This window comes from Streptomyces sp. NRRL S-87 (assembly GCF_000719335.1).
In the GTDB taxonomy this organism is placed as follows: domain Bacteria; phylum Actinomycetota; class Actinomycetes; order Streptomycetales; family Streptomycetaceae; genus Streptomyces.
Map to the genome: position 1 here is coordinate 1 of NZ_JOGB01000048.1, position 52,433 is coordinate 52,433.

At 73.4% G+C, this 52,433-nt stretch carries 46 protein-coding genes, 2 tRNA genes and 1 pseudogene; 8 read left to right on the forward strand and 41 right to left on the reverse strand.

What is annotated here, in order from left to right:
- Window positions 1–442 (forward strand): sugar phosphate nucleotidyltransferase (locus tag IF43_RS0126205; protein WP_037890138.1); only part of this gene is annotated, 442 nt, incomplete at its 5' end.
- On the forward strand, window positions 439–1,419 hold the full coding sequence (gene galE / locus IF43_RS0126210; RefSeq protein ID WP_030205403.1) for a UDP-glucose 4-epimerase GalE: 981 nt from the start codon (window positions 439–441) through the stop codon (window positions 1,417–1,419). The genes IF43_RS0126205 and galE, both read left to right, overlap by 4 nt.
- A 98-nt stretch (window positions 1,420–1,517) precedes the next feature.
- Here galE and era read toward each other — a convergent pair whose 3' ends face one another.
- The 3 genes from era to IF43_RS0126225 form a co-directional block, all read right to left on the reverse strand.
- Window positions 1,518–2,459, reverse strand: coding sequence for a GTPase Era (gene era, locus IF43_RS0126215; RefSeq protein WP_030205406.1), 942 nt, complete (start codon window positions 2,457–2,459; stop codon window positions 1,518–1,520).
- 1,019 nt (window positions 2,460–3,478) lie between these two features.
- A complete protein-coding gene (locus tag IF43_RS0126220) occupies window positions 3,479–4,885 on the reverse strand; it encodes a beta-xylosidase (RefSeq protein WP_051796189.1) in 1,407 nt (468 codons plus the stop codon).
- A gap of 94 nt (window positions 4,886–4,979) precedes the next feature.
- On the reverse strand, window positions 4,980–6,002 hold the full coding sequence (locus tag IF43_RS0126225; RefSeq protein WP_030205414.1) for a GlxA family transcriptional regulator: 1,023 nt from the start codon (window positions 6,000–6,002) through the stop codon (window positions 4,980–4,982).
- Between the two features lie 160 nt (window positions 6,003–6,162).
- Here IF43_RS0126225 and IF43_RS0126230 point away from each other — a divergent pair, with 160 nt between their 5' ends.
- Window positions 6,163–7,413: an MFS transporter gene (locus tag IF43_RS0126230; protein WP_107048599.1), complete on the forward strand. Its 1,251-nt coding sequence runs from the start codon at window positions 6,163–6,165 to the stop codon at window positions 7,411–7,413.
- 116 nt (window positions 7,414–7,529) lie between these two features.
- Here IF43_RS0126230 and IF43_RS0126235 read toward each other — a convergent pair whose 3' ends face one another.
- The 12 genes from IF43_RS0126235 to hrcA all read right to left on the reverse strand — a co-directional run bounded on the left by IF43_RS0126235 (window position 7,530) and on the right by hrcA (window position 18,577).
- Window positions 7,530–7,877, reverse strand: coding sequence for a cytidine deaminase (locus IF43_RS0126235; protein WP_030205422.1), 348 nt, complete (start codon window positions 7,875–7,877; stop codon window positions 7,530–7,532).
- Between the two features lie 224 nt (window positions 7,878–8,101).
- Window positions 8,102–8,455 carry an MmcQ/YjbR family DNA-binding protein gene (locus IF43_RS0126240; RefSeq protein WP_030205427.1) on the reverse strand — a complete coding sequence of 118 codons (354 nt, stop codon included), beginning with the start codon at window positions 8,453–8,455 and terminating at the stop codon, window positions 8,102–8,104.
- The gene (locus IF43_RS0126245; RefSeq protein ID WP_030205431.1) at window positions 8,452–9,750 is read right to left on the reverse strand and encodes a hemolysin family protein; all 1,299 of its coding nucleotides are present in this window, start codon (window positions 9,748–9,750) and stop codon (window positions 8,452–8,454) included. The genes IF43_RS0126240 and IF43_RS0126245 overlap by 4 nt, the downstream gene beginning before the upstream one ends.
- Window positions 9,747–10,244 (reverse strand): rRNA maturation RNase YbeY, encoded by a 498-nt coding sequence (gene ybeY / locus IF43_RS0126250; RefSeq protein WP_030205434.1) that lies wholly within the window; start codon window positions 10,242–10,244, stop codon window positions 9,747–9,749. Before ybeY ends, IF43_RS0126245 begins: the two co-directional genes overlap by 4 nt.
- A gap of 12 nt (window positions 10,245–10,256) precedes the next feature.
- Window positions 10,257–11,282: a PhoH family protein gene (locus IF43_RS0126255; protein ID WP_078910468.1), complete on the reverse strand. Its 1,026-nt coding sequence runs from the start codon at window positions 11,280–11,282 to the stop codon at window positions 10,257–10,259.
- A gap of 149 nt (window positions 11,283–11,431) precedes the next feature.
- Window positions 11,432–12,532: a carbohydrate kinase family protein gene (locus tag IF43_RS0126260; protein WP_030205450.1), complete on the reverse strand. Its 1,101-nt coding sequence runs from the start codon at window positions 12,530–12,532 to the stop codon at window positions 11,432–11,434.
- Window positions 12,533–12,920: 388 nt separating this feature from the next.
- Entirely contained in the window at window positions 12,921–13,826 is a 906-nt protein-coding gene (locus IF43_RS0126265) for a ribonuclease Z (protein ID WP_030205467.1), read from the reverse strand.
- Window positions 13,827–13,829: 3 nt separating this feature from the next.
- The gene (locus IF43_RS0126270) at window positions 13,830–14,189 is read right to left on the reverse strand and encodes a histidine triad nucleotide-binding protein (protein WP_030205470.1); all 360 of its coding nucleotides are present in this window, start codon (window positions 14,187–14,189) and stop codon (window positions 13,830–13,832) included.
- Window positions 14,190–14,416: 227 nt separating this feature from the next.
- Entirely contained in the window at window positions 14,417–15,166 is a 750-nt protein-coding gene (locus IF43_RS0126275) for a 16S rRNA (uracil(1498)-N(3))-methyltransferase (protein WP_030205472.1), read from the reverse strand.
- Between the two features lie 80 nt (window positions 15,167–15,246).
- Entirely contained in the window at window positions 15,247–16,311 is a 1,065-nt protein-coding gene (locus tag IF43_RS0126280; protein ID WP_030205476.1) for a nitronate monooxygenase, read from the reverse strand.
- A 112-nt stretch (window positions 16,312–16,423) separates the two neighbouring features.
- Complete coding sequence (gene dnaJ / locus IF43_RS0126285; protein ID WP_030205479.1) at window positions 16,424–17,560, reverse strand: molecular chaperone DnaJ; 1,137 nt, start codon at window positions 17,558–17,560, stop codon at window positions 16,424–16,426.
- The gene (gene hrcA / locus IF43_RS0126290; RefSeq protein ID WP_030205481.1) at window positions 17,561–18,577 is read right to left on the reverse strand and encodes a heat-inducible transcriptional repressor HrcA; all 1,017 of its coding nucleotides are present in this window, start codon (window positions 18,575–18,577) and stop codon (window positions 17,561–17,563) included. It abuts the gene before it with no gap.
- Between the two features lie 175 nt (window positions 18,578–18,752).
- Here hrcA and IF43_RS0126295 point away from each other — a divergent pair, with 175 nt between their 5' ends.
- Both IF43_RS0126295 and IF43_RS0126300 read left to right on the forward strand, forming a co-directional pair.
- Window positions 18,753–19,478, forward strand: a complete 726-nt coding sequence (locus IF43_RS0126295; protein ID WP_030205484.1) for an MBL fold metallo-hydrolase — start codon at window positions 18,753–18,755, stop codon at window positions 19,476–19,478.
- A 28-nt stretch (window positions 19,479–19,506) separates the two neighbouring features.
- The gene (locus IF43_RS0126300) at window positions 19,507–20,316 is read left to right on the forward strand and encodes a DUF3097 domain-containing protein (RefSeq protein WP_030205486.1); all 810 of its coding nucleotides are present in this window, start codon (window positions 19,507–19,509) and stop codon (window positions 20,314–20,316) included.
- A 193-nt stretch (window positions 20,317–20,509) separates the two neighbouring features.
- Here IF43_RS0126300 and hemW read toward each other — a convergent pair whose 3' ends face one another.
- From hemW to lepA, 3 genes are all read right to left on the reverse strand, one after another.
- On the reverse strand, window positions 20,510–21,742 hold the full coding sequence (gene hemW, locus IF43_RS0126310; protein WP_030205493.1) for a radical SAM family heme chaperone HemW: 1,233 nt from the start codon (window positions 21,740–21,742) through the stop codon (window positions 20,510–20,512).
- Window positions 21,743–21,876: 134 nt separating this feature from the next.
- Entirely contained in the window at window positions 21,877–23,766 is a 1,890-nt protein-coding gene (locus IF43_RS0126315; RefSeq protein WP_030205496.1) for a long-chain fatty acid--CoA ligase, read from the reverse strand.
- A gap of 334 nt (window positions 23,767–24,100) precedes the next feature.
- On the reverse strand, window positions 24,101–25,966 hold the full coding sequence (gene lepA / locus IF43_RS0126320; RefSeq protein ID WP_030205499.1) for a translation elongation factor 4: 1,866 nt from the start codon (window positions 25,964–25,966) through the stop codon (window positions 24,101–24,103).
- A gap of 197 nt (window positions 25,967–26,163) precedes the next feature.
- On the opposite strand from lepA, the gene rpsT reads away from it, so the two are divergent.
- On the forward strand, window positions 26,164–26,430 hold the full coding sequence (rpsT, locus tag IF43_RS0126325; RefSeq protein WP_030205502.1) for a 30S ribosomal protein S20: 267 nt from the start codon (window positions 26,164–26,166) through the stop codon (window positions 26,428–26,430).
- Window positions 26,431–26,655: 225 nt separating this feature from the next.
- Here rpsT and holA read toward each other — a convergent pair whose 3' ends face one another.
- The 9 genes from holA to IF43_RS0126375 form a co-directional block, all read right to left on the reverse strand.
- Complete coding sequence (holA, locus tag IF43_RS0126330; RefSeq protein WP_030205505.1) at window positions 26,656–27,645, reverse strand: DNA polymerase III subunit delta; 990 nt, start codon at window positions 27,643–27,645, stop codon at window positions 26,656–26,658.
- A gap of 51 nt (window positions 27,646–27,696) precedes the next feature.
- On the reverse strand, window positions 27,697–27,957 hold the full coding sequence (locus tag IF43_RS0126335; RefSeq protein WP_030205508.1) for a hypothetical protein: 261 nt from the start codon (window positions 27,955–27,957) through the stop codon (window positions 27,697–27,699).
- A gap of 57 nt (window positions 27,958–28,014) precedes the next feature.
- Window positions 28,015–28,896, reverse strand: coding sequence for a YceI family protein (locus IF43_RS0126340; RefSeq protein ID WP_030205512.1), 882 nt, complete (start codon window positions 28,894–28,896; stop codon window positions 28,015–28,017).
- A 167-nt stretch (window positions 28,897–29,063) separates the two neighbouring features.
- Window positions 29,064–31,667 carry a ComEC/Rec2 family competence protein gene (locus tag IF43_RS0126345; RefSeq protein WP_234332545.1) on the reverse strand — a complete coding sequence of 868 codons (2,604 nt, stop codon included), beginning with the start codon at window positions 31,665–31,667 and terminating at the stop codon, window positions 29,064–29,066.
- A gap of 95 nt (window positions 31,668–31,762) precedes the next feature.
- Window positions 31,763–32,851 carry a ComEA family DNA-binding protein gene (locus tag IF43_RS0126350; RefSeq protein WP_051796193.1) on the reverse strand — a complete coding sequence of 363 codons (1,089 nt, stop codon included), beginning with the start codon at window positions 32,849–32,851 and terminating at the stop codon, window positions 31,763–31,765.
- 176 nt (window positions 32,852–33,027) lie between these two features.
- A complete protein-coding gene (locus IF43_RS0126355; RefSeq protein ID WP_030205516.1) occupies window positions 33,028–33,873 on the reverse strand; it encodes a DegV family protein in 846 nt (281 codons plus the stop codon).
- Between the two features lie 203 nt (window positions 33,874–34,076).
- Complete coding sequence (locus IF43_RS0126365) at window positions 34,077–34,880, reverse strand: hypothetical protein (RefSeq protein ID WP_030205519.1); 804 nt, start codon at window positions 34,878–34,880, stop codon at window positions 34,077–34,079.
- A 210-nt stretch (window positions 34,881–35,090) separates the two neighbouring features.
- Window positions 35,091–37,955, reverse strand: coding sequence for a leucine--tRNA ligase (leuS, locus tag IF43_RS0126370; RefSeq protein ID WP_030205521.1), 2,865 nt, complete (start codon window positions 37,953–37,955; stop codon window positions 35,091–35,093).
- Window positions 37,956–38,207: 252 nt separating this feature from the next.
- Window positions 38,208–38,280, reverse strand: a tRNA-Ala gene (locus IF43_RS0126375).
- 170 nt (window positions 38,281–38,450) lie between these two features.
- Here IF43_RS0126375 and IF43_RS0126380 point away from each other — a divergent pair.
- Window positions 38,451–39,437 (forward strand): annotated as a pseudogene (locus IF43_RS0126380) (glycosyltransferase 87 family protein); the annotation flags it as partial.
- Window positions 39,438–39,666: 229 nt separating this feature from the next.
- On the opposite strand, the gene IF43_RS39860 reads toward IF43_RS0126380, so the two are convergent.
- From IF43_RS39860 to IF43_RS42210, 7 genes are all read right to left on the reverse strand, one after another.
- Entirely contained in the window at window positions 39,667–39,900 is a 234-nt protein-coding gene (locus IF43_RS39860; RefSeq protein ID WP_078910470.1) for a hypothetical protein, read from the reverse strand.
- 226 nt (window positions 39,901–40,126) lie between these two features.
- Window positions 40,127–40,199: transfer RNA gene (locus IF43_RS0126385), tRNA-Ala, on the reverse strand.
- A 151-nt stretch (window positions 40,200–40,350) separates the two neighbouring features.
- Window positions 40,351–40,998, reverse strand: coding sequence for a histidine phosphatase family protein (locus tag IF43_RS0126390; protein ID WP_030205525.1), 648 nt, complete (start codon window positions 40,996–40,998; stop codon window positions 40,351–40,353).
- Window positions 40,995–41,441 carry a ribosome silencing factor gene (gene rsfS, locus IF43_RS0126395; RefSeq protein ID WP_030205529.1) on the reverse strand — a complete coding sequence of 149 codons (447 nt, stop codon included), beginning with the start codon at window positions 41,439–41,441 and terminating at the stop codon, window positions 40,995–40,997. Before rsfS ends, IF43_RS0126390 begins: the two co-directional genes overlap by 4 nt.
- A gap of 161 nt (window positions 41,442–41,602) precedes the next feature.
- Window positions 41,603–43,438 (reverse strand): LCP family protein, encoded by a 1,836-nt coding sequence (locus IF43_RS0126400; RefSeq protein WP_030205532.1) that lies wholly within the window; start codon window positions 43,436–43,438, stop codon window positions 41,603–41,605.
- A 26-nt stretch (window positions 43,439–43,464) separates the two neighbouring features.
- Window positions 43,465–44,082, reverse strand: coding sequence for a nicotinate-nucleotide adenylyltransferase (gene nadD, locus IF43_RS0126405; RefSeq protein WP_030205537.1), 618 nt, complete (start codon window positions 44,080–44,082; stop codon window positions 43,465–43,467).
- Between the two features lie 50 nt (window positions 44,083–44,132).
- Window positions 44,133–44,300, reverse strand: coding sequence for a hypothetical protein (locus IF43_RS42210; protein ID WP_037890146.1), 168 nt, complete (start codon window positions 44,298–44,300; stop codon window positions 44,133–44,135).
- A 122-nt stretch (window positions 44,301–44,422) separates the two neighbouring features.
- On the opposite strand from IF43_RS42210, the gene IF43_RS0126415 reads away from it, so the two are divergent.
- Window positions 44,423–45,631 carry a M48 family metallopeptidase gene (locus IF43_RS0126415; protein ID WP_078910473.1) on the forward strand — a complete coding sequence of 403 codons (1,209 nt, stop codon included), beginning with the start codon at window positions 44,423–44,425 and terminating at the stop codon, window positions 45,629–45,631.
- Here IF43_RS0126415 and IF43_RS0126420 read toward each other — a convergent pair.
- The 7 genes from IF43_RS0126420 to IF43_RS0126450 form a co-directional block, all read right to left on the reverse strand.
- On the reverse strand, window positions 45,628–46,785 hold the full coding sequence (locus IF43_RS0126420) for a hypothetical protein (RefSeq protein ID WP_030205548.1): 1,158 nt from the start codon (window positions 46,783–46,785) through the stop codon (window positions 45,628–45,630). The two genes, IF43_RS0126415 and IF43_RS0126420, sit on opposite strands and share 4 nt — an antisense overlap.
- 75 nt (window positions 46,786–46,860) lie before the next feature.
- The gene (locus tag IF43_RS0126425; RefSeq protein ID WP_030205552.1) at window positions 46,861–47,472 is read right to left on the reverse strand and encodes a hypothetical protein; all 612 of its coding nucleotides are present in this window, start codon (window positions 47,470–47,472) and stop codon (window positions 46,861–46,863) included.
- Between the two features lie 77 nt (window positions 47,473–47,549).
- Window positions 47,550–48,824, reverse strand: coding sequence for a glutamate-5-semialdehyde dehydrogenase (locus IF43_RS0126430; RefSeq protein ID WP_030205557.1), 1,275 nt, complete (start codon window positions 48,822–48,824; stop codon window positions 47,550–47,552).
- A gap of 212 nt (window positions 48,825–49,036) precedes the next feature.
- A complete protein-coding gene (locus IF43_RS0126435; protein WP_234332546.1) occupies window positions 49,037–49,420 on the reverse strand; it encodes a hypothetical protein in 384 nt (127 codons plus the stop codon).
- Window positions 49,421–49,570: 150 nt separating this feature from the next.
- The gene (proB, locus tag IF43_RS0126440) at window positions 49,571–50,698 is read right to left on the reverse strand and encodes a glutamate 5-kinase (protein ID WP_030205561.1); all 1,128 of its coding nucleotides are present in this window, start codon (window positions 50,696–50,698) and stop codon (window positions 49,571–49,573) included.
- Between the two features lie 43 nt (window positions 50,699–50,741).
- Window positions 50,742–51,182, reverse strand: a complete 441-nt coding sequence (locus tag IF43_RS0126445; RefSeq protein ID WP_078910471.1) for a GtrA family protein — start codon at window positions 51,180–51,182, stop codon at window positions 50,742–50,744.
- Complete coding sequence (locus IF43_RS0126450) at window positions 51,179–52,156, reverse strand: glycosyltransferase family 2 protein (RefSeq protein WP_030205565.1); 978 nt, start codon at window positions 52,154–52,156, stop codon at window positions 51,179–51,181. Before IF43_RS0126450 ends, IF43_RS0126445 begins: the two co-directional genes overlap by 4 nt.
- Window positions 52,157–52,433 lie beyond the last annotated feature (277 nt).

Here is a 52,433-nt window from a genome sequence, read left to right on the forward strand (position 1 = left end):
GGAGGTCGACCCCGCCCAGATCCACCTCTACGGCTGCGCGGCCGTGAAGCCCACCGAGGACGAGGACGTCGTCCGCATCACCGACCTGGTGGAGAAGCCCGGTGCGGGCGAGGCCCCCAGCAACTACGCGATCATCGGCCGCTACGTGCTGAACCCGGCCGTCTTCGACGTCCTGCGGGAGACCGAGCCGGGCCGCGGCAACGAGATCCAGCTGACCGACGCCCTGCAGAAGCTGGCCGCCGACGAGACCCTCGGCGGCCCGGTGCACGGCGTGGTCTTCAAGGGCCGCCGCTACGACACCGGCGACCGCGGCGACTACCTGCGGGCCATCGTCCGGCTGGCGAGCGAGCGCGAGGACCTGGGGCCGGAGTTCCGGACCTGGCTGCGCCGCTACGTCGCCGAGGAGATGACGGCGGACCCGGCCGAGGAGGCCGGCGCGTGAGCAAGTACCTGGTCACGGGCGGCGCCGGCTACGTGGGCAGCGTGGTCGCCGCGCACCTGCTGGAGGCCGGCCACGAGGTGGTCGTCCTCGACAACCTCTCCACCGGCTTCCGCGAGGGCGTGCCGGCCGGTGCCCGCTTCGTCGAGGCCGACATCCGCGAGGCCGCCGAGCACCTGGACGCCTCGTACGACGCGGTGCTGCACTTCGCCGCGTTCTCCCAGGTCGGCGAGTCCGTGGTGAACCCGGCCAAGTACTGGGACAACAACGTCGGCGGCACCATGGCGCTGCTCGCCGCCATGCGCGGCGCGGGCGTGTCGAAGCTGGTGTTCTCCTCGACCGCCGCGACCTACGGCGAGCCGGCGTCCACCCCGATCACCGAGTCCATGCCGACCGCGCCGACCAACCCGTACGGCGCCTCCAAGCTGGCCGTGGACCACATGATCTCGGGCGAGTGCGCGGCCCACGGGCTGGCCGCGGTCTCGCTGCGGTACTTCAACGTGGCCGGCGCGTACGGCGAGTGCGGCGAGCGGCACGACCCGGAGAGCCACCTGATCCCGCTCGTGCTCCAGGTCGCCCAGGGCCGCCGCGAGGCCATCTCGGTCTTCGGCGACGACTACCCGACCCCGGACGGCACCTGCATCCGCGACTACATCCACGTCGCGGACCTCGCGGAGGCCCACCTGGCCGCCCTGGAGTCCGCCGCCCCCGGCGAGCACCTGATCTGCAACCTGGGCAACGGCAACGGCTTCTCCGTGCGGGAGGTCGTCGAGACCGTCCGCAAGGTGACCGGGCACCCGATCCCCGAGGTGATGGCGGAGCGCCGGGCCGGCGACCCGGCCGTGCTGGTCGCCTCGGCGGCGACGGCGCACGAGCGGCTGGGCTGGACCCCGCGCCGCCCCGACCTCGCCGGGATCGTCTCCGACGCGTGGGAGTTCGCGCAGGCCCGTGCGGCGGAGCGCGCCGGCACCGGCGCGTAGCGCCCGGCGCGCACGTACGTCCGTACACGGGAAGGCCGCCGCCGGCGGGGCACGGGTGCCCGCCGGCGGCGGCCTTCGGCGTCTTCCGGGAACCGGTCTCAGAACCCGAGCTTGCGCAGCTGCTTGGGGTCGCGCTGCCAGTCCTTGGCGACCTTCACGTGCAGGTCGAGGAAGACGGGCGTGCCGAGCAGCGCCTCGATGTGCTTGCGCGACTTCATGCCCACCTCCTTCAGGCGGGAGCCCTTCGGGCCGATGATGATGCCCTTCTGGCTGGGGCGCTCGATGTAGACGTTGGCGTGGATGTCCAGCAGCGGCTTGTCGGCGGGCCGGTTCTCACGCGGGATCATCTCCTCCACCACGACGGCGATGGAGTGCGGCAGCTCGTCCCGGACGCCCTCCAGGGCCGCCTCGCGGATCAGCTCCGCGACCATGACCATCTCCGGCTCGTCGGTGAGGTCGCCCTCGGGGTAGAGCGGCGGGCTCTCCGGCAGGAACGGCACGATCAGGTCCGCGAGCAGCTCCACCTGCGTGTCGCCGACGGCCGAGACGGGCACGATCTCGGCCCACTCGATGCCCAGCTCCTCGCCGAGGCGGTGGATGGCGAGCAGCTGCTCGGCCAGCGCCTTGGAGTCGACCAGGTCGGTCTTCGTCACGATGGCGATCTTCGGGGTCTTCTTGATCCCGGCGAGCTCCTTGGCGATGAACTTGTCGCCGGGGCCGAGCTTCTGGTCGGCGGGCAGGCAGAAGCCGATCACGTCCACCTCGGCCCAGGTGGTGCGGACGACGTCGTTGAGCCGCTCGCCGAGCAGGGTGCGCGGCTTGTGCAGGCCGGGGGTGTCGACGAGGACCAGCTGCGCGTCCTCGCGGTGCACGATGCCGCGCACGGTGTGGCGGGTGGTCTGCGGCCGGTTGGAGGTGATGGCGACCTTCGTGCCCACGAGTGCGTTGGTCAGGGTCGACTTGCCGGCGTTGGGACGGCCGACGAAGCAGGCGAAGCCCGCGCGGTGTGCAGTGGAGGAACGATCGCTCATGCGGGCCATTCTCCCCGATCGGGCCGACGGCGCCGACCAGTGGCCGCCGCCCGGGCCGGAACGGCCCGGCCAGGGACCCCCGTGCGCCGTGCGCCGGCGGGTCCGCAGCCCCCGGGCGGCCAGCCCCGCCCCGAGCGCGGCCAGCAGCCCGGTGCCGGCCGCCGCGGGCCCCCAGGGGCCGGTGCGCAGGGCGGTGACCGCCCGGTCTGCGGTACCGGCGGCGGTGACGGCGACGGTGACCTCGGCCCGGTCGAAGGCCGGCGGGTGCGGCCAGCGCTCGGCCAGCCGGACCCGCTGGCCGGGCAGCAGGTCGGCCGGGAGCCGCCCGAGCGGGCGGTGCAGCAGACCCCGGCCGAGCAGCCCGCGCACGTCGAGGGTGCCCCGCGGGTGCAGGGTGGTGTTGCCGAGGTTGCGCAGCGTGTACGCGACCTCGGCGGGACCGGAGCCGGAGCGGCGTACGGAGACCTGCTCGACGGCCAGGAGCGGGGCGGTGGGGCCGCCGACGCGCAGGTGGACGCGGGCGGCCACGGCCCGGCGCACGCCCAGACCGGGCCCCGCGGCCGCGGTCCGCTCGTCCAGGGCGACCACCGCGCCGGGGTGGTCGCCGGGCTCGGCCCGGTCCGGTACGGCCACGGTGAACGGCACCGTCAGCGCGGAGCGCGGCGGTACGGTCACCCGCTCGCGGGACAGCCGGGTCCAGGCGCCCACGCCGGTGCGGGGCTCGTCGGCGCCGCGGACGGCGAAGCCGCCGTCGCGGGCGGTGTTGTAGGCGTCGGCGGCGTACAGGCGCAGGACCAGGGGGCGGGCGGTGCGGTTGGTGAGGGTGACCCGGTCGGTGAGGGTGCCGCCGGGGTCTGCGGCCAGGAAGAAGTAGGGCCGCTGGGCGATCCGGGTGGCGGCCGGTTCCACGGACCACCGGCCGTTGTCGGCCCCGTACGCCGCCCCGGCCGCGCCGGGCACCAGGAGCCCGAGCAGCGCGAGCGCGAGGGCCCCGAGCAGCCGTACCGCGGCCCTGCCGGGCGTCCGGCTCACGACAGGGTCAGGGTGAGGAGCGCCGCGTAGGCGCCCGGTGCGGTGTAGGGCGGGACGGTCAGGTCCACGTCGGCACCCACCGTGAACTCGCCGCCGACCAGCGCGGCGTCCGGGGTGCCCGCCAGCGTGGCCCCGTCGGCGCCGACCGGGCCGGGCGTGCCGGGGACGCAGGTGCTGGGGCTGCCGTCCTTGGTGGTGCAGGACGGGGTCCAGCGGAGCCCCGCCCCGTCGATGCGGCCGCCGGCGGGCCCGGTGAAGTCGGTGAGGCGGCCGGTGAGCGTCCAGCCGGCCGGGCCGCCACGGGCGTCCTTGACGGTGACGGGGCGGATCCGGCCCCGGGCGGTGCCGCCCTGTCCGTACGGGACGGGGCTGAGGGCGATCTCCTCGCCGGCCTGGGTCATGGTCAGGCCGCCCGGTTCGACGGTGACGCCGACCTTCTGGCTGCCGGGCGGCAGCGGCGCGGCGTCGGTGACCGTGTACGCGGCCGGTCCGGCGCCGGCCTCCTCGGTCCAGCCGGCGCCCTCGTACGCGACGACGCCCGTGGTGGCCGGGTCGGTGACCGCCAGCTCCGCCTGGAGGACGCCCCGCTCGTCGGCGGTGGCGGTGGCCCGGTCGGCGGTCTCGGCGGTGCCGGCGCGGCCCGCGACGCTGACGGCGGCGCCGGGGGTGAAGCCGGCCCCCACCACGTGGACCTTCGCGCCGGGCCGGCCGGCGGGGGTGGCCAGGGCGATGGCCCGCGCGTTCACCCCGGGGGCCTCGGCGGCGGTGAGCCGCCCGGAGACCGGGGCGGGGTGGGCGCGGTCCACGGTGCAGGGGGTGTCGAGCTCCATGAGGTGGCTGGTGTGGAGGGTGTAGTCGCCGGGGGCGAGGGTGATCTCGCCGGGCCGGGTGACCGTGAAGGTGCCGGTCATGGCGAAGGCCGCGAAGCCGGCCCGGGCGTCCACGGGGTCGTTCTTCCGCGGTCCGGTGACCGTGATCCCGCCCGGCTGCGCCCCGCCGAGCACGACCTTGCCGGCGGGGGTCAGCGTATCGGCGGGCAGCTCGGTGTCCAGCGGGTTCACGGCAGTGGTGGCGGTGACCCGGTAGGTGACGGTGACGGTGTCGCCGACCCGGGGCCGGGGGTTGTCCACCGTGATCAGGGCGGTGGTGGTGCCGTCGGCGGGCGGCAGCCCGGCCTCCTGGGGCGGCACGCAGTGGGTGGGGAACTCCACGGGTCCGGTGCGGGCGCCGCCCGGCTCCACCGGGTTCGCGGCGCCGGCGGGGGCGGCGGCCGCGAGGGCGAGCGCGCCCAGGGCCGCCAGGGCCGCCGCCGGGCGGCGCGGGTGCGCCGCCGCCCGCCGGGTCCGCCCGCCCGCCGCCCCGCGCGTCCGCGCCGCGGCCGCCTGGCGCGCCCGTGCCGTCATCGCATCCCCCTACCGCTCCGGTCCGCCCGGGGGCCATTCACGAGTCGTGGGCGGCAGAAGTCAAGGCAGCGGTCCCGCATTGACTGATGGACCATCAGATACTGTCAGGTTCTGGCACCCGGGGACCGGTGCGGAAGGTCCGGCGGTACGCGGTCGGGGTCACCCCGAGCACCGCCTGGAGGTGCTTCCGCATGGACTGCGCGGTGCCGAACCCCGCGTCGTGCGCGACCCGGTCGACCGGCAGGTCGGTGGACTCCAGCAGGTGCCGGGCCCGTTCGACCCGCTGCCGGGTGAGCCACTGGCCGGGACTGAGGCCCGCCTCCTCGCGGAACCGGCGCGTGAAGGTCCGTACGGACATCGACTCCTGACGGGCCAGGTCCTCCAGCGTCAGCGGCTCGTGCAGCCGCTGAAGCGCCCAGCCCCGGGCCGTGGTGGTGCCCGACCGCCCCTCCTCGGGCACCGGCCGCGCGATGAACTGGGCCTGCCCGCCGTCCCGGTGCGGCGGCACGACCGTGCGCCGGGCCACGTCGTTGGCGACGGCCGTGCCGTGGTCGCGGCGCACGATGTGCAGGCACAGGTCGATCCCGGCGGCCACCCCGGCGGAGGTGAGCACGTCGCCGTCGTCGATGAACAGCACGTCCGGGTCCACCTCGACGGCCGGGAAGAGCCGCTGGAAGTGCTCGGCGGAGGACCAGTGCGTGGTGGCCCGCCGCCCGTCCAGGTACCCGGCGGCGGCGAGCACGTACCCGCCGGTGCAGATGGCGACCAGCCGCGTGCCCGGCCGGACGTGCCCGAGGGCGGCGGCCAGTCCGGCGGTGAGCCGGCCCTCCTCGTAGACCGGCCCCAGTTCGTACGAGGCCGGGACGACGACGGTGTCCGCGGTGGCCAGCAGCTCGGGGCCGTGCTCGACGTCGATCGCGAAGTCGGCGTCCGTGCGCACCGGCCCGGCGGCCAGGCCGCAGGTGAGGATCTCGTACAGGGGGCGGCCCACGGGGTCCTGGGCGCGGCCGAAGATGCGGTGCGGGATGCCCAGTTCGAAGGGCAGCAGCCCGGTCAGGGCGAGGACGACGACGCGGTGGGGAGCCTCCGCGGCACCCGGTGCATGCGATACGGCCATGGCCTGATCGTAGCGAATGCTGACCATCGGGCCACTCGATCACCGCCCTCCGGGCATCGATGCTGTGGGGGTGACGACGCAGACACCCCACCAGCCCTCCCCCGCCGGCCCGGCCGGCGCCGCCCACGCCCCCGCTCCCGCACCCGCACGTGGCGGCCGGATCCACCGGGCGTGGTGGGTCGCCGCCGTGACCTTCGTGACCATCGTCGGCGCGGCGGCCTTCGCCTCGCTGCCCGGTCTGCTCATCGAGCCGCTGCACGCCGAGTTCGACTGGTCGCGCGGCACCATCGGCCTCGGCGTCTCCGTGAACCTCGCCCTGTACGGGCTCACCGCGCCCTTCGCCGCCGCCCTGATGGACCGCTTCGGCATCCGCCGCGTGGTGGCCGTCGCCCTGACCGTGATCGCCGCCGGGTCGCTGCTCACCGTCTGGATGACGGCCGCCTGGCAACTGGTCCTCTACTGGGGCGTGCTGGTCGGGCTGGGCAGCGGCTCGATGGCGCTGGCCTTCGCCGCCACCGTCACCAACCGCTGGTTCACCGCCCGGCGCGGGCTGGTGACCGGGGTCCTGACCGCGGCGAGCGCGTCCGGGCAGCTGGTGTTCCTGCCGCTGCTGTCCTGGCTCGTGCAGCACCACGGCTGGCGTCCGGCCGCCGTCACCGTCGCCCTGTCCGCCCTCGCGGTGGTGCCGTTCGTGTGGCTGCTGCTGCGCGACCACCCGGCGGACGTGGGCCTGGCCCCGTACGGGGCGCAGGAGTTCGCACCGAAGCCCGCGCCGGTGACCGGGGCCGCGCGGCGCGCGGTGACGGTCCTCCTCCGGGCCGCCCGCACCGGGCCGTTCTGGCTGCTGGCCGGCACCTTCGCCATCTGCGGCGCCTCGACGAACGGCCTGGTCAAGACCCACTTCGTGCCGGCGGCCCACGACCACGGCATGCCCATCACGGCCGCCGCCTCGCTGCTCGCCGTCATCGGCGTCTTCGACGTGGTCGGCACGGTCGCCTCGGGCTGGTTCACCGACCGCTTCGAGGCGCGCCGGCTGCTCGCCGTGTACTACGCGCTGCGCGGGGTGTCGCTGCTGTTCCTGCCGGCGCTGCTGGCCCCGTCCGTGCACCCGCCGATGCTGTTCTTCATCGTCTTCTACGGGCTCGACTGGGTCGCCACGGTGCCGCCGACCATCGCGCTGTGCCGCGAACAGTACGGCGAGGACAGCGCCATCGTCTTCGGCTGGGTGCTGGCCTCGCACCAGGTCGGGGCCGCGCTGGTGGCCTTCCTCGGCGGCCTGGCCCGGGACCTGACCGGCTCGTACGACCTGGTCTGGTACGCCTCGGGAGCCCTGTGCGCGCTGGCCGCCCTGATGGCGATGGTCATCCGCCGCACCCCGGCACCCGCACCGGCCACCGTCGCCGCAGCCTGATCCGGCGCCCGCCACCGACCCGGCCGCGGCCCGCCGCGCGGCCGCGGCAGTTCCGCCGCGGCGGACCGGACGGGGCCGCGGCGGACCGGACGGGCCGGCGGCGGACCGGACGGACGTCAGCCCGCGTGCACCGTGGTCTTGAGGGTGCCGTCGGGGCCCGCGAGCAGGACCGGGGTCTGCGCCCCGCCCAGGTCGCGCACCGCGGCGCGGTCGGCCTCGGCGGGCGCGTCGGCGCCGCTCACCACGGCGGCCGCCTCCAGGGACCGGGCCCCGCTGGCCACGGCCATGGCGACGGCCGTCTGCAGGGCGGTGAGCTTGAGGGAGGCCAGCTCCACGGTGCCGGCGACGTAGGTGCGGCCGGTCTCGTCGCGTACGGCCGCGCCCTCGGGAACGCCGTTGCGGGCGCGGGCGCTGCGCGCGAGGGTGATGAGCTTCTGGTCCTCGGGACCCATCGTGTCGGTCATGTCCGAAGCATAGGGAGCACCACCCAGGAGCGCCTCGGCGGTCCGCCGGACGGACCGCCGAGGCGCTCTCCCCTCCAGGGGCCTTCGCAAGTAGATCTTGCTTGGCACAAGCAAACCCAACAGTAGGGTAAGGAGATCGCCCCGCCCCCGGGGCCTCACAAATCGTGACCTTGGTCGGCCGTGAGCTGCGTCACGAAGCGGACCGGCGCAGTCCGCCGACCGGCTCAGGGCCGGTCGAGACGGAGCCGGTCGGCCCGCGGGAGTCCGGCGACGACCAGGTCGTACGAGTCCTCGATCAGCTCGCGCAGCATCCGAGCCGGGACCCCGTCCACGGTCACCGTGTTCCAGTGGCGCTTGTTCATGTGCCAGCCGGGCGTGATCGCAGGGTGCTCGGCGCGCAGCCGGACCGCGAGTTCGGGCTCGCACTTGAGGTTCACCGTGAGCGGCCGCCCGTCCAGCGCCGAGAGCGCGAACATCTTGCCCAGCACCTTGAACACCGAGGTCTCGGCGCCGAAGGGGAACTCCTCCACCGCCGCGTTGAAGGACAGGCAGAAGGCGCGCAGCTCGGCCGGGGTCATTCCGCTTCCTCCGGTGCGGCGGTGGCGACGGGCTCCACGAGCACCGTGACGATCTTGTTCCGGCGGCCGGCCGGGGACTCGGCGGTCAGCTCCAGCACCCGCCCGTCCGGCAGGTCGACCTCGGCCCGGGCGCCCGCGATCGGCACCCGGCCCAGGGCCTTGGCGAGCAGTCCGCCGACCGTCTCGACGTCTTCGTCGTCGAAGGAGTCCAGGCCGAAGAGGTCGCCGAGGTCGGTGATGTCGAGGCGCGCGGTGACCCGGTAGCGGTCGTCGCCCAGGTCCTCGACCGGCGGGAGTTCACGATCGTACTCGTCGGTGATCTCTCCGACGATCTCCTCGAGGATGTCCTCGATGGTGACGATGCCGGCCGTGCCGCCGTACTCGTCGATGACCACGGCCACGTGGTTGCGCTCCTGCTGCATCTCCCGCAGCAGGTCCCCCGCGTTCTTCGTGTCGGGCACGAACGCCGCCGCACGCATGGCCGTGGAGACCAGGTCGGCCTCGGCGTCACGGTTGATGTGCGTCTTGCGGACCAGGTCCTTGAGGTAGACGATCCCGACGATGTCGTCCTCGTTCTCGCCGGTCACCGGGATCCGGGAGAAGCCCGAGCGCAGCGCGAGCGTTGTGGCCTGCCGGACGGTCTTGAACCGCTCGATGCAGATCAGGTCGGTGCGCGGCACCATCACCTCGCGCACGAGGGTGTCGCCGAGCTCGAAGACCGAGTGCACCATGCGGCGCTCCTCGTCCTCGATCAGCGACTCCTTCTCGGCGAGGTCGACCAGGGCGCGCAGCTCCGCCTCGGAGGCGAACGGGCCCTTGCGGAAGCCCTTTCCGGGGGTGAGCGCGTTGCCGATGAGGATCAGCAGCTGCGGAATCGGGCCCATGACCCGGGCCAGCGGCAGCAGCACGTACGCGGCCGCCGTGGCGGTGTTGAGGGGGTGCTGGCGGCCGATGGTGCGCGGCGAGACGCCGACGGCGACGTACGAGACGAGCACCATGACGGCGATCGCGACCAGCGCGGCCTTCCACGTCTCGCCGAACGCGTCGAGGCAGGCGTACGTGACCAGGACCGCCGCCGCCATCTCGCAGACGACCCGCACCAGCAGCGCGACGTTGAGGTAGCGGGTCGGGTCGGCGGCGACCTGCGCGAGCTTCGCGCTGCCGCGCCGCCCCGACCGTACGGCCTCCTCGGCGCGGAAGCTGGAGACGCGGGCGATGCCCGCCTCGGCGCAGGCCGCCAGCCACGCCACGACGACCAGCAGGACGGCCCCGGTGACGAGCTGCGCGACGTTCACGAGACGGTCGGGGCGGGGGACGGACCCGTCAGCCCCTGCTCGGCGCGCCAGCCGTCCACGATGGCCGCCTGGAGGCCGAACATCTCCGCCTTCTCGTCCGGCTCCTCGTGGTCGTAGCCGAGCAGGTGGAGCACCCCGTGGACGGTCAGGAGCTGGAGCTCCTCGTCCATCGAGTGCCGGGTCGCGGCCTCCTCGCCCTGCCGCTTGGCGACCTCCGGGCAGAGCACGATGTCACCGAGGAGCCCCTGCGGGGGCTCCTCGTCGTCCTTGGCCGGCGGCCGCAGCTCGTCCATCGGGAAGGACATGACGTCGGTGGGCCCGGGCAGGTCCATCCACTGGATGTGCAGCTGTTCCATGGCGTCGGCGTCGACGACGATCACGGACAGCTCGGACAGCGGGTGGATCCGCATCCGGGTGAGGGCGTAGCGGGCGATGTCGAGGATCGCCCGCTCGTCGACCTCGGTTCCGGACTCGTTGTTGACGTCGATCGACATGGTGCTGTTGTACTACTTCCCTCGGGAACCGTTGCGGCTGTCGTACTGCTCGTACGCGTCGACGATACGGCCGACGAGCTTGTGCCGTACGACATCCTGCGAGGTGAGCCGCGAGAAGTGCACATCGGGGACCCCTTCGAGGATCTCCTGCACCTGCTTCAGGCCCGACTTGGTGCCGCCGGGAAGGTCGATCTGGGTCACGTCACCCGTGATGACGATCTTCGAGTCGAAGCCGAGCCTCGTCAGGAACATCTTCATCTGCTCGGGGTTCGTGTTCTGCGCCTCGTCGAGGATGATGAAGGCGTCGTTCAGGGTCCGGCCGCGCATGTAGGCCAGCGGCGCGACCTCGATCGTGCCCGCCGCCATGAGGCGTGGGATGGAGTCGGGGTCGAGCATGTCGTGCAGCGCGTCGTACAGCGGCCGCAGGTACGGGTCGATCTTCTCGTAGAGCGTGCCGGGCAGGAAGCCCAGCCGCTCGCCCGCCTCGACGGCGGGCCGGGTCAGGATGATCCGGGTGACCTGCTTGGACTGCAGGGCCTGGACGGCCTTCGCCATGGCGAGGTAGGTCTTGCCGGTACCGGCGGGGCCGATGCCGAACACGATGGTGTGCTTGTCGATCGCGTCGACGTAGTGCTTCTGGTTGAGGGTCTTCGGACGGATCGTGCGGCCGCGGCTGGAGAGGATGTTCTGGGTGAGCACCTCGGCCGGGGTCTCAGTCGGTCCGCCGCCGTTCTCGCTCGCCCTGAGCATGGCGATCGACCGTTCCACTGCGTCCTCCGTCATCGGCTGTCCGGTGCGGAGCACCAGCATCATCTCGTCGAACATGCGCTGGATCAGGGCGACTTCACCGGCCTCCCCGACCGCGCTGATCTCATTGCCCCGGACATGGATGTCGGCGCCGGGAAATGCCCTCTCGATCACGTGCAACAGGGCGTCACCCGAGCCGAGCACCATCACCATGGGGTGCTTCGCGGGAACGGTGAACCGGGCTCGCGCCTGCCCCGGCAGGGGGCTGTGGCCTGTGGGTGTCTGAGTCATGGGCTGGCTCTGTGGCCTGCGCATACCTCCCGTTGCGAGGTCTCGCCGATCGACGACCTCTTGGACTACCAAGCGTACGACGCCGCCGGGGCATGCCCGAGGGGTTTTCGGGCCCCGGTGCCGCACCCCCGCACCCCGGAGCGCCCCGCTCACACAGCGTTGCGGAAGCCGATCGTGGGCACGGCGCGACGGCGGGCCGGGGCGGCGTGCCTCTGGCCAGGGAGCAGGGCGTCGAGGAAGGCGTAACGTTCCAGCCCGAGCGGCAGCCCGCCCGGCAGCGCCTGCACGGCGTGCCACCAGTGCGCCACCTCGGCCCAGCCGGGCGCCGACAGCGAGCCGCCGAACTCCTGCACCGACAGCGCCGCCGTGAGCCCCGCGAAGGCCAGCCGGTCCGCCAGCGGCCAGCCCGCGAGCGTGCCGGTGACGAAGCCCGCCACGTACACGTCCCCGGCACCGGTGGGGTCCAGGGCCTCCACGGCGATGGCGGGCACCTCGGCCGTCTCGCCGGTGCGGCCGTCCACGGCGTACGAACCCTCCTCGCCCATCGTCACCACGGCCACCGGCACGTGCTCGGCCAGCGCGCGGGCGGCCGCGCGGGGGCAGTCGGTGCGGGTGTAGCGCATCGCCTCGCCGGCGTTGGGCAGGAAGGCCTCGCAGTAACTCAGGTCCTCCAGCCCGGCCAGGTCCCAGCGGCCGCTGTCGTCCCAGCCGACGTCCGCGAAGATCCGCGCGCCCCGGCCGGCCGCGGAGGCGATCCACTCGGCGGGCCGGCCCGGCTCCAGCGAGGCCACGGCGGCCCGCACCCGGGGCGGGCAGTGGGGGAAGGGGGCGGAGCCCGCCGGCGGCGGGGCCTCGTGGCCGTGCGAGACCATGGTGCGCTCGCCCTCGTAGGCCATGGAGACCGTGACCGGGGAGTGCCAGCCGGGGATCGTGCGGGACATCGTCAGGTCGATGCCCTCGCCCTGTTCCAGCGTGTCCCAGCAGTACTCGCCGTAGAAGTCGTCGCCGAAGGCGGCGGCGAGGGAGGTGCGCAGGCCGAGCCGCGCGAGGGCGGTGGCCATGTTGGCGACGCCGCCGGGGCTCTGGCCCATGCCGCGCGCCCAGGACTCCGTACCGCGCACCGGGGCGGAGTCGAGGCCGGTGAAGATGATGTCGAGGAAGACCGTGCCGGTCAGGAAAACGTCACACCGCGGGTCACTGGCCGCCCGCACCCGGCTCAGCGGGTCCAGGGCCACCGGGTCGAGCGCCACCGGGTCGTCCAGCGCCCCCGGGTCGTCCGGCGCCCCCGGGTCGAACCGGTCCGGGACCGCCGGTGCGGCGGCGGTCCGGTCCGGGCGTTGTCCGTTGCTGTCGGCCACCGCGTGCTCCCCGTTCTGTGCGCGAGAAAGTTGCAGCCCTTCCCCCGCCGTCGGACCCACACCCAGTGTGGCCCAGAGCACACGGTGGCCGCCCTCTCCGGGGACCGTGCCGCGCTCCGCTCGAGAGCGCCTCGACGGCCTCCTGATCGCCGTGCGCGAACCGTCACGAAAAACGCTCGCCGGCCCGTCCGCACCGCCCGAACGACCGCACCGCCCGGCCGACCACCGCCCGGGCGGGCCGGGCGGGCCGGGCGGGCCGGGCGGGCCGGGCGGGCCCGCCTCACCTCCGCTTCGGCAGCGGCACCCGCAGCAGGTCCCGCGCGATGGTCAGCTCGCCGGTGAACCCGGCCGCCCTGGCCTGCCGCTCGAAGTCGTCCGGCTCCGTGTAGCGCTGCGAGAAGTGCGTCAGCACGAGGTGCCGCACCCCCGCCTCGGCAGCCACCCGGGCCGCCTGCCCGGCGGTCAGGTGCCCGTGCTCGACCGCCAGGCCCTCGTCCTCGTCCAGGAACGTCGACTCGATGACGAGCATGTCGCAGCCCTCGGCGAGCGCCGAGACGCCCTCACAGAGCCGCGTGTCCATGACGAACGCGAAGCTCTGCCCGCGCCGGTGCTCACTGACCTGCTCCAGCGTGACCGCGCCCAGGGCGCCCTCGCGCTGGATGCGGCCCACGTCGGGACCCTTGATCCCGTACCGCGCCAGCAGCTCGGGCAGGATCCGCCGGCCGTCCGGCTCGGTGATCCGGTAACCGAAGGACTCCACGGGGTGGCTCAGCCGCCGGGTCTCGAGGGTGTACGAGGGCCCGGTGGCGAGCACCCCGTCCGCGGCCACCGGCGCCTCGCCGAGCTCGACCGTCTCGCGGTACGCCGTGGCGTACCGGAGCCGGTCGAAGAAGCGCTGGCCGCTGGCCGGGTAGTGGGCGGTGACCGGGTGCGGCACCCGGTCGAGGTTGATCCGCTGGATCACCCCGGCCAGGCCCAGGGAGTGGTCGCCGTGGAAGTGCGTGACGCAGATCCGGTTGATGTCGTGGGCGGCCACGCCGGCCCGCAGCATCTGCCGCTGGGTGCCCTCGCCCGGGTCGAAGAGGAAGCCCTCTCCGTCCCAGCGCAGCAGGTAGCCGTTGTGGTTGCGGTGCCGGGTCGGTACCTGGCTGGCGGTGCCGAGCACCACGAATTCACGTACGGACACGGCTTATCCGGGGGGCCACTGCATGCCGCGGCCGCCCAGCACGTGGGCGTGCGCGTGGAAGACGGTCTGACCGGCGCCGGCACCGGTGTTGAAGACCACCCGGTAGCCCGTGCCGTCGATCTCCTCCGCCCCGGCGACCTCACCGGTCTCCCGCAGCACGTCCGCGAGCACCTGCGGCTCGGCGGCGGCCAGCGTCGCGGCGTCGGGGTAGTGCACCTTGGGGATGACCAGGACGTGCGTGGGCGCCTGCGGGTTGATGTCCCGGAAGGCCACGGTGCTGTCGGTCTCCCGCACGATCGTGGCGGGTACGTCTCCCGAGACGATCTTGCAGAACAGGCAGTCGGGCTGTGCCTCACCGGCCATGCGGGCCTCCTCGCTCATCCATGATCGGTACGCCCGCATCGTATCGGCCGCCCCCGCCGATGCGGACCGGTTATCGGGCCCACCGGGCCCGGCGCGGGCGCACCCGGCCCCGAGCCCGGCACGCCAGGAACGCCCGCCCGGCCCAGCGGCACGCCAGGAACGCCGCCCGCCCAGCGGCAGCGGGGCGCCCCACAGCCCGGCGGCGCAGAAGGGCGTCCCCGCCGGCCCTACGACCAGCGACCCGTACGGGCCAGCAGCACCGCGACGGCCGCGGTACCGGCCGTGGAGGTGCGCAGCACCGACCGTCCGAGCCGGTACGGCTGCGCCCCGGCTCCGGCGAACGCGGCCAGCTCCTCGGGCGAGACCCCGCCCTCGGGCCCGACGACGACCACGATCGAGCCCTTGGCCGGGAGGTCGGCCACCGCCAGGGCGAGGGACGGCGCGTCCCGGTCCTCGTGGAGGACGACACCGAGGTCGGCCGAGGCCAGCAGCGCGACCACCTGCTTGGTGGTCATCGCCTCCCCGACGACCGGGAACCGCACCCGCCGGGACTGCTTGCCGGCCTCCCGGGCGGTGCCGCGCCACTTGGCGAGCGACTTGGCGCCCCGGTCCCCGCGCCACTGCGTGATGCACCGCGACGCCTGCCACGGCACGATCGCGTCGACCCCGGTCTCGGTCATCGTCTCGACCGCCAGCTCGCCCCGGTCCCCCTTCGGCAGGGCCTGGACGACCGTGATCCGCGGCTCCGGCTCGGCCTCGACCCCGGTGGCCCGCACGGCCACCACCAGCCGGTCCTTGCCCTCCGCCGCCTCGACCACGCCCTCGGCCCAGCCGCCGCGCCCGTCGGTGAGCACGACCTCCTCGCCGGGGTTCAGCCGCTTCACGGACACCGCGTGGCGCCCCTCGGGCCCGTCGAGGACGAAGCCGGGGCCGGGCCCGGCGGGCACCTGCTCGACCACGAATACCGGGGCTGTCATGACGTGCTCCTGTTCAAGGGTCCTGCGGTTGGGCAACAAACTCGACGACTCGACCACGCGACGACTCACGACCCGACGGGTCAGCGCCCCAAGGCGTTCTGCGCCTCGGCCAGTTCGGCCACGAGGACCTCCACCAGCTCCCCGGCCGGCAGGACGCGGGCGAGCCGGTGTCCCTGGCCGGCCCACAGGGCCATCCCCTGCGGGTCCCCCACCTCCGCCGCCGCCCTGCGCAGCGGGCTCGTCAGGTGGTGCACCTGCGGGTACGCGGCCGGGGCGTACGGGCCGTGCTCGCGCATGAAGCGGTTGACCAGCCCCCGCGCCGGCCGCCCGGAGAAGGCCCGGGTGAACTCGGTGCGGGTGAAGCGCGGGTCGGTCATGGCCTGCTTGTGCAGCGGGTGCGCCCCGGACTCGGGGCAGACCAGGAACGCGGTGCCCAGCTGCGCCGCCTCGGCCCCGGCGGCCAGCACGGCGGCGATGTCCGCGCCCCGCATCAGCCCGCCCGCGGCGACGATCGGCAGCGCGACGGCCTCCCGCACCTGCGCGACCAGCGGCAGCAGCCCGAAGCCGGTGCCGTCGGACTCGGGGTCGTCGCGGTGGGTGCCCTGGTGGCCGCCCGCCTCGATGCCCTGGACGCACAGGACCGCGGCCCCGGCCGCCTGCGCGGTACGGGCCTCCTCGACCGAGGTGACGGTGACCACGGTCCGGGTGCCGGCGGCGGCGAAGGAGGCGAGCACCTCGGGGCTCGGGCAGCCGAAGGTGAACGACACCAGCGGTACCGGGTCGTCGAGGAGGATCGCGAGCTTGGCGTCGTACCCGTCGTCGGCGCCCGCGAAGACGTCCTCGCCGAGCGGGGTCTCGTACCACTTGGCCTCGCCCGCGAGCTGCCCGCGGTAGGTCCGTACGGCCGCCGGGTCGACGTAACTGCGCTGCGGCATGAAGAGGTTGACGCCGAAGGGCCTGCGGGTCAGCGCGCGCAGCCGCTTGACCTCCTGGTACATGCCGTCGGCGGTCTTGTAGCCGCCGGCCAGGAGGCCGAGTCCGCCCGCCTCGCAGACGGCGGCGGCGAGTTCGGGGCGGGACGCCCCGCCCGCCATGGGGGCCTGCACGATCGGATGGGGGTGGAGATCGCTCAGCGCGGAGGACATGTGCTGCATCGTGCCACGTCCACCCTACCCCGCCGAATCGGCGGGTTCGCCTGGCGCCGTCGGGCCCCGGGCGGATTCCCGCCCGGGGCCCGACGGCCTCGTCCTCCGGCCGTCAGCGGCCGTTGAACGCGTCCTTCAGGCGCGAGAACAGCCCCTGCTGGCCCGGCTGGAACTGACCCATCGGCCGCTCCTCGCCGCGCAGCTTGGCCAGCTGGCGCAGCAGCGCCTCCTGCTCCGGGTCGAGCTTGCCGGGGGTGGTCACCTCGACGTGCACGATCAGGTCGCCGCGGCCGCCGCCTCGCAGGTGCGTGACGCCGCGCCCGTGCAGCGGGATCGACTGGCCGGACTGCGTGCCGGGCCGGATGTCGATCTCCTCCATGCCGTCGAGCGTCTCCAGCGGGCACTTGGTGCCCAGGGCAGCCGCCGTCATGGGGATGGTGACCGTGCAGTGCAGGTCGTCGCCGCGCCGCTGGAACACCGGGTGCGGCAGCTCGTGGATCTCGACGTACAGGTCGCCGGCGGGGCCGCCGCCGGGGCCGACCTCGCCCTCGCCCGCGAGCTGGATCCGGGTGCCGTTCTCGACGCCCGCCGGAATCTTGACCGTCAGGTTGCGCCGGGAGCGGACCCGGCCGTCGCCCGCGCACTCGGGGCACGGGGTCGGGACCACGGTGCCGAAGCCCTGGCACTGCGGGCAGGGGCGCGAGGTCATGACCTGGCCCAGGAACGACCGGGTGACCTGGGAGACCTCACCGCGGCCGCGGCACATGTCACAGGTCTGGGCGGAGGTGCCGGGCGCGGCGCCCTCGCCGGAGCAGGTCGTGCACACCACGGCGGTGTCGACCTGGATGTCCTTGGTCGTGCCGAACGCGGCCTCGTCGAGCTCCAGGTCGATCCGGATCATCGCGTCCTGGCCGCGCCGGGTGCGCGAGCGCGGGCCGCGCTGGGACGCCGTACCGAAGAACGCGTCCATGATGTCCGAGAAGTTGCCGAAGCCACCCGCGCCGAAGCCGCCGGCACCGGCGCCGCCCGAGGAGGACAGCGGGTCGCCGCCGAGGTCGTAGACCTGCTTCTTCTGCGGGTCGGAGAGCACCTCGTAGGCGGCGTTGATCTCCTTGAAGCGCTCCTGCGTCTTCGGATCCGGGTTCACGTCCGGGTGGAGCTCGCGCGCCAGCCGGCGGAAGGCCTTCTTGATCTCGTCCTGGGACGCGTCGCGGCGTACGCCGAGTACGGCGTAGTAGTCCGTGGCCACTTACGACTCCGCCAGGATCTGTCCGACGTAACGTGCCACTGCGCGTACCGCTCCCATCGTTCCGGGGTAGTCCATGCGGGTCGGTCCGACCACGCCGAGTTTGGCGACGGTCTCGCCGCCCGAACCGTAACCGACCGACACGACGGACGTGGAGTTCAGCCCTTCGTAGGCGTTCTCGTGCCCGATGCGTACGGTCATGCCCGATTCATTGACCTCGCCGAGGAGCTTGAGGAGCACGACCTGCTCCTCCAGCGCCTCCAGCACCGGCCTGATCGTGAGGGGGAAGTCGTGTCCGAAGCGGGTCAGATTGGCGGTACCGCCGATCATCAGCCGCTCCTCGGTCTCCTCCACCAGGGTCTCCAGCAGGGTCGACAGCACGGTGGTGACCGTCGCACGGTCCTCCGGCTCGAAGCCCTCCGGCAGGTCCTGCACCAGCGGCGGCACGTCGGCGAACCGGCGTCCCACCACCCGGCTGTTGAGGCGGGCCCGCAGGTCCGCCAGCGCCTGCTCGCCGAACGGCGCCGGGCAGTCGACCATGCGCTGCTCGACCCGGCCCGTGTCGGTGATCAGGACGAGCATCAGCCGGGCCGGCGCGAGCGCGATCAGCTCGACGTGCCGCACCGTGGAGCGCGTCAGGCTCGGGTACTGCACCACGGCGACCTGCCGGGTCAGCTGCGCGAGCAGCCGCACCGTGCGGCCCACCACGTCGTCCAGGTCCACCGCGCCGTCCAGGAAGTTCTGGATGGCCCGGCGCTCCGGGGTCGACAGCGGCTTGACGCCGGCGAGCTTGTCGACGAAGAGCCGGTAGCCCTTGTCGGTCGGGATGCGGCCCGCGCTGGTGTGGGGCTGGGCGATGTACCCCTCCTCCTCCAGCACGGCCATGTCGTTGCGGACCGTGGCGGGCGACACGCCGAGCCTGTGGCGCTCGGTGAGCGCCTTGGAGCCCACCGGCTCCTCCGTCCCGACGTAGTCCTGGACGATGGCGCGCAGGACTTCGAGCCTGCGTTCGCTGAGCATCCTGCGCCCACCTCCAGCTGTGATGCCTGACCGGTTGCCGTAACCGGTTTCCGTAACCGACCCTGTTCGGACCGTGCTGGCACTCGGTGTGTGCGAGTGCCAGAGATCCCCCGGTCAGTGTACGGCGGCCGGGTACGCCCCTAGCAAGGGTGGCCCGTCACGGTAGCGTCGCGGTATGGACGTCGCTTGGGAAGAGCTGGGGTGGGAACGCCTGACCGGGCGGTCCGGCCGCCGTCGCCTGCCGGTGTGGGACTGCACGGTGGGACTGGTGGTGGGGGACGATGCGGTGCTCCTCGTCGACCCCGGGTCCTCGCTGCGCGAGGGTGCCGAGATCCGCGCCCAGGCCGAGCGGCTGACCGGCCGCCGCGTGACGCACCTCGCATTCACGCACGGACATTTCGACCACGTTCTGGGGGCTGCCGCGTTCGCCGGCGTCGAGGCCTTCGGGGCGGTGGGTCTGGAATCGATGCTGACCGTCGACCGCAACGCCCTGCGGGCGGACGCGGTGGGGCACGGGCTGGCGCCGGCGGAGGCCACCGCTTCGGTGGACGTGCTGGTCGTACCGCGCCACCTGGTCTCGGGCGAGTGGACGCTGGAGCTGGGCGGGGTGCAGGTCCTGCTGGCGAACGTGGGGCCCGGGCACACCCCGCACGACCTGGCGGTCCTGGTGCCCGGCGAGCGGGAGGTCGTCTTCTGCGGGGATCTCGTGGAGGAGTCCGGCGAGCCCCAGGCGGGCCCGGACGCGCTCCCCAGCCAGTGGCCGGCCGCCCTGGACCGGCTGCTGGCGCTGGGCGGCGAGGACGCCCTCTACGTGCCGGGGCACGGTTCCGTCGTCGATGCCCGGTTCGTCCGTGCGCAGCGCGCCACACTGGCCCGCCGCTTCGGCGTGTCGCGCGCGTGAGGGTGACGGCGTTCCTACTGTCGTGCGAATGCGACAGTACGGTCCCGATCTGACCCCGCCCTGGAAGAAGTCCCGGCCCGCTCCCGAGATCCCGGCGGACCCGGACCTGGTCGTCGAGGTGGCCGGCACGGACTTCTGCGGGGCGGTGGTGGCCTGCGAGGGCGGGACGGTGACGCTGGAGGACCGCTTCGGCAGGCGCCGCGTCTTCCCGCTGGAACCGCGCGGCTTCCTGCTGGAGGGCGCGGTCGTCACCCTCGTACGCCCTTCCCGCGCGCCCGCGGCGCCGGCCCGGACGGCCTCCGGGTCGATCGCCGTGCCCGGCGCCCGGGCCCGGGTCGCCCGGGCCGGCCGCATCTACGTCGAGGGGCGGCACGACGCGGAGCTGGTGGAGCGGGTCTGGGGCGACGACCTGCGCATCGAGGGCGTGGTGGTCGAGTACCTCTCCGGCGTCGACGACCTGCCCGCGATCGTCGCCGAGTTCTCCCCGGGGCCCGACGCCCGCCTCGGCGTCCTGGTCGACCACCTGGTCGAGGGCTCCAAGGAGTCCCGCCTCGCGGCCCGGGTCTCCTCCCCCGACGTCCTGGTCGTCGGGCACCCGTACGTCGACGTCTGGCAGGCCGTGAAGCCTTCCGCCCTGGGCATTCCCGCCTGGCCGGTGGTCCCGCGGGGGCAGGACTGGAAGACGGGCGTCTGCCGCGCCCTGGGCTGGCCGGAGAACACCGGCGCCGCCTGGCGCCACGTCCTGTCCCGCGTCACGTCCTACCGGGACCTGGAGCCGGCCCTCCTGGGCCGCGTCGAGGAACTGATCGACTTCGTCACGGGCGACGGTGGCGCTTGAACTCGGGGAGGGTGCCGAACTCGCTGGTGTCCAGTTCGACACCGAGGGCATCGATGCGAATGGGCTGACCGAAGGCCACCCGAAGCGCGGTCATCTCAGTGGTCCTCCACATCAGCCGCGTGCCTCGGCGGCAGCCTGGGGACAGCGTAGGCAGCCAGCCTCCGCTTTCGCAGGGATCCACTCCGGCGAGGGATCAGTCCACCAGGTCCCGCACCACCGCGTCCGCCAGCAGCCGCCCGCGCAGCGTCAGCACCGCGCGCCCGGCGTCGTACGGGGCTGCCTCCAGGAGGCCGTCGGCCAGTGCGCGGCGCGAGGCGGCCAGGCCCGCCGGGGCCAGCAGGGACAGCGGGACGCCCTCGACCAGGCGGAGCTCCAGCAGGATCCGCTCCACGCGCCGGTCCTCGTCCGAGAGGACCTCGCGCCCGGCGCCCGGGGAGCGCCCCTCCGCCAGGGCGGCCGCGTAGGCGCCCGGGTGCTTGACGTTCCACCACCGCACGCCGCCCACGTGGGAGTGTGCGCCGGGGCCCGCGCCCCACCAGTCGGCGCCGCGCCAGTACAGCTCGTTGTGCAGGCAGCGGCCGGCCTCCGAGGTGGCCCAGTTCGACACCTCGTACCAGTCGTAGCCCGCCCCCGCGAGGACGGAGTCGGCGATCAGGTACCGGTCGGCGTGCACGTCGTCGTCGGTCATCGGCACCTCGCCGCGCCGGATCCGGCGGGCCAGCTGCGTGCCCTCCTCCACGATCAGCGCGTACGCCGAGACGTGGTCGGGACCGGCGCCGAGGGCGGCGTCGAGCGAGGCCCGCCAGTCGTCGTCGGTCTCGCCGGGCGTGCCGTAGATCAGGTCGAGGTTGACGTGCTCGAAGCCGGCCGCCCGCGCCTCGCCCACGCAGGCCTCGGGGCGCCCCGGCGTGTGCGTGCGGTCCAGCACCTTCAGGACGTGCTGCTTCGCGCTCTGCATGCCGAAGGAGATCCGGTTGAAGCCGCCGGCGCGCAGCTCCTCCAGGTACGCGGGCCCCACGGACTCCGGGTTCGCCTCCGTGGTGACCTCGGCGTCGGGCGCCAGCCCGAACTCGTCCCGGATCGCGGCGAGCGTCCGCACGAGGTCCCCGGCCGGCAGCAGCGTCGGCGTGCCGCCGCCGACGAAGACCGTGCGGACCGGCCGCGGGTCGTCGCCCAGCACCTTGCGGGCCAGGCGCAGCTCGTCGATCAGGGTGTCGGCGTAGTTCTCGCGGGAGGCCAGCACCCCGCCCGTGCCGCGCAGCTCGGTGGCGGTGTAGGTGTTGAAGTCGCAGTAGCCGCAGCGGGTGGCGCAGTACGGCACGTGCAGGTAGAAGCCGAGCGGCCGGTCCCCGGCGCCCTCCAGGGCGTGCGACGGCAGCGCCCCGTCGTCGGGCATGGGCTCGCCATCGGGCAGTACGGAAGGCATGCGCCCATTGTCCCGCACCGCCCGGCGGCCCCGGCGCGCCCGGCGGCCGCCCGTACGGGCCCGGCCGCGTCCGTATGGACCCCGGCGGGCCGTACGGACGCCGGGGGACCGGTCGTACCAGGCGCTTCGGCGCGCTACGCCTCCCGCGATCCCTCGTACATCTCGTCGATCAGGTGCTTGAACTCACGCTCGACCACCGGCCGCTTCAGCTTCAGGCTGGGGGTCAGGTCGCCGTGCTCGACGTCCAGGTCGCGCGGCAGCAGCCGGAACTTCTTGACCGTCTGCCAGCGCTGCAGCCCCTGGTTCAGGGTCTGGACGTACGTCTCGATCAGCCGGTTGGTCTCGGGCGCGGCCACGACCTCGGCGTACGACTTGCCCTCCAGGCCGTTCTCGGCGGCCCAGCCCAGGATCGAGGGCTCGTCGAGGGCGATGAGCGCGGTGCAGAAGTTCCGGTCGGCGCCGTGCACGACGATGTTCGACACGTAGGGGCAGATGCCCTTGAACTGGCCCTCGATCTCGGCCGGGGCGACGTACTTGCCGCCCGAGGTCTTGATCAGGTCCTTCTTGCGGTCGGTGATGCGCAGGTAGCCGTCGGGCGAGAGCTCGCCGATGTCGCCGGTGTGGAACCAGCCGTCGGACTCGAGGACCTCGGCGGTCTTCTCCGGCAGGCCGTGGTAGCCCTCCATGATGCCGGGGCCGCGCAGCAGGATCTCGCCGTCGTCGGCGATGCGGACCTCGGTGCCGGGCAGCGGCTTGCCGACCGTACCCGTGCGGTAGGCCTCGCCCGGGTTGACGAAGGAGGCGGCGCTGGACTCGGTGAGGCCGTAGCCCTCCAGGATGTGGATGCCGGCGCCGGAGAAGAAGTAGCCGATCTCGGGGGCCAGGCCGGAGGCGCCGGAGACGCAGGCGCGCAGGCGGCCGCCGAAGGCGTCGCGGAGCTTGGAGTACACGAGCCTGTCGGCGACCGCGTGCTTGGCAGAGAGGCCGAAGGGCGCGGTGGCCTGGCCGGTGCGGCGGAAGTTGTCCTGCGTGACCTTGGCGTACTCGCGGGCGACCTCGGCCGCCCACTTGAAGATCTTGTACTTGGCGGCGCCGCCCTCGCGGGCCTTGGCGGCCACGCCGTTGTAGACCTTCTCGAAGATGCGCGGCACGGCGGCCATGTAGGTCGGCCGGACCACCGGCAGGTTCTCGATGATCTTGTCGATCCGGCCGTCGACGGCCGTGACGTGGCCGACCTCGATCTGGCCGGAGGTGAGCACCTTGCCGAAGACGTGCGCCAGCGGCAGCCAGAGGTACTGGATGTCGTCCTTGGTGATCAGGCCGGTGGCCACGGTGGCCTTGGCCATGTACGACCAGTTGTCGTGCGGCAGCCGTACGCCCTTGGGGCGGCCCGTCGTGCCGGACGTGTAGATCAGGGTGGCGAGCTGGTCGGCCGTGATGGCCGAGACCCGCTCCTTGACGACCTCGGGGTGCGTGTCCAGGTACTTCGCGCCGCGCTGCTCCAGCTCGGCGAGGGAGAGCACCCAGCCCTCGGGGTCGCCGGCCTCGGCGACCGCGCCCTCGGCGTCGATGACGACGACGTGGTGCAGCTCGGGCAGCTCGGCGCGGCGCTCGCGGGCCTTGGCGAGCTGCGCGGCGTCCTCGGCGATCAGGACGCGGCTGTCGGAGTCGCCGAGGATGAACGCCGACTCCTCGGCGTTCGTGCTCGGGTAGATGGTGGTGACGGCGGCGCCGGAGCACATGATGCCGAGGTCCGCGAGGATCCAGTCCACCCGGGTGGAGGAGGCGAGGGCGACCCGCTGCTCGGGCTGGACGCCCAGCTCGATCAGGCCGGCCGCGATGGCGAAGACGCGCTCGGCGGCCTGCCCCCAGCTCAGCGACCTCCAGTCGTCCGGGCCGCTGCCGGCGGCCGGCGGGACGGGGTAGCGGTACGCCTCCGCATCCGGGGTCGCGGCGACCCGCTCAAGGAAGACGGCCGCAACGGTGGGGGGTCGATTCTCGATCAAGGACTGTGTGTCGCTCACGACATCCTCCGGACCGGTCCACGCGGAGTTGCGTGGGAGCGTGGGGACTGGCGGGTTTTTGTGACTGGCGAGTAACCATCGAGCAGTGATCAGAGTAGAGGCCGCCCGGCCGGGGCGTAAGAGCCAGTGTGCGGCCGGTTCATAACGAAACGGGCCCCCGCGCAGGTGCGCGGGGGCCCGTTTTCGGCCAGGACGTCCCGGTACGGGACGCGAACACCGGCCCCACGCGAGCGGAACCCGGACCGAACCGGACCGGCGCGGGGCCGGACCGGGCCGGGCCGGACTGGGCCGGACCGGACTGGGCCGGACCGGACCGGGGGCGCGGCCGGACCGGCTACTTCTTCTTGGCGCCGGACTCGTCGCTCGACAGGACGGCGATGAAGGCCTCCTGCGGCACCTCCACCGAGCCGACCATCTTCATCCGCTTCTTGCCTTCCTTCTGCTTCTCCAGCAGCTTCCGCTTACGGGAGATGTCACCGCCGTAGCACTTGGCGAGGACGTCCTTGCGGATGGCGCGGATGGTCTCGCGGGCGATGACCCGGGAGCCGATGGCGGCCTGGACCGGCACCTCGAACGCCTGCCGCGGGATGAGCTCGCGCAGCTTGGCGACCAGGCGCACGCCGTAGGCGTACGCGGCGTCCTTGTGGGTGATCGCCGAGAAGGCGTCGACCTTGTCGCCGTGCAGCAGGATGTCGACCTTGACCAGGGAGCTGCTCTGCTCGCCGGTGGGCTCGTAGTCCAGCGACGCGTAGCCGCGGGTCTTGGACTTCAGCTGGTCGAAGAAGTCGAAGACGATCTCCGCGAGCGGCAGCGTGTAGCGGATCTCGACCCGGTCCTCGGACAGGTAGTCCATGCCGAGCAGGGTGCCGCGGCGGGTCTGGCACAGCTCCATGATCGAGCCGATGAACTCGCTCGGCGCGAGGATCGTGGCGCGCACGACCGGCTCGTACACCTCGGAGATCTTGCCCTCGGGGAACTCGCTCGGGTTGGTGACGGTGACCTCGTTGCCGTCCTCCAACACCACGCGGTAGACCACGTTCGGCGCGGTGGCGATCAGGTCGAGCCCGAACTCGCGCTCCAGCCGCTCGCGGATCACGTCCAGGTGCAGCAGGCCCAGGAAGCCGACGCGGAAGCCGAAGCCGAGCGCCGCCGAGGTCTCCGGCTCGTACACGAGGGCCGCGTCGTTCAGCTGCAGCTTGTCCAGCGCCTCGCGCAGGTCCGGGTAGTCGGACCCGTCGAGCGGGTACAGACCGGAGAAGACCATCGGCTTGGGGTCCTTGTACCCGCCCAGCGCCTCGGTCGCGCCGCCCGTCATCTGGGTGATCGTGTCACCCACCTTGGACTGGCGGACGTCCTTCACACCCGTGATGAGGTAGCCGACCTCACCCACGCCGAGCCCGTCGGCCGCGAGCATCTCGGGCGAGTTGGTGCCGATCTCCAGCAGCTCGTGCGTGGCGCCCGTGGACATCATCCGGATGCGCTCGCGCTTGTTGAGCTGGCCGTCGACGACACGCACGTACGTGACGACGCCGCGGTACGAGTCGTACACCGAGTCGAAGATCATCGCGCGGGCCGGGGCGTCGGCCACGCCCACCGGCGCGGGCACGGTCTGCACGACGCGGTCGAGCAGGGCGTCCACGCCCACACCCGTCTTCGCGGACACGCGCAGCACGTCGTCCGGGTCGCAGCCGACCAGGTTCGCCAGCTCCTCGGCGAACTTCTCCGGCTGGGCCGCCGGCAGGTCGATCTTGTTGAGCACGGGAACGATCGCGAGGTCGTTCTCCATCGCCAGGTACAGGTTCGCCAGCGTCTGGGCCTCGATGCCCTGCGCGGCGTCCACCAGCAGGACGGTGCCCTCGCAGGCGGCCAGCGAGCGGGACACCTCGTACGTGAAGTCGACGTGGCCCGGCGTGTCGATCATGTTCAGGATGTGGGTGCTGCCCACACCGTCACCCGTCCGGGGCTCCCAGGGCAGACGCACCGCCTGGGACTTGATCGTGATGCCGCGCTCGCGCTCGATGTCCATGCGGTCGAGGTACTGGGCGCGCATCTGCCGCTGCTCGACCACACCGGTCAGCTGGAGCATCCGGTCGGCGAGGGTCGACTTGCCGTGGTCGATGTGCGCGATGATGCAGAAATTGCGGATCAGCGCCGGGTCGGTACGGCTCGGCTCGGGCACGTGGCTAGGGATCGCGGGCACGCAGTGTCCTGATTCTCGTTCTCGGGCGATGTCGGATCGGGATCGATACGCAGACCCCCATGGTCCCATGACACAGCGACTGTGCTCGGTTTGGGCCGACCGAACGGCACCTGGTAGCGTGGACAGCTGTGTCTTGTGTGCCCTCTCAGCTTGCAGGACGCATCCAAGGAAAACTCTGAACCTGTAAAGGCTCTTTCGTGGCGAACATCAAGTCCCAGATCAAGCGCAACAAGACGAACGAGAAGGCCCGCCTTCGCAACAAGTCCGTCAAGTCCGCGCTGCGCACCTTCATCCGCAAGGCCAACGAGGCCGTGGCCGCCGGCGACGTCGAGAAGGCCACCGTGGCCGCCCGCGCCGCCTCGCGCCAGCTGGACAAGGCCGTCTCGAAGGGTGTCATCCACAAGAACGCCGCCGCCAACAAGAAGTCGGCGCTGGCCACCAAGGTTGCCTCCCTTCAGGGCTGAGCTCTGATGTAACCGCCGGCAGGGACCCAGCGGGCCCTCTCTCTCCGCTCCCGACCGGCATCCCGCGCCGCACGCGGCCTGCGTTCGCCACGCGGGTGCGGCGCACCACAGCGGTACCGAAGGCCCCGGCCGTCCTGGGAAGGACGCCCGGGGCCTTCGTCATGCGGCAGGCGCCGTAGAGCGGTCAAGGGCCGGCCGGCGACCCGGCCCCACCGGCCGGCAGCCTCACCGCCGACTGCGCGCCGCTCGGGCGACGGCCACCACGGCCTTCTCCAGGGCGTACTCCGGATCGTCGCCGCCGCCCTTGACCCCGGCGTCGGCCTCGGCGATCGCGCGGAGCGCGACGGCCACCCCGTCCGCGGACCAGCCCCGCATCTGCTGGCGCACCCGGTCGATCTTCCACGGCGGCATGCCCAGGTCCCGGGCGAGGTCACCGGGCCGGGCGCCGCGCGGTGCGGACGCGAGCTTGCCGATGGCCCGTACGCCCTGTGCCAGCGCGCTGGTGATCAGCACGGGTGCCACCCCGGTCGACAGGGACCAGCGCAGCGCCTCCAGGGCCTCCGCAGCGCGGCCCTCCACCGCACGGTCCGCCACCGTGAAGCTGGAGGCCTCCGCCCGGCCGGTGTAGTAGCGCCCGACCACGGCCTCGTCGATCGTGCCCTCGACGTCCGCGCACAGCTGCGCGGCCGCGCTGGCCAGCTCCCGCAGGTCGCTGCCGATGGCGTCGACGAGCGCCTCGGTCGCCGCGGGGGTGGCGGACCGCCCCAGGCCGCGGAACTCTCCGCGGACGAACGCCAGCCGGTCGGCCGGCTTCGTCATCTTCGGGCAGTCCACCTCGCGCGCGCCCGCCTTCCGGGCGGCGTCCAGCAGGGCCTTGCCCTTGGCCCCGCCGGCGTGCAGCAGGACCAGGGTGATCTCCTCGACGGGCGCGTCGAGGTACGCCTTCACGTCCTTGACGGAGTCGGCGGAGAGGTCCTGCGCGTTGCGCACGACCACCACCTTGCGCTCCGCGAACAGCGACGGGCTCGTCAGCTCGGCCAGGGTGCCGGGCTGCAGCTGGTCGGGGGCGAGGTCGCGGACGTCCGTGTCGGCGTCGGCGGCCCGGGCGGCCGCCACCACCTCCCGTACGGCACGGTCGAGCAGGAGCTCCTCCTGCCCCACCGCGAGGGTGACGGGGGCGAGGGGATCGTCGGTGGGGTTCTTCCTGGTGGCCATCGCCGTCCAGCATCCCACGCCCCACCGACAACCCCGCCCGGCCGGCGCCCGCTACGGGGCTTCCAGCCACCCCTCGTACTCGGCGGCGAGGGCGTCGAGCCCGGACGGGTCCAGGCGGGCGTCCGGGTCCTCGACGACGACCAGCCACTGGGCGTCCTCGGCGTCGTCCTCACCGGCGAGCGCATCACGCACCAGCTGCGGTTCGTCGGCGACGCCGAAGCGGTCGGCCAGTTCGACCGCGACCTCCTCTGCGGAGTCGCGGTCGGGGAGCACCAGTACGTGTCGAGCGTTCACGGGCCCATTCTCCGGCATCCCGACCTGCCCACCGCAGGGCGGGCAGGAGGGCCGGGAACCGGAGCCGGACCCCCCTCAGTTCTTCCGCACGATCTGGACGTCCAGCCCCACCTTCACGCTGGACCCGATGGCCGCGATGCCGTGCGCGAGCATGGACTGCCAGTTGAGGGTGAAGTCCTCGCGGTGCAGTTCCGTGCTCGCCCGGCAGGCGGCGCGGGCCTCCCCCTCCAGCCCCGTCCCGAGGCCGAGGTACTCGGTGTCGAGGGTCACGGAACGGCTCACCCCGTGCAGGGTCAGCGCACCCGCGACCGCCCAGCGGGTTCCGCTGCGGTGGATGAAGCGCTCGCTGTAGAACTCGATCGTCGGGTAGCGGGCGGCGTCGAGGAAGTCGGGCGAGCGCAGGTGGTCGTCACGCATGCGCACGCCCGTGTCGATGCTGGCCGCGTCGATGATCACGTGCATGGAGGAGTCCTCCATGCGGCCGGCGATCCGCACCGCCCCCGCGAACGTGTTGAACCGGCCCCGGATCTTGGCCAGTCCGATGTGACGGGCCGTGAAACCCAGCGAGGAATGGGTGGGTTCGAGTTCCCAGTGCCCCGGCTCCGGCAGCAGGGGCGGGTCCACGTCCTCCAGGACGACGTCCCCGGGCCCCGGCCGGCCCCCGGCCACGAGCGACGTCGCCGCGTGGTACGGCGCGTAGCCCTCCGCCGTGACGGCCACGCGGTACTCGCCCTCCGGGACGACGGCGTGGAAGCCTCCGTACGGGTCCGTCTCACCCGCCGTGACGCGGCGGCCGATCGGATCGGTCACCTCCAACGTGGCCAGCCGGACCGGCCGGTTGGCCCCGTCGACGACCCGTAGGCTGAACAGTGCCGCTGCCGGTGGCAGCGTCACCTCCTGCGTGTGGGTCGAACCGCCCGTGCCGGCCGTCTCATGCCCCCGTCGGCGACCGAACATGTTGATGCACCCCCGTGCTTGTCTCTGATCACGCTCCTTTGGCGAAAACGCATTCGATCATGCGGCCGACTTCGGGGCAAACAGCACGCGCCCTGTCCGGTTCCCCACTGTTGCCGTTCGCCTCCCGTGCGCCTCCCCTGCGCCCCCCGGTCGCCTGCCTTCCCCCTTCACCCCCCGCCCCGGACGACCTGGAGCGCCGCATGGTCGCCGAGGACGGCGAGGGGGCCGTCGGTGTCGGTGCGCACGACGGTGGCGCCCGTCGAGCGGAGCAGGTCGAGCGTCGCCGGGGCCGGGTGGCCGTAGCGGTTGGCCGCGCCCACCGGGACCAGGGCCAGGCGCGGGCGGACCCGTCGGATGAGGGCCGGGGACTGGTGGACCGAGCCGTGGTGGGCCACCTTGAGCACGTCCACCGGACCCAGTTCCGGATGGGTCGTCAGCAGCTCCTCCTGGGCCGCCGGTTCGAGGTCACCGAGCAGCAGCAGGCTGAGTCCCGCCGTCCGGGCCAGCACGACGACGCTGGCGTCGTTCGGGCCGCCCGCCGGCGGCGGGGCACCGCTCGGCGGCCACAGGACCTGCCACTGCACCGCACCGACCCGGCGGTGCTCGCCGGCGGATCCCGGGAGCACCGGGATCCGGGCCGCGGCGGCGGTACGGCGTACGAACGCGGCCTGCTCCGCCGGCTCCTCGTACCCCGTGGCCTGGATGGCGCCGACGGCCCGCCCGTCGAGGACCCCGGCCAGGCCGCCCACGTGATCGGCGTGGAAGTGCGTGAGCAGCAGGAGGGGCACCCGGGTGATCGACAACTCGGTCAGACAGCGGTCCACCGGACCCGGGTCGGGCCCCGTGTCCACGACCACGGCCGTACCCGGGCCCGCCGCCAGGATCCCGGCGTCGCCCTGGCCCACCGAGCACTGCACGTATCGCCAGTCCTCGGGCGGCCAGCCCGTCAGCACCCGGGTCAGCGGCACCGGCCGCAGGACCGCCAGGACGAGCGCCAGGACGGCCGCTGCGGAGAGCAGGCCCCGCGCCCACCGCGACCGCCGCCCGACCCCGCCCCGCCCTCCCCCCGGCCCCGGCGGGGCCGGCGGCCCGGACCGATCCCACCGATCCCACCGATCCGACTGATCCGCCCGCCCCGACGCGCCGGCCCCGCCCGGCCCGCCCGTCCGATCCGGCGGGCCCGGCGCGCCCGGCGGGCCGGGTCCGTGCCGGCGCGCCACGCCCGCGGCGGTGAGCAGCGTCACCGTGGCGAGCAGGGCGCCGCCCGCCATGCCGCCCGGCCAGGCCAGTTCGGCTCCCGGCAGTGACGCTCCGGTGCGGGCCACGGCGGCGATCCAGTCCGCCGGGAACGCGGCGCACCGGGCCACCAGTTCTGCGACCGGCATGGCCACCGGCGCCACTGCCAGTGCGGCGAAGCCCAGGACCGTGGCGGGAGCGGCGGCCAGCTCGGCCAGCAGGTTGCAGGGCACGGCCACCAGGCTCACCCGGGCCGCCAGCACCACCACGACCGGCGCGCACACGGCCTGGGCGGCCGCGGCGGCCGCCACGGCCTCCGCGAGCCGGGCGGGGACGCGGCGCCGCTGCAGCGCCGCGCTCCACCGGGGTCCGAGGGTGAGCAGGGCGCCGGTGGCCAGTACGGACAGCAGGAACCCGTAGCTCCGGGCCAGCCACGGGTCCCACAGCACGAGCAGCAGGACTGCCGCGGCCAGGGCGGGGACCAGGGACCGGCGGCGCCCGGTGGCGATCGCGAGCAGGACGACCGCCCCGCAGGCCGCCGCCCGCAGCACGCTCGGATCGGGCCGGCACACGAGGACGAACCCGAGCGTGAGCGCCGCGCCGCACACCGCCGTGGCACGCAGGGACAGCCCCAGGCGCGGTGCCAGCCCGCCGCGCTCGGCGAGCGAGGCGCGCCCGGCCGGTCCGATCAGGAGGAACAGCACCACGGTGAGGTTGGAACCGGACACCGCCAGCAGGTGCACGAGGTCCGTCTTCCTGAAGGCCTCGTACAGGTCGGCGGGCACCCGTGAGGTGTCGCCCACCACCAGCCCCGGGAGGAGCGCGCGTGCGTCCGCCGGCAGGGCCCGGGTGGCCTCGCGCAAGCCGTCCCGCAGGGCGCCGGCGGCCCGCTGGACGGCGCTGGGCCCGGCGACGACGTCCGGCGGGACGGCCGTCCCCACCCGCAGGACGGCCACCGCACGTTCACCGGTGTCCCGGGCGGGCGCGAGGCGACCCGTCACGCGCACGCGGGTGGAGGGGAGCAGCCCGGCCCAGGCCTGGTGCCGTGCCATGACGAGCACGGGGGTGTGCGTGCCGATCCGCCCGTGCGCCACCCCCGCCCCGGAGGGCACCCCCGGCCCGGACGGCTTCCCCGGCCCGGACGGCTTCCCCGACCCGACGGCGCCCCGGTCCACCGCGGTCAGCTCGGCGTCGAGGAGTACGGCGGGCGGGCCGTTCCGCGGGCGGCGGGGGTCGGAGGTGACGGTGAGCTCCACCGACACGCGGGCGTGTTCGCGGGCCAGTCCCGGTACGGGTCCGGCGCGGGCGTCGGCGGCCCGCAGCCCGCCCGCGGCGGCGCCGGCGACGGCACTCAGCAGCACGGCGGCCAAGGCCGTGAGGCCGAGCCCACGACGCGAGCGGCGGGCCGCGACGGCCAGGAGGCCGCCGGCCAGGACCAGCCCGCCGGTCACACCGGCGAGGGTCTGGCCGGCGGGTGCCGTGAGGGCGAGCGCTGCCGCCCCCCATGCCGCGAGGGCGGGACCCACCAGCCTCAGGTCCGTCGGGCCCCCGTCCGGGGTCGCGGGCCCGTCCTCGGGCCGGCGTGACGCGGTGCGTGCCGAGCGCTGGTCCGGCGCCCGCCCCGGGCCGTTCACGGCCGCACCAGGGGGCGCAGGTCGGCGAAGCGGCGCTCACCGATGCCGTTGACCTGGCGCAGGTCCTCGACGGAGCGGAAACCGCCGCGGGCCGTACGGAAGTCGACGATGTGCTGGGCCAGGACCGGTCCGACGCCCGGCAGGCCGTCGAGCTGGTCCACGGTGGCGGTGTTGAGGCTGACCGGAACACCGGGGCCGGCGGTCCCGCCGGCAGGACCGCCCGGCGCAGCGGGGGCGGCGGCCGGCTGCGGGACGCCGACCAGCACCTGTTCGCCGTCCACCAGGACCCGGGCCCGGTTGAGGCCGGTGGTGTCCGCACCCGGACGCACTCCCCCGGCGGCCGCCAGGGCGTCCTCGACCCGGGCGCCGGCGGGCAGGCGGCGGACGCCGGGATCCCGGACCTTGCCGGAGACGTCGACCACCACCGCGGACGGCGTGGGTGAGGGGCCCGCGGCAGGAGGCCCGGGAGGCGGAGCGGGAGCCGAGGACACGACCTCGGGCGCCGCCACCGCCTCCGGCCGACCGGCGACGGACTGCTGGACGGCGAATCCGACCGCCACGAGCAGGACGACCGCGACGGCCGCCAGTGCCCGCGGTTCGAGCCCGCACCTGAGCTGCAGCCACAGGGGCAGCCGGTCGCCCACCCGCGCCCGGATCCGGTCCCGGAGCGGGAGGGGCGCCAGGGGCGGCAGGGGTGCGCCGCCGGGCGGTGGGAGGGGTGACGAGTCGTACGTCGGATCCTCCGCCTCGGCCGGCCCGGCGGCGTACGCAGCCGCGCCCCCCGCGGGGTCGTCGACCGCCGCGTGGTCGTCGACCGCCGGCGGGGCCGCGGACGGTGGCAGGGGGTGCCGATCGGGGGGCGGATCCGGGGGCGTGGGCGCCGGTCGGGTCGGGAACAGCGCTTCGGCGCGGGCCCGTACCGCGGCGGGATCGGGCGTGGCGCGACCGCGACGGGCGGCGCGGCTGTCGGAGCCTGCGGCGCGGCCGGGGCCGCTGGTCGCGGGCGAGGCGGCCGTACGCGTGCGGAGCGGACGGGGGGCTCGTGCTGTGTGCGGCGTACCCGGCACGGGAGTTCGAAGAGTCATGGCACAAGACGGTAGGGGCGGACGGGAATTCCCGGCCGGGCCGCCGTAAGTCTGTGGAAAGACTGCCGCTTGTGGATAACTCGGTCACCCGTGGGGGTGAGCCCACGAGGGCGGGGAGCGGGGGTGAGGGTGGGATCAGGCGTGCGGGGGCGGCTCGGTCGCCGCGCACCGGCGCGTCAGCGGGGCGAGACCACCGCGGCCAGCAGTCCCGGCCCGGTGTGCGCGCCGATGACCGCCCCGACCTCGCTCACGTGCAGCTCGACGAGGCCGGGGACGCGTTCGCGGAGGTGCTCGGCGAGCTTCTCGGCGCGCTCGGGGGCGGCGAGGTGATGGACCGCGATGTCCACGTCGGCAGTGCCGGCGCGGTCGACGGCGAGTTCTTCGAGCCGGGCGATGGCCTTCGAGGCGGTGCGCACCTTCTCGAGCGCCTCGATGCGCCCGCCGTCGAGCTGGAGCAGCGGCTTGACGGCCAGCGCCGAGCCGAGCAGCGCCTGGGCGGCCCCGATGCGGCCGCCGCGGCGGAGGTAGTCGAGGGTGTCGACGTAGAAGAAGGCGGACATGCCCGACGCCCGCTTCTCGGCGGCCGCGACGGCGTCGTCGAGGGACCCGCCGGCCTCGGCGGTCTCGGCGGCGGCGAGCGCGCAGAAGCCGAGGGCCATGGCGACCATGCCGGTGTCCACCACGCGCACCGGCACGGGCGCGGTCTTCGAGGCGAGGACGGCCGCGTCGTAGGTGCCGGAGAACTCGGCGGAGAGGTGGAGCGAGACGATGGCGCTCGCGCCCTGGTCGGCGGCGGTCCGGTAGGCCCTGACGAACTCCTCCGGGCTCGGGCGGGAGGTCGTCACCGAGCGGCGCTTCTGGAGGGCGAGGGCGAGGGAGCGGGCGGAGATCTCGGTGCCCTCCTCGAGGGCTTCGTCGCCGATCACGACCGTCAGGGGCACCGCCGTGATGTTGTGGCGCCGGATCGCCGGTCGGGGCAGGTAGGCCGTGGAATCGGTGACGATCGCGACATGGCGGGACATGAGCGGGAGGTTACCGGGAGCGGAACCGGCGTGGCAGCTCGGGGGCGGTCCGCTGCGGGTCGCCGCGGCCGACCGGGGCCGGTTCGCAGCGCGGCGCGCAGGCGCCAGGGGAGGTGCACGGCACGCCGCCGCGGCTTCCGCTGCGGCCGACGGTCAGGCGGTTCCGGGCCGGGCCACGCCGCCAGGCCGTTTCGGCCACGCCGTCAGGCCGTTTCGGGCCGACGCTTCGTCGCATGCCAGGGCGGGGCCGCGGTCGCGGCCGGGTCCGGGGCATGCAGGGCCTTCGGGGACCGGGCCGCGCCCGCGTCGGACGCCGCCGGTGCCGCGGGAGGGGCCTGCGTCCCGGGCCCCTCGTCCGCCCGACCCGCCGGCGCGCGGAGGGACTCGTCCGCCGGGCCGGCGGACGCCGCACCCGTCGACGCCGCGAGGGCGTCGTCCATGAAGTCCGGGGCGGCCGTCGAGGGGGACCAGTCGCGGAGCGCGTCCGACTCGACCTCGATCTGGGCGGTCAGGTGGGCGAGGTCGTCGTCGGCGAAGCGGCGGGCACGGTCGTGCGCGGCCCAGCGGAGGGAGTCGGCGGACCGGACGATGCGCTGCGTGCGTGCCCGCAGGTCGGGCAGCCGCTCGATGACCTTGCTCTTGTCGGGCTCCTGCTCCAGCCGCTTCAGCTCCGCGTCCAGCTCCCGCCCGTGCGCGCTCAGCTGCTCGAAGAGCGCGAGCGACTCCTTCAGGGAGGGGTCCTCCCGGACGCCCTCGTGCAGCGCGGCCTGCGTGGCGCGCATCGAGGTCCGCAGGTCCAGGCGGAGCTGGGCCAGGGCGGCCCCGGTCCCGGCCTGCCCCAGGCTCCTGGCGCGCAGGGTGGTGTCCTCCACGGTGCGCCGGGCCTGCTCGATGCCGCGGTCGACGCCGCGCTTCGCCGCCCCGACGGCCTTGGCCGTGACGTAGACGCCCAGGCCCACGAAGGTGAAGAACACCAGCAGCACCAAGATCAGCAACGTGGCCTCCATCAGAGCTGTCCCTTCCCTGGTCCGAGCCGACCCGACCCGACACGACCGGACCCGATCCCATCACGTCCCGTCCGGTCCGGTCCGGTCCGGTCCGGTCGGCCGCCCCGGTTCTGCGTCCCTTCCACCGTAAACGCGACGGGCAGGTCGGGGGTTCCATTCGAACCCCCAACCTGCCCGTACGGGATCTCCCTGAGAGACGGAGCGCCGGCGTCAGATGACGATGTTGACCAGCTTCGGCGCGCGCACGATCACCTTGCGGATCTCGGCCCCGCCGAGCGCCGCCACGACCGCGTCGTCGGCCAGCGCCAGCTTCTCCAGGTCGTCGTCCGAGATGGTCGGCGGCACCTCCAGGCGCGCCTTGACCTTGCCCTTGATCTGCACGACGCAGGTCACGGCCTCGTCCACGACGTACGCGGGGTCGGCGACCGGGAAGTCCTGGTGCACCACGGACTCCGCGTGGCCCAGGCGGTGCCACAGCTCCTCGGCGATGTGCGGGGCCAGCGGGGCGATCAGCAGCACCAGCCGCTCGGCCACCGACCGCTCCAGCGGCTTGCCCGCCTTCGTCAGGAAGTTGTTCAGCTCCGTGATCTTGGCGATGGCGGTGTTGAAGCGCAGCCCGGCCATGTCGGCGCCGGCCCCGTCGATGGCCTTGTGCAGCGCGCGCAGCGTGGCCTCGTCGGGCTCGCCGTCCACGACGGTGACCGCGCCGGTCTCCTCGTCGACGATGTTGCGCCACAGGCGCTGCAGCAGTCGGTACTGGCCGACCACCGCGCGGGTGTCCCACGGGCGGGAGACGTCCAGCGGGCCCATCGCCATCTCGTACAGGCGCAGGGTGTCGGCGCCGTACTCGGCGCAGATCTCGTCGGGCGTGACGGCGTTCTTCAGGGACTTGCCCATCTTGCCGTGCTCGCGGCGCACCGGCCGGCCCTCGTAGAAGTAGCCGCCGTCGCGCTCCTCGACGTCCGCGGCCGGCACGTACACGCCGCGCGCGTCGGTGTACGCGTAGGCCTGGATCATGCCCTGGTTGAACAGCTTGTGGAACGGCTCGGCCGAGGAGACGTGGCCCAGGTCGAAGAGCACCTTGGACCAGAAGCGCGCGTACAGCAGGTGCAGCACGGCGTGCTCGGCGCCGCCGACGTACAGGTCGACGCCGCCGTGCGGGGCGCCCTCGCGCGGGCCCATCCAGTACTGCTCGACGGCCGGGTCGACCAGGGCCGCGTCGTTGTGCGGGTCCAGGTAGCGCAGCTCGTACCAGCAGGAGCCGGCCCAGTTGGGCATGGTGTTGGTCTCGCGCCGGTACGACTTCACGCCGTCGCCCAGGTCCAGCTCGACGTGGACCCAGTCCTCGGCGCGCGACAGCGGGGTCTCCGGCTTGGAGCTGGCGTCGTCGGGCTCGAAGGTGCGCGGCGAGTAGTCGTCGACCTCGGGCAGCTCCAGCGGCAGCATCGACTCGGGCAGCGCGTGCGCCACGCCGTCCTCGTCGTAGACGATCGGGAAGGGCTCGCCCCAGTACCGCTGGCGGCTGAACAGCCAGTCGCGCAGGCGGAAGTTGACGGTGCCCTCGCCGATGCCCCGCTCGGCCAGCCAGTCGGTGATGGCGGCCTTGGCCTCGACGACGCCCAGGCCGTCCAGGGTGATGCCGTCGCCGGCGGAGTTGACCAGCTCGGCGTCGTACGAGGCGAACGCGTCGTCCCACTCGGCCGGGTCGGTGCCGCGGCCGTCGGTGGGCCGCACGACGCAGCGCATCGGCAGCTCGAAGGCGCGGGCGAACTCGAAGTCGCGGGCGTCGTGGGCGGGGACGGCCATGATGGCGCCGGTGCCGTAGCCCATCAGGACGTAGTCGGCGATGAAGACCGGGACCTTCTCGCCGCTGACCGGGTTGACCGCGTACTCGCCGGTGAAGACGCCGGTCTTCTCCTTGGCGTCGGCCTGCCGCTCGACGTCGGACTTGGCGGCGGAGGTGGCGCGGTAGGCGGCGACGGCCGCGGCGGGGGTGGCGTGGCCGCCGGTCCACTTCTCGTTCGTGCCCTCGGGCCAGGCGGCCGGGACGAACTTCTCGACCAGCGGGTGCTCGGGCGCCAGCACCATGTACGTGGCGCCGAACAGGGTGTCGGGCCGGGTGGTGAAGACGGTGACGGCCTCGTCGCCCAGGGCGAAGTCGACGCGGGCGCCCTCGGAGCGGCCGATCCAGTTGCGCTGCTGCAGCTTGATGGCCTCGGGCCAGTCCAGCTCCTCCAGGTCCTCCAGCAGCCGGTCGGCGTACGCGGTGATGCGCATGTTCCACTGGCTCAGGCGGGCCTTGAAGACCGGGAAGTTGCCGCGCTCGGAGCGGCCGTCCGCGGTGACCTCCTCGTTGGCCAGGACGGTGCCCAGGCCGGGGCACCAGTTGACGGGTGCGTCGGAGGAGTAGGCCAGGCGGAACCCGCCCAGGACGTCGGCGCGCTCGGCGGCGGTCAGCGCGGACCAGGTGCGGCCACCGGGGACCTCACGCGTGCCGGCCTCGAACTCGGCGACCAGCTCCGTGATCGGGCGGGCCTTCTTCGCGTCGGCGTCGTACCAGGAGTTGTAGATCTGCAGGAAGATCCACTGGGTCCACTTGTAGTAGTCCGGGTCGATCGTGGCGAAGGAGCGGCGGCGGTCGTGGCCCAGGCCCAGCCGGCGCAGCTGCTTCTTCATGTTCTCGATGTTCGCCTCGGTCGACACGCGCGGGTGCGTGCCCGTCTGCACGGCGTACTGCTCGGCCGGCAGGCCGAAGGCGTCGAAGCCCAGGGTGTGCAGGACGTTGTGGCCCGTCATGCGCTGGTGGCGGGCGTAGACGTCGGTGGCGATGTACCCCAGCGGGTGGCCGACGTGCAGGCCGGCGCCGGACGGGTAGGGGAACATGTCCATGATGAACTTCTTGGGGCGCGCGACGACCGCGGGGTCCCCGGCGAGGTCGCCCGTCGGGTTCGGGGCCTCGTAGGTGCCCTGGGCGTCCCAGGCGTCCTGCCAGCGTGCCTCGATGTCGGCGGCCATCGCAGCCGTGTAACGGTGCGCCTCGGCCGCCTCGGGGGCCGGGGAATTCGTCTCGCTCATGATTCTTGAAGCTCCATCGATCGTCTCTGCCGTGGTTCCGCGCCACCAAACGAAAAAGCCCCTCGCACAGGAGGGGACGCCGCGCCGATGCCGGCCCGCCGGCTGGGGGCCAGGTACTGATCAGCGCGGCTCGGTAAGCAGAAGGCGTACGGCACGCATGGCGTCAGGGTACCGCAGGGGTAACCGGCGCCGCGCAGGCGACCGCAGAACGAGAAGCGGGCCACCCGATCCGGGTGACCCGCTTGTTCACTGTGGAGCTAAGGAGAATTGAACTCCTGACCTCTTGCATGCCATGCAAGCGCTCTACCAACTGAGCTATAGCCCCTCGCCCTGCTCGCCGCCCCGGTTCCCGTTCCGGTTTCCCTTGCCGGTTCCCCTTGGCGACGTCCCAAACATTACACGGTCACGGCCCAGGTCCAAAAATCGGTTTCCGCGGGAGCAGCCATCCGCGCACTTCGCCCGATAATGTCGCTATTTGTGCCATCTGAGCGCCCCATGCGGCGCCCCGTCCTCGTCGCGGCAGCCGCCTGCCTGCTCTCCTTCGGCGCCTTCTGCCTGGCCCAGCGCCTGGCCTACGTGTCGTACGTCGACCTGCTCGTCTACCGCGCCGAGGGCCGGGCGGTGCTCACCGGCGGCGACCTGTACGCCATCGCGGTCGGCCGGGCGCGCCTGCCCGCCACCTACCCCCCGGCGGCCGCGCTGCTGTTCACCCCGTTGGCGGTGCTGCCCCCGACGACCCTGAAAGTGCTGGGGGTGCTCGCGAACCTGGGGCTGCTCCTGGCCTTCGCGGGCCTGTCGCTGCGCCTCACCACCGGCCGCCGGCCGGGCACCGCGACGGTGCTGTGGGCGGCGGCGGCCGCGGTGTGGTGCGAGCCCGTCTGGGGGACGCTGCGCTACGGCCAGGTCAACCTGCTGCTCGCGGTGGCGGTCCTGTGGGACCTCACCCGACCGCGCGGCCACCGGTGGGCGGGCGCCGGCACCGGCCTGGCGGCCGCCGTGAAGCTCACCCCGGCCCTGTTCGCCGCCTTCCTGCTGACGGCGGGCCTCGTACGGGCCCTGCGCGCCCGCCGCCTTCCGTACGCGCCCCCGCAGGCCCCCCGCGCCCCGCGCACCGGCCCCGCGGCCCACGCCCCGTACGCCCGTCCGGGTGACGGCCCCGGCGCCGCCGAGCTGCGCGCCGCCGGCGTCGCGGGCGGGGTCTTCTGCGCGGTCGGCGCGGTCGCCTGGGCGGTCCTGCCCGGCGCCTCGCGCACGTACTGGACCTCACTGGTGCTCGACTCCGGCCGGGCCGGCTACGCGGAGGAGACCGCCAACCAGTCGCTGCGCGGCGTGCTCGCCCGGCTGCTGCACACGGGGCACCCGGGGCTGCCGTGGGCCGCGGCGGCGCTGGCGGCCGGAGCCGCGGGGCTGGCGGTGGCGGTGCGCGCCGAGTTGCGGGGGGACCGGGCCGCGGCCGTGGTGGCCACCGCGCTGACGGCGCTGCTGGTGAGCCCGATCTCGTGGTCCCACCACTGGATCTGGTGCCTGCCCGCGACGCTGCTGGTGCGGGAGCGGGCGGGCCGCCGCCCGGCGCTGGCCTGCTGGCTCGCCTTCTGCTCGTACGCGCTGTGGTGGGCGGTACCGCACGGCCCGGACCGTCCCGAACTCGGACTGAGCGCGGTCCCGATGGCCGCTTCGGCGCTCTACGCGCTCGCGGCGGCCGGGGTGCTGGTCATGCTCTGGCGAACGAGTAGAAGCGCTTCAGAGTGCAGTGCTCGTCGAGCAGGCGGCCGTAGATCGGCTCGCCCTCCAGCTCGCGGTACCTCTCGATCGGGTCGCCTTTTATGATCAGCGCCCGCGCGCATTCCTCGCACCAGTACTGGTAGTCGGGATTGACCGGGTCCATGTCCCGGACGATCGGCGTGCCGCTGTCGCACCAATCGCAACGCCGCCGGTGTGCGCCCATCCGTCAGCGACTCCCTCCCGTTCGGGCCGTCGTGTCCCCCTCCGGCCGTCCGATTCTGCCATGGCGTCGTGCGGCCGGTCAGCCCCGAATGTCCGGTCGGTCCGGGACCGGACACGGTTCCGGCTGGATCCCCCTGCTCGGAACCCCTGTGACGCGTGTGGCGGATGGGGTATTCGTGGGACAAAAGCGAGGATCCCGCCCCCTGTTGGGGACGGGATCCTGATTGTGGAGCTAAGGAGAATTGAACTCCTGACCTCTTGCATGCCATGCAAGCGCTCTACCAACTGAGCTATAGCCCCTTGCTGTCGCCCGCCGCTTCCCGCTCCGTTTCCGGTGCTCTCCGCTGCGGACAAGAAGAACTCTAGCCTGCGTTCTCCCAGAAACGAAATCCGGGTCCGGAGGCCCCTCGGGAGGCGCCTCCGGAAGCTCTCCGGACCGGGTCGTCGCAGGTCAGTCGTCGTCGCCGAGCACGGGCTCCGGCAGGGTGCCGGCGTTGTGCTCCAGCAGGCGCCAGCCGCGCGCGCCCTCGCCCAGGACCGACCAGCAGCAGTTGGACAGGCCGCCCAGGCTCTCCCAGTTGTGCGGTTCCAGGCCGAGCAGCCGCCCGATGGTGGTGCGGATGGTGCCGCCGTGGCTGACGACGACCAGCGTGCCGCCCTCGCCCAGGCGGGCGGCGTGGCGCAGCACGACGGGGGCCGCCCGGTCGGCGACCTCGGTCTCGAGCTCGCCGCCGCCGCGGCGGACGGGCTCGCCGCGCTTCCAGGCCGCGTACTGCTCGCCGTACTTCTCGACGATCTCGTCGTGGGTGAGGCCCTGCCACTCGCCGGCGTAGGTCTCCCGCAGGTCCGCGTCGTGCTCGACCGACAGGTCGGTGACGGCGCCGAGCTCGGCGGCGGTGGCGGCCGCGCGCCGGAGGTCGGAGGCGACGATCGCGTCCGGCTTCAGGGCGGCCAGCAGGCGCGCCGCCCGGCGGGCCTGGGCCACACCGGTCGACGTCAGCTCGATGTCCGTGGAGCCCTGGAAGCGGCGCTCCAGGTTCCACGAGGTCTGGCCGTGCCGCCACAGGACGATCTTGCGGCCGGTCTTGGGCGCGCTCAGAACAGATCACCGTCCAGGTCGTCGTCCCCCGCCGCCTCGCGCAGCGCGGCGTGCTCGGCCGCCTTGCCCTTGGTGAGCCTGGCGTCCTCGGGCAGGTCGATCTCGGGGCAGTCCTTCCACAGCCGCTCCAGGGCGTAGAAGACGCGCTCCTCGCTGTGCTGGACGTGCACCACGATGTCGACGTAGTCGAGCAGGATCCAGCGCGCGTCGCGGTCCCCCTCGCGGCGCACCGGCTTGGCGCCGAGGTCCTTGAGGAGCTTCTCCTCGATCTCGTCGACGATGGACTTGACCTGGCGGTCGCTGGGCGCCGAGGCCAGCAGGAAGGCGTCGGTGATCGACAGCACGTCGCTGACGTCGTAGGCGATGATGTCGTGCGCGAGCTTGTCCGCAGCCGCCTGGGCGGCGACGTTGATGAGCTCGATGGAGCGGTCCGTGGCGGTCACTGGCCATGCTTTCGGGTCGGGTGGCAGATCAGTTCAAGGGTCTCATGTACCGCCGGCCCCGCTCGCAATGATTAACCGCCCGGGAGTCCTGCCTGGTCAGGCCGCCCAGGGCCGGGGGGCGGCCCTGGGCGGAGCGGCGGACGGGAGCCCCGCCGGGACGCTCAGGGCGTCTTGTAGTCCGTACCGAGGACCACGGTGACCTCCGCGTTGCCCGCGCCCGGCGCCTTCTTGACGGCGGTCTCCTTCAGGCCGAGGGTCTTGGCGACCTCGACGGCCTTGGGCTTGGCCGCGTCGTCGGCGTAGGTGACCTCGGTGGCGGACACGGTCCCGGATGCCTTGCCGCCGTCGATGAAGGTGTACCCGGCGTTGACCAGGGCCGCCTGCGCGTCGACGACGGTCTTGGCGCCGCCGGTGCCGTCCTTGAGGGCGACCCGGGGGGCGGCGTTGGGGGCGGCGGCCTTCAGGGCTCCGCCGAGGACGTCCTTGACGACGGTGGCGACGGCCGCCTCGGTGAGCGTGCCGTCGCCCTTCACCGGCATGACCTTGGTGGTGTAGTCGCCGACCTTGGCGTGCTCGCCGAGCTTGGCCAGGGAGGAGCCCAGGTCCTTCTCGGTGAGGGACGGGTCGAGGATCTGCCCGAGGGTCTCGATGGAGACGGTGGCGGACCGCTCGTCGCTGGGCATCTTGCGCAGGGTGCCGTACAGCACCGTGCCGAAGCGCTCCAGCTGCTTGGTCTCGGGCTCGCCGGGGGCCCGGTAGGTGGCGTAGGCGACGGCCATGGGGCCGCTCAGGTCCTGCTTCTCGCCCTTGCCGACGGCCGGGGTCTTGGCCTTCGCGTCGGCGGGCACGGCGGCGTCGGTGTCCACCTCGATCCCGCCGAGCTGGTCGACGAGGTTCTCCAGGTACGGGGTGTCGAGCCGCCAGGTGCCCTCGATCTTCGTGCCCAGCAGCGTGTCGAGGGAGTCGCGGGTGCCGCCCAGGCCGTCGGCGTCGACGGACTTGCCCAGGGTGGTGCCGGTGCCGTTCTCGCCGGTGACGGCGGTGGAGTTGGGCAGCAGGACGGTGGCGCCGCGCTTGGTGGTGACGTTGTCGACGAGCAGGGCCGTGGAGGTGCCGCCCTTGCGGGTGTTGTGCAGGTGGACGACGATCATGTCGCGCTTCTGCGGGCCGGTGGCCACGGCCTCCTTGCCGGCGGCGCCGCCCAGGAAGGGCAGCTTGCCGGCGTACCAGAGGTAGCCGACGCCGCTCACGACGAAGAGGGCGAGCACCACGATGAGCACGGTGACGCGGTTGCGGCCGCGGCGTTTGGCCTCCTCGCGGCGTTCCGTGCGGCTCTCGGTGAACTTGAGCCAGTCGATGACGTCCTGGGAGTCCTCGTCGGGCTCCTCGATGAACGAGAACTGCTCGGTGCGGTAGTCGGGGGCCTCGCGACGCTGCCCCGGGACCTGGCCGGCCGGGTTCCCGCCGCCGGGGCCCCGGTCGTCCGCGGCCCGGCCCGCGGGGGCGTCGGGGTCGGCCTCCGGCTCGGGGGCGGAGGGCTGCTGCGGGATCCACTGCGGCGCGGTACCCACGGCCCGGTACTGGCCGGTGGCGTCCACGGCGGGGTAGGAGCCGGTCGAGTCGACGGCCGGGTAGGAGCCGGTCGAGTCGACGGCCGGGTACGAGCCGGTGGCGTCCACGGCGGGGTACGAGCCCGTCGCGTCCACGGCGGGGTACGAGCCCGTCGCGTCGACCGCCGGGTACTGGCCGGTCCCGGTGTCGTACCCGTACCCCTGGGAGCCGTACTGCTGCTGCCCGGCGTAGGGGTCGTACCCCTGGTCCTGCGCCGGCTGCGACACCGGCCGCCCGTACGCGTCGTAGCCGTACCCGTACGCGTCGTACTGCTGCGCGGGCGCGGCGGGGGCCTGTCCGTACACCGGCTGCCCGTAGGCGTCGTACCCGATGAGCTGCTGCTCCGGGACGGAATACGGGTCCTGCGGGTCCTGGCGGTCGTTCACCGGCGCCCCTCTCTTTCCCGGAACCCTCAGGCGCCCCGGTACAGCTCTCGCTTGTCGATGTACCGCACCACGCCGTCCGGCACCAGGTACCAGACCGGATCGCCCGCGGCCACGCGTTCGCGGCAGTCGGTGGACGAGATGGCGAGCGCCGGCACCTCGACGAGCGAGACACCGCCCTCGGGCAGCCCGTCGTCGGTCAGTATGTGGCCCGGCCGCGTGACGCCGATGAAGTGCGCCAGCGAGAACAGCTCCTCGGCATCGCGCCAGGTGAGGATCTGTGCGAGCGCGTCGGCGCCGGTGATGAAGAACAGGTCCGCGTCCGTGTTCATGGCGCGCAGGTCCCGCAGCGTGTCGATGGTGTACGTCGGACCGCCGCGGTCGATGTCGATGCGGCTGACCGAGAACTGCGGGTTCGAAGCCGTGGCGATGACCGTCATCAGGTAGCGGTCCTCCGCGGGCGAGACGGCCCGCTGGGACTTCTGCCAGGGCTCCCCGGTGGGCACGAAGACCACCTCGTCCAGGTGGAACAGCGCGGCCACCTCACTGGCGGCCACGAGGTGTCCGTGGTGGATCGGGTCGAACGTCCCGCCCATCACGCCGAGGCGGCGCTTGACCGGACCGGTAGGCACTTCCTGCTCTCCCATGCGTGCAGAGCCTACTGGCCCGGTGCTGCGGGCCCGAACCGGCGGTCGATTCAGCGGTCGCGGTTGAGGCGCGTGGTGATCCACAGCAGGAACAGCAGGATGAAGAGGGCGGCGCCGCCGGTCATGTACGGGCTCAGGCTGTCGTGGTTGCCGCCGTGCTGCTCGACCTCGTCGGACGCGAGGGTGACCAGGTCGTGGGCGGTGCTCAGGAGGCTCATCAGGCAGGGACCTATCGTGAGGGCGTCAGACGTCGCGCACATCGTATGCGGGGGCTCCGGGCACGATCACGTCGACTCAGGCGTTAGGGAGCGTGGACGTCCGCACGACCGAGGGGGAACCGATGACGGACCAGGGTTTCGAGAAGCTGCCCGGGCGCAGCCGCCGGCGCTTCCCGGGGATCTCCTCGCGGGCGTACGAGCACCCGGCCGACCGTTCGGCGCTCGTGGCGCTGCGCAAGCTGAGCGGCTTCGACACGGTGTTCAAGACGCTCAGCGGGCTGCTGCCGGAGCGCAGCCTGCGCCTGCTGTACCTGTCGGACTCGGTGCGCGTGAGCGAGGTGCAGTTCCCGCACCTGCACGCCATGCTGCTGGACGCCTGCATGATCCTGGACCTGGAGAAGGTCCCGCAGATGTACGTGCAGCAGGACCCGAAGCCGAACGCGATGTGCGTGGGCCTCGACGAGCCGATCATCGTGGTGACCACCGCGCTGGTGGAGCTGCTCGACGAGGAGGAGATGCGGGCGGTCGTGGGCCACGAGGTGGGCCACGCGCTGTCCGGCCACGCGGTCTACCGGACGATACTGCTGTTCCTGACGAACCTCGCCCTGAAGGTGGCGTGGATCCCGCTGGGCACGGTCACCGTCACGGCGCTGGTGACCGCGCTGCGCGAGTGGTTCCGCAAGTCGGAGCTGTCGGCGGACCGGGCGGGCCTGCTGGTGGGGCAGGACCTGCAGGCCTCGATGCGCGGGCTGATGAAGCTGGCGGGCGGCCACCACCTGCACGAGATGAACGTGGACGCGTTCCTGGCGCAGGCGCAGGAGTACGAGGAGAGCGGTGACCTGCGCGACTCGGTGCTGAAGATCCTCAACCTGCTGCCGCGGACGCACCCCTTCACCACCGTGCGCGCGGCGGAGCTGAAGCGGTGGGCGGAGAGCCGCGACCACCAGCGGCTCATGGACGGGCACTACCCGCGCCGGTCCGAGGACCGCGACACCTCGGTGACGGACTCGTTCCGCCAGTCCGCGACGCACTACGCGGACACCGTGCGGACCAGCAAGGACCCGCTGCTCAAGCTGGTCGGGGACCTCGCCGGGGGCGTGGGCGACGTCGGCGGCAAGCTCTTCGACCGGTTCTCGGGCGGCACCAAGGGCTCCGGCAGGCCCGGCACCAAGGACGGCACCGAAGACGGTGCCGGCAAGGACGCCGAGAACGCCGCCGGGGGCGATGCCGGGGACAGCGGCCGCGGCTCCTCCGCCCGCGACACGGGCGGGGACACCGGCAAGGACACCGGCAAGGACGGCGGTACGGCGCCCGGCGGGGACACCGCCTAAGCGGGGGGCCGCGGGCTCGGCTGGGCCCCCGGGGCCAGCGCCCCGCACAGCCCGCGCGCGTCCGCGCCCGCGCCTGTGCCCGTCCCTGCGACCGCCGCGGTCACACCCGGCCCGTCCCCGGTGGCGTACGGGTCGCTGGCCGCCGGTCCCGTGCCGGTGGCCCGCTGCCCCGCGAGCAGCGGCCTGAAGCCGCCGGACGGGTCGGCGGCGCAGTCCTGCGGGCCGGCCTGCACGTACGCGGAGAACACCTCGGCGCGCCCGGCCTCCAGGTCCTCGCGGTCGAAGCGCAACCGCAGCTCGCGCCGGACGGTGAAGAGCGAGGCCGCGCCCGCTTCGGTCCGCGGCCCGGCGACGGCCGGCCGGACCGCGTAGACGAAGGTGTGGTCGGTGAGGACCTCCAGGGTGTCCGGGCTGGCCTCGGTGAAGGCCATCGTGCCCCGGACGCGCACCCGCGGGTCGGCGAGGACGGCGGTGGCCGGATCGATGCGCACCAGCCAGCCGGTGAGCGCGTGCCGCCCGTCCGGGGCGGGCCGGCTCAGGCTGTGGTCGAACTGGGCCAGCAGGTCGGGGTCGAGCAGGACCCGCACCGGCCGGGTGGCGTCGCCGGAGAGCACGTCCGGGTCGATCCCGGACTGCACGAGGTAGTCCTTGGCCGTGGACAGGGCGGTGAGCACCTGCGCCTCGGTGAAGTGGTCCGTGCGGCGGACCGCGGGCAGGGTGATGCCGGCCGCACCGGCCCGGAAGTCGGCCGCGGGGCTCGCCGCGTACAGGTCGGCGGGCCGCCCGCCGGGGACCGCGTCCTGGGGGGCCAGCGGTACGACGGTCATGGCGAGCGGGTCGGTGTGGGTGTCGGGCGGGGCCGTGTAGGGCTGGCGCAGCCCCAGGTAGACGGCCATGGTGAAGGCCAGCACCACGACCAGCAGCAGGGCCAGGCCCTGCCGGGCGCCGCGCCCGGAGCCCGCGCCGGGGGCGGCGGCGGCCCACAGGGAGCGGCTGCGTACCGCGCGGGCGTGTTCGCCCATCCGCTCCTGGGCGGAGAACTCCTGGAGCCGGGCGGCCCGTACGAAGTCCTCGTCGAACACCACGGAGCGGTACTCGTCCTCGCCGCCGATGCCGTCGGGGGCGCCGTTGGGTGGATCTCCTGGCACGGCCATCGCTTCTCCCCGCTGTCCCCGCACTAGAGAAGCCCCCTCCCGGTCCCGCGCAGGGGCGTTCGAGGGGTCGTACTTTCAGGGTTGGCGGCTACCGCTGTACGTAAACGCACCGCTGGCGGGCAACTTCTCCGACTCGGCGCGGTTGCCCTCGACGCCGGTGGTGGCGGGCGGGGGCGCCTCGTCGCGGGTGGCGCTGCGGTAGACGGCGCTGAAGGCGAGGGCGACCATGCCGACGCCCATCACGACGGCGAGCATCCAGGCCACCGGGCGCAGCCAGCGGGACCGGCCGCGGTAGGGGCGCAGGGTGCCGCCGTAGACCCCGTAGGGCCCGTGGCCGCCGTAGGGGTAGCCGTAGGCGTACTCGGGGCCGAAGCCGTAGGGCTCGCCGTCGGGGCCGTACCCGTACCCGTACCGATCGAGGTAGCCGTCGTAGCTGTCGTGGCTCTCGAGGCCCTCGTCGTCGGCGGCGGCGGCGCGGGCGGCCGCGACCGCGCGCGCCTCCTCGGCCTGCGCGCGCGCCTGGGCGGCGGCGAGCACCCGCTCGGCGGCGGTCGGTTCATGGATCTCGGCGCTCCGGACGAAGTCCTCGTCGAACACCACGGAGGCGAAGTCCTGGTCCGCGCCTCCGCGGTCGTCGTCGGGCTCCCAGTCGTCCGGGAACGGCTTGCCCCCCACGTCGTCCGGCACGGGACCAGAGTAGACCTGGGGGGCTGTTTTGGGCAGGGAGTACGCCGAAAATCGGCCACTCGGAGTCCAGGGTCGGATTACCGTACGTGACCGTCGCCGGTGACGATGTACTTGGTCGAGGTCAGCTCCGGAAGCCCCATCGGCCCGCGGGCGTGGAGCTTCTGCGTGGAGATCCCGATCTCGGCGCCGAAGCCGAACTGGCCACCGTCGGTGAAGCGGGTGGAGGCGTTGACGGCCACGGTCGTGGAGTCGACCAGCTGGGTGAAGCGGCGGGCGGCGGCCTGGGAGGTGGTCACGATCGCCTCGGTGTGGCCGGAGGTCCAGCGGCGGATGTGCTCGACGGCCGCGTCGAGGGAGTCCACGACGCCGGCCGCGATGTCGTACGAGAGGTACTCGGCCGCCCAGTCCTCGTCGGTGGCGGGCAGCGCCGTGACCTTGCTGTCCTCGGCGTACCCGAGGACGGCCTGGTCGCCGTGGACGGTGACGCCGGCCTCGGCGAGGGCGTCGAGGGCGCGCGGCAGGAAGGCGGCGGCGATGTCGCGGTGGACCAGGAGGGTCTCGGCGGAGTTGCAGACGGAGGGCCGCTGGGCCTTGGAGTTGACGAGGATGTCCACGGCCATGTCGAGGTCGGCCCGGGCGTCGACGTAGACGTGGCAGTTGCCGGTGCCGGTCTCGATGACGGGGACGGTGGACTCCTCGACGACCGTCTTGATGAGGGAGGCGCCGCCGCGCGGGATCAGGACGTCGACGAGGCCTCGGGCGCGCATCAGCTCGCGGACGGAGTCGCGGGACTCGCCCGGCACGAGCTGGATGGCGTCAGCGGGCAGGCCGGTGCTCCCGACGGCGTCGCGCAGGATGGCGACGAGGGCGGTGTTGGAGGCGTACGCGGAGGACGAGCCGCGCAGCAGGACCGCGTTGCCGGACTTCAGGCAGAGGGCGGCGGCGTCGACGGTGACGTTGGGGCGGGCCTCGTAGATGATGCCGACCACGCCGAGCGGGACGCGGATCTGGCGCAGGTCGATGCCGTTGGGGAGGGTCGAGCCGCGGACGACCTCGCCGACCGGGTCGGGCAGGGCGGCGACGTGGCGGACGTCGGCGGCGATGGCGGCGACGCGCTCGGGGGTGAGGGTGAGGCGGTCGACGACGGTCTCGCTCGTGCCGGCCGCCCGGGCCTTCTCGATGTCCTTGGCGTTGGCCTCGACGATCTCCGCCGCGCGGGCCTCCAGCGCGTCGGCGATCGCGTGCAGCGCGGTGTCCTTGGCGGAGCGCGGCAGTGGGGCGATCACGGCGGCGGCGGTGCGGGCGCGCTGCGCGGTGGCGATCACGGGGGAGGCTGCGTTCTGCGAGGTCATGCTTGCAGGGTAGCTCCCTGCTGCGGCTGACCGGCCGGGGTTTCGGTCCGCGAGACGGCCCGGCGGGTATCGGGGTGGGGTCGCTCCGCGGGGCCGGCCGGTATCGGGGTGGGCCGGCCCCGCGGAGCCGTCCCCCGAAGCGAGCAGCAGACCCCCCGACACCGGTCAGCCCCCGAAGCCCCCGCCGAATCCCCCGTGTGCAGCCCGCGGTGTCAGTACGGGTGGACGCCCACCGGGGACGCCGGGGGCGGGCCGTAGCCCTCGGCGACGCGCTGGTGGTAGGTGGCGCGGTCGATGACCTCCAGGCCGACGATCTCCCAGGGCGGGAGCTTCGCCGTGGAGCGGTGCTCGCCCCACAGCCGCAGGGCGACGGCCGCCGCGTCGTGGAGGTCGCGGGCCTCCTCCCAGTACCGGATCTCCGCGTGGTCCACGGCGTACCGGCTGGTGAGGAGGAAGGGGTGGTCGTGGGCCAGCTGCTCCAGGCCCCGGCGTACCTCCGCCAGGGGGACGGGATCGCCGGAGACGCTGAGCGTGACGTGCCAGAGCCGGGTCGTCTCCGCGGGCCCGGCATCCTCGCCCACTGCGACGCTGGTCAGCGTGCGCTCGGCGCGCGCTCGTCTCACCGGCGGCCTCCTGGTTGTGCGTCGGTGTCCTGCCTGGTCCCCCACAGCCCCCTGCCAACAAAGTTGACCAGTCCGCGGCCCGCCGTGCGACGGTTTTGCCGGATCCGGCCCCTCGGCGGGCCCTCAGCGCTGGAGAACCACCAGGTCGTCGCGGTGGACGACCTCGCGCTCGTACTCGGGGCCGAGCTCCTTGGCGAGCTCCTTGGTGGAGCGGCCGAGCAGTCGCGGCAGCTCCCTGGCGTCGAAGTTGACCAGGCCGCGGGCCACCGCCCGGCCGCTGGTGTCGCGCAGTTCCACCGGGTCCCCGGCCACGAACTCGCCCTCGACGGCCGCGATGCCGGCCGGCAGCAGGGAGCCGCCGCGCTCGGTGACGGCCGCGACGGCGCCGTCGTCGAGGGTGAGGTGGCCCTGGGGGGTGGAGGCGTGCTGGAGCCACAGGAGCCGGTCGGCGGAGCGGCGCCCGGTCTCGTGGAAGTAGGTGCCCGTGCCGCGGCCGGCGAGGGCGTCGGCGGCCTGGCTGGCGGAGGTGAGGACGACCGGGATGCCGGCCGCGGCGGCGATGCGGGCGGCCTCGACCTTGGTGACCATCCCGCCGGTGCCGACGCCCGCCTTGCCGGCGCTGCCGATGGAGACGTGCGCGATGTCCTCGGGGCCGCGGACCTCGTCGATGCGGGAGGTGCCGGGCTGGGACGGGTCGCCGTCGTAGAGGCCGTCGACGTCGGAGAGCAGCACGAGCAGGTCGGCGCGGACCAGGTGGGCGACGAGGGCGGCGAGCCGGTCGTTGTCGCCGAAGCGGATCTCGTCCGTGGCGACGGTGTCGTTCTCGTTGACGACCGGCAGGGCTCCCATGGCCAGCAGCTGGTCGAGGGTGCGGTAGGCGTTGCGGTAGTGGGCGCGCCGGCTGGTGTCGTCGGAGGTCAGCAGGACCTGGCCGACCCGTACGCCGTACCGGGCGAAGGAGGCGGTGTAGCGGGCGACCAGGAGGCCCTGGCCGACGCTCGCGGCGGCCTGCTGGCGGGCGAGGTCCTTGGGGCGGCGGCGCAGACCGAGGGGGGCCAGGCCGGCCGCGATGGCGCCGGAGGAGACCAGGACGATCTCCTTCTCGCCACCGCTGCGGGCCTTGGCGAGGACGTCGACGAGGGCGTCGACGCGGTCGGCGTCGAGACCTCCCGACGCGGTCGTCAGGGAGGAGGAGCCGACCTTGACCACGATCCTGCGGGCGTCCGCCACAGCCTGCCTTGCCCCTGACACGTCCCTGACCCCTATGCGCTCTACCGGTTGCTCTGCGCCCAATCTACGGGGTCCGGCTCGGCGCCGGCGTCCGCGTTCCGGACCGTGGACACCGGATCGGCCGGCCCCCGCGGCTGACCAGGATCCGCTGGGCGATCAGGTACGTGAAGGGGATCGCGATGACCGCGGCCGCCAGCGGGGCGATCTTCGAGTCCATCCCGGCCCAGGCCACCAGTGCGTACAGCCCGACGGACTGGACGACGTAGTTGGTCACCTGGGTGAGGGGGAAGAGCAGGAACTTCTTCCAGGTCGGCCGGGTGCGGTAGGTGAAGTAGGTGTTCATGAAGAACGAGCCGACCATGCTGAGCAGGAAGGCGAGGGTGTACGCGGCGAAGTACGGCATCCACGGGTGCAGCAGCAGGTAGATGCCGAAGAACGTCCCGGTGTTGACCCCGCCGACCAGGCCGAAGCGCAGGACCTGGCCGAGCTGGCCGCGCAGCCTCACCGGGCGTCCGTCTCCGCCGGGGCGGACAGCGCCGCGCCGGTCCGGGCCTCGGCGCCGTGCGACTCCTTGACGAGGAAGTGCGGGCGGCGCTTGGTCTCGTAGTAGATGCGGCCGATGTACTCGCCGATCAGGCCGAGCATGGTCATCTGCACGCCGCCGAGGCCGACGATGATGGCCACGAGCGTGGTGTAGCCGGGGGTCTTGATGCCGGTGGTCAGCGCCGCGATGACGATCCACAGGGTGTAGAGGGCGCCGAGGGCGGTCAGGATCGCGCCGGTCCAGATCGCGGCGCGCAGCGGCCTGTTGTTGAACGAGATCAGGCCGTCCATGGCGTAGTTCAGCAGGGCGCCGAACCTCCACTTGGTCTCGCCGGCCTCGCGCTGCGCGTTCTGGTAGTCGAAGGTGACGGTGTCGAAGCCGACCCAGGAGAACAGGCCCTTGGAGAAGCGGTTGTACTCCGGCAGGGACAGCAGCGCGTCGACGGCCTGGCGCGACAGCAGGCGGAAGTCCCCCACGCCGTCGGTGAGCTCGACGTCCACCCAGCTGTTGACGGCCCGGTAGTAGAGGCTGCTCAGCGCGCTGCGGACCTTCTTGTCGCCCTCGCGGTTGCGGCGGGCGATGATCTGGTCGTGCCCGAGGGCGTACAGGTCGAGCATCTTTCCGATGAGCTCCGGCGGGTGCTGGAGGTCGGCGTCCATGATGACGACGGCGTCGCCGGTGGCCTCGCGCAGGCCGGCGAGCATGCCGGCCTCCTTGCCGAAGTTGCGGCTGAAGGAGACGTACCTGGTCTGCTCACCGTGTCGGGCCGCGATGGCGCGGAGCCTGCCGAGGGTGCCGTCGCGGGAACCGTCGTCGACGTAGCAGACCTCGTAGTCCACGGGGAGCGCGTCGAGCACCCTTCGGATCTCGGTGTCGAAGCTGTCGATGACCGCTTCTTCGTTGTAACAGGGAACGACTACGGACAGCTTCGTCATGAACTCTTCCACCTGCGGGTCCGAACGGGTGATTGTCGCCCACGGGACCCGACACTCACCTCTCAAAGGAAGTATGCACGGCCGCCACACCCCGCCGTACGCCTGCCGCCGATGAGTGGAACACACGGTAGCTTTGGCGGGCGTAAACGGAACACAACGATTGAGGTGCCAGTGCCTGACGTCTCCGTGGTCGTCATCGTCTACAACGACGCAGAGCGTCTTCCGACGGCGGTCCAGTCCGTCCTCGACCAGACCCTGCACGGGGTCGAGGTCGTCA

Coding starts and splice junctions, on each gene's coding strand:
- hrcA (WP_030205481.1), bottom strand. CDS start 18,577: ATGCTCAGCGAACGCAGGCTCGAAGTCCTGCGCGCCATCGTCCAGGAC.
- leuS (WP_030205521.1), bottom strand. CDS start 37,955: ATGAGCGAGACGAATTCCCCGGCCCCCGAGGCGGCCGAGGCGCACCGT.
- IF43_RS0126350 (WP_051796193.1), bottom strand. CDS start 32,851: ATGACTCTTCGAACTCCCGTGCCGGGTACGCCGCACACAGCACGAGCC.
- era (WP_030205406.1), bottom strand. CDS start 2,459: ATGGCCCGCATGAGCGATCGTTCCTCCACTGCACACCGCGCGGGCTTC.
- IF43_RS39860 (WP_078910470.1), bottom strand. CDS start 39,900: ATGGGCGCACACCGGCGGCGTTGCGATTGGTGCGACAGCGGCACGCCG.
- IF43_RS0126450 (WP_030205565.1), bottom strand. CDS start 52,156: ATGACGAAGCTGTCCGTAGTCGTTCCCTGTTACAACGAAGAAGCGGTC.
- IF43_RS0126295 (WP_030205484.1), top strand. CDS start 18,753: ATGGACGTCGCTTGGGAAGAGCTGGGGTGGGAACGCCTGACCGGGCGG.
- IF43_RS42210 (WP_037890146.1), bottom strand. CDS start 44,300: ATGAGCCTCCTGAGCACCGCCCACGACCTGGTCACCCTCGCGTCCGAC.
- IF43_RS0126355 (WP_030205516.1), bottom strand. CDS start 33,873: ATGTCCCGCCATGTCGCGATCGTCACCGATTCCACGGCCTACCTGCCC.
- IF43_RS0126225 (WP_030205414.1), bottom strand. CDS start 6,002: ATGGCCGTATCGCATGCACCGGGTGCCGCGGAGGCTCCCCACCGCGTC.
- IF43_RS0126220 (WP_051796189.1), bottom strand. CDS start 4,885: ATGACGGCACGGGCGCGCCAGGCGGCCGCGGCGCGGACGCGCGGGGCG.
- ybeY (WP_030205434.1), bottom strand. CDS start 10,244: ATGTCGATCGACGTCAACAACGAGTCCGGAACCGAGGTCGACGAGCGG.
- IF43_RS0126415 (WP_078910473.1), top strand. CDS start 44,423: ATGACGGACCAGGGTTTCGAGAAGCTGCCCGGGCGCAGCCGCCGGCGC.
- nadD (WP_030205537.1), bottom strand. CDS start 44,082: ATGGGAGAGCAGGAAGTGCCTACCGGTCCGGTCAAGCGCCGCCTCGGC.
- holA (WP_030205505.1), bottom strand. CDS start 27,645: ATGGCCACCAGGAAGAACCCCACCGACGATCCCCTCGCCCCCGTCACC.
- IF43_RS0126280 (WP_030205476.1), bottom strand. CDS start 16,311: ATGTCCTCCGCGCTGAGCGATCTCCACCCCCATCCGATCGTGCAGGCC.
- IF43_RS0126365 (WP_030205519.1), bottom strand. CDS start 34,880: ATGGAGGCCACGTTGCTGATCTTGGTGCTGCTGGTGTTCTTCACCTTC.
- IF43_RS0126275 (WP_030205472.1), bottom strand. CDS start 15,166: ATGACAGCCCCGGTATTCGTGGTCGAGCAGGTGCCCGCCGGGCCCGGC.
- hemW (WP_030205493.1), bottom strand. CDS start 21,742: ATGCCTTCCGTACTGCCCGATGGCGAGCCCATGCCCGACGACGGGGCG.
- IF43_RS0126235 (WP_030205422.1), bottom strand. CDS start 7,877: ATGACCGACACGATGGGTCCCGAGGACCAGAAGCTCATCACCCTCGCG.
- IF43_RS0126270 (WP_030205470.1), bottom strand. CDS start 14,189: ATGGCCGGTGAGGCACAGCCCGACTGCCTGTTCTGCAAGATCGTCTCG.
- IF43_RS0126335 (WP_030205508.1), bottom strand. CDS start 27,957: ATGCCGGAGAATGGGCCCGTGAACGCTCGACACGTACTGGTGCTCCCC.
- IF43_RS0126255 (WP_078910468.1), bottom strand. CDS start 11,282: ATGACTCAGACACCCACAGGCCACAGCCCCCTGCCGGGGCAGGCGCGA.
- IF43_RS0126340 (WP_030205512.1), bottom strand. CDS start 28,896: ATGTTCGGTCGCCGACGGGGGCATGAGACGGCCGGCACGGGCGGTTCG.
- IF43_RS0126300 (WP_030205486.1), top strand. CDS start 19,507: ATGCGACAGTACGGTCCCGATCTGACCCCGCCCTGGAAGAAGTCCCGG.
- IF43_RS0126430 (WP_030205557.1), bottom strand. CDS start 48,824: ATGACCTCGCAGAACGCAGCCTCCCCCGTGATCGCCACCGCGCAGCGC.
- IF43_RS0126240 (WP_030205427.1), bottom strand. CDS start 8,455: ATGACCCCGGCCGAGCTGCGCGCCTTCTGCCTGTCCTTCAACGCGGCG.
- IF43_RS0126420 (WP_030205548.1), bottom strand. CDS start 46,785: ATGGCCGTGCCAGGAGATCCACCCAACGGCGCCCCCGACGGCATCGGC.